The 57671-nt window shown below is 42.2% G+C and carries 55 protein-coding genes and 3 pseudogenes (2 of these 58 only partly in view); 34 read left to right on the top strand and 24 right to left on the bottom strand.

Annotated features, from left to right (window positions below):
* The 5 genes from CDC33_RS34205 to CDC33_RS34185 all read right to left on the bottom strand — a co-directional run.
* Positions 1–419 carry the 5' portion of a hypothetical protein gene (locus CDC33_RS34205; protein ID WP_244919494.1) on the bottom strand. It extends 22 nt beyond the left edge of the window, so 419 of the gene's 441 nt are visible here — the first part of the coding sequence; its start codon is at positions 417–419; its stop codon lies beyond the left edge, outside the window.
* On the bottom strand, positions 416–619 hold the full coding sequence (locus CDC33_RS34200) for a hypothetical protein (RefSeq protein ID WP_109013057.1): 204 nt from the start codon (positions 617–619) through the stop codon (positions 416–418). The genes CDC33_RS34205 and CDC33_RS34200 overlap by 4 nt, the downstream gene beginning before the upstream one ends.
* Positions 620–857: 238 nt before the next feature.
* Positions 858–1169, bottom strand: coding sequence for a hypothetical protein (locus CDC33_RS34195; protein WP_109013056.1), 312 nt, complete (start codon positions 1167–1169; stop codon positions 858–860).
* Between the two features lie 93 nt (positions 1170–1262).
* Positions 1263–2192: a hypothetical protein gene (locus tag CDC33_RS34190; protein WP_109013055.1), complete on the bottom strand. Its 930-nt coding sequence runs from the start codon at positions 2190–2192 to the stop codon at positions 1263–1265.
* A gap of 222 nt (positions 2193–2414) precedes the next feature.
* On the bottom strand, positions 2415–2669 hold the full coding sequence (locus CDC33_RS34185; protein WP_109013054.1) for a hypothetical protein: 255 nt from the start codon (positions 2667–2669) through the stop codon (positions 2415–2417).
* Between the two features lie 270 nt (positions 2670–2939).
* Between CDC33_RS34185 and CDC33_RS38040 the strand changes: the two genes are divergently transcribed.
* The 18 genes and pseudogenes from CDC33_RS38040 to CDC33_RS42040 form a co-directional block, all read left to right on the top strand.
* Entirely contained in the window at positions 2940–3161 is a 222-nt protein-coding gene (locus CDC33_RS38040; protein WP_146195909.1) for a hypothetical protein, read from the top strand.
* A gap of 69 nt (positions 3162–3230) precedes the next feature.
* Positions 3231–3431 carry a hypothetical protein gene (locus tag CDC33_RS34180; RefSeq protein ID WP_109013053.1) on the top strand — a complete coding sequence of 67 codons (201 nt, stop codon included), beginning with the start codon at positions 3231–3233 and terminating at the stop codon, positions 3429–3431.
* Positions 3428–3625, top strand: coding sequence for a hypothetical protein (locus CDC33_RS34175; RefSeq protein ID WP_109013052.1), 198 nt, complete (start codon positions 3428–3430; stop codon positions 3623–3625). Before CDC33_RS34180 ends, CDC33_RS34175 begins: the two co-directional genes overlap by 4 nt.
* Positions 3626–3853: 228 nt before the next feature.
* Complete coding sequence (locus CDC33_RS34170) at positions 3854–4072, top strand: hypothetical protein (RefSeq protein ID WP_109013051.1); 219 nt, start codon at positions 3854–3856, stop codon at positions 4070–4072.
* A 2-nt stretch (positions 4073–4074) separates the two neighbouring features.
* Entirely contained in the window at positions 4075–4203 is a 129-nt protein-coding gene (locus CDC33_RS41455) for a hypothetical protein (RefSeq protein ID WP_280524469.1), read from the top strand.
* Positions 4179–4826, top strand: a complete 648-nt coding sequence (locus CDC33_RS34165) for a hypothetical protein (RefSeq protein WP_109013050.1) — start codon at positions 4179–4181, stop codon at positions 4824–4826. The genes CDC33_RS41455 and CDC33_RS34165 overlap by 25 nt, the downstream gene beginning before the upstream one ends.
* Before the next feature lie 106 nt (positions 4827–4932).
* Positions 4933–5490 (top strand): hypothetical protein, encoded by a 558-nt coding sequence (locus tag CDC33_RS34160; RefSeq protein WP_109013049.1) that lies wholly within the window; start codon positions 4933–4935, stop codon positions 5488–5490.
* Positions 5491–5697: 207 nt separating this feature from the next.
* Positions 5698–5970 carry a hypothetical protein gene (locus tag CDC33_RS34155; protein WP_109013048.1) on the top strand — a complete coding sequence of 91 codons (273 nt, stop codon included), beginning with the start codon at positions 5698–5700 and terminating at the stop codon, positions 5968–5970.
* 138 nt (positions 5971–6108) lie between these two features.
* Positions 6109–6402 carry a hypothetical protein gene (locus CDC33_RS34150; RefSeq protein ID WP_439956645.1) on the top strand — a complete coding sequence of 98 codons (294 nt, stop codon included), beginning with the start codon at positions 6109–6111 and terminating at the stop codon, positions 6400–6402.
* 215 nt (positions 6403–6617) lie between these two features.
* On the top strand, positions 6618–6815 hold the full coding sequence (locus CDC33_RS34145; RefSeq protein WP_109013047.1) for a hypothetical protein: 198 nt from the start codon (positions 6618–6620) through the stop codon (positions 6813–6815).
* Between the two features lie 78 nt (positions 6816–6893).
* Positions 6894–7967 (top strand): hypothetical protein, encoded by a 1074-nt coding sequence (locus CDC33_RS34140; RefSeq protein ID WP_109013046.1) that lies wholly within the window; start codon positions 6894–6896, stop codon positions 7965–7967.
* A gap of 273 nt (positions 7968–8240) precedes the next feature.
* Positions 8241–8690 (top strand): DUF1257 domain-containing protein, encoded by a 450-nt coding sequence (locus CDC33_RS34135; protein ID WP_109013045.1) that lies wholly within the window; start codon positions 8241–8243, stop codon positions 8688–8690.
* A 1-nt stretch (position 8691) separates the two neighbouring features.
* Positions 8692–8898 (top strand): DUF2997 domain-containing protein, encoded by a 207-nt coding sequence (locus tag CDC33_RS34130; RefSeq protein WP_109013044.1) that lies wholly within the window; start codon positions 8692–8694, stop codon positions 8896–8898.
* A gap of 41 nt (positions 8899–8939) precedes the next feature.
* Positions 8940–9197, top strand: coding sequence for a hypothetical protein (locus CDC33_RS34125; protein ID WP_109013043.1), 258 nt, complete (start codon positions 8940–8942; stop codon positions 9195–9197).
* Positions 9194–10816 (top strand): AAA family ATPase, encoded by a 1623-nt coding sequence (locus CDC33_RS34120; protein ID WP_109013042.1) that lies wholly within the window; start codon positions 9194–9196, stop codon positions 10814–10816. The genes CDC33_RS34125 and CDC33_RS34120 overlap by 4 nt, the downstream gene beginning before the upstream one ends.
* A gap of 176 nt (positions 10817–10992) precedes the next feature.
* Entirely contained in the window at positions 10993–11349 is a 357-nt protein-coding gene (locus CDC33_RS34115; protein WP_109013041.1) for a hypothetical protein, read from the top strand.
* Between the two features lie 13 nt (positions 11350–11362).
* The gene (locus tag CDC33_RS34110) at positions 11363–11920 is read left to right on the top strand and encodes a WGR domain-containing protein (protein WP_109013040.1); all 558 of its coding nucleotides are present in this window, start codon (positions 11363–11365) and stop codon (positions 11918–11920) included.
* Between the two features lie 299 nt (positions 11921–12219).
* A pseudogene (locus CDC33_RS42040) lies at positions 12220–13136 on the top strand (ISL3 family transposase); the annotation flags it as partial.
* On the opposite strand, the gene CDC33_RS34100 reads toward CDC33_RS42040, so the two are convergent.
* The 5 genes from CDC33_RS34100 to CDC33_RS34075 all read right to left on the bottom strand — a co-directional run bounded on the left by CDC33_RS34100 (position 13133) and on the right by CDC33_RS34075 (position 20062).
* The gene (locus CDC33_RS34100; RefSeq protein WP_244919492.1) at positions 13133–14146 is read right to left on the bottom strand and encodes an HlyD family secretion protein; all 1014 of its coding nucleotides are present in this window, start codon (positions 14144–14146) and stop codon (positions 13133–13135) included. The pseudogene CDC33_RS42040 and the gene CDC33_RS34100 overlap by 4 nt on opposite strands.
* 184 nt (positions 14147–14330) lie before the next feature.
* Positions 14331–15518: a transposase gene (locus CDC33_RS34095; RefSeq protein ID WP_109006963.1), complete on the bottom strand. Its 1188-nt coding sequence runs from the start codon at positions 15516–15518 to the stop codon at positions 14331–14333.
* 3 nt (positions 15519–15521) lie between these two features.
* Complete coding sequence (locus CDC33_RS34090) at positions 15522–15917, bottom strand: four helix bundle protein (RefSeq protein ID WP_109006962.1); 396 nt, start codon at positions 15915–15917, stop codon at positions 15522–15524.
* A gap of 417 nt (positions 15918–16334) precedes the next feature.
* Positions 16335–19289: a peptidase domain-containing ABC transporter gene (locus tag CDC33_RS34080; RefSeq protein WP_109013039.1), complete on the bottom strand. Its 2955-nt coding sequence runs from the start codon at positions 19287–19289 to the stop codon at positions 16335–16337.
* Entirely contained in the window at positions 19286–20062 is a 777-nt protein-coding gene (locus tag CDC33_RS34075) for a peptidylprolyl isomerase (protein WP_109013038.1), read from the bottom strand. Before CDC33_RS34075 ends, CDC33_RS34080 begins: the two co-directional genes overlap by 4 nt.
* Positions 20063–20664: 602 nt before the next feature.
* Here CDC33_RS34075 and CDC33_RS34070 point away from each other — a divergent pair.
* A complete protein-coding gene (locus CDC33_RS34070; protein WP_109013037.1) occupies positions 20665–21402 on the top strand; it encodes a hypothetical protein in 738 nt (245 codons plus the stop codon).
* A 306-nt stretch (positions 21403–21708) separates the two neighbouring features.
* Entirely contained in the window at positions 21709–28653 is a 6945-nt protein-coding gene (locus CDC33_RS34065) for an Ig-like domain-containing protein (protein ID WP_109013036.1), read from the top strand.
* Here the strand turns inward: CDC33_RS34065 and CDC33_RS34060 are convergent.
* Both CDC33_RS34060 and CDC33_RS39495 read right to left on the bottom strand, forming a co-directional pair.
* Complete coding sequence (locus CDC33_RS34060) at positions 28627–29994, bottom strand: IS4 family transposase (RefSeq protein WP_219930132.1); 1368 nt, start codon at positions 29992–29994, stop codon at positions 28627–28629. The genes CDC33_RS34065 and CDC33_RS34060 overlap by 27 nt on opposite strands.
* A gap of 68 nt (positions 29995–30062) precedes the next feature.
* The gene (locus CDC33_RS39495) at positions 30063–30203 is read right to left on the bottom strand and encodes a hypothetical protein (RefSeq protein WP_181374308.1); all 141 of its coding nucleotides are present in this window, start codon (positions 30201–30203) and stop codon (positions 30063–30065) included.
* Between CDC33_RS39495 and CDC33_RS34055 the strand changes: the two genes are divergently transcribed.
* The 3 genes from CDC33_RS34055 (at position 30192) to CDC33_RS34045 (ending at position 39948) form a co-directional block, all read left to right on the top strand.
* Positions 30192–34298, top strand: a complete 4107-nt coding sequence (locus CDC33_RS34055; RefSeq protein WP_146195908.1) for a vWA domain-containing protein — start codon at positions 30192–30194, stop codon at positions 34296–34298. The two genes, CDC33_RS39495 and CDC33_RS34055, sit on opposite strands and share 12 nt — an antisense overlap.
* 2 nt (positions 34299–34300) lie before the next feature.
* Positions 34301–38911, top strand: coding sequence for an RHS repeat-associated core domain-containing protein (locus tag CDC33_RS34050; protein ID WP_244919491.1), 4611 nt, complete (start codon positions 34301–34303; stop codon positions 38909–38911).
* Between the two features lie 395 nt (positions 38912–39306).
* A complete protein-coding gene (locus CDC33_RS34045) occupies positions 39307–39948 on the top strand; it encodes a hypothetical protein (protein WP_109013033.1) in 642 nt (213 codons plus the stop codon).
* A gap of 67 nt (positions 39949–40015) precedes the next feature.
* Here the strand turns inward: CDC33_RS34045 and CDC33_RS34040 are convergent.
* Positions 40016–40144 (bottom strand): annotated as a pseudogene (locus tag CDC33_RS34040) (IS630 family transposase); the annotation flags it as partial.
* A gap of 88 nt (positions 40145–40232) precedes the next feature.
* Entirely contained in the window at positions 40233–40472 is a 240-nt protein-coding gene (locus tag CDC33_RS34035; protein ID WP_109013032.1) for a hypothetical protein, read from the bottom strand.
* 203 nt (positions 40473–40675) lie between these two features.
* On the opposite strand from CDC33_RS34035, the gene CDC33_RS34030 reads away from it, so the two are divergent.
* Positions 40676–41197, top strand: coding sequence for a hypothetical protein (locus tag CDC33_RS34030; protein WP_109013031.1), 522 nt, complete (start codon positions 40676–40678; stop codon positions 41195–41197).
* Between the two features lie 59 nt (positions 41198–41256).
* Here CDC33_RS34030 and CDC33_RS40880 read toward each other — a convergent pair whose 3' ends face one another.
* The 3 genes from CDC33_RS40880 to CDC33_RS34015 form a co-directional block, all read right to left on the bottom strand.
* Complete coding sequence (locus CDC33_RS40880) at positions 41257–42123, bottom strand: hypothetical protein (protein WP_244919490.1); 867 nt, start codon at positions 42121–42123, stop codon at positions 41257–41259.
* A gap of 179 nt (positions 42124–42302) precedes the next feature.
* Entirely contained in the window at positions 42303–42941 is a 639-nt protein-coding gene (locus CDC33_RS34020) for a hypothetical protein (protein WP_181374307.1), read from the bottom strand.
* 91 nt (positions 42942–43032) lie between these two features.
* The gene (locus CDC33_RS34015; protein ID WP_369694407.1) at positions 43033–43599 is read right to left on the bottom strand and encodes a hypothetical protein; all 567 of its coding nucleotides are present in this window, start codon (positions 43597–43599) and stop codon (positions 43033–43035) included.
* A 165-nt stretch (positions 43600–43764) separates the two neighbouring features.
* On the opposite strand from CDC33_RS34015, the gene fusA reads away from it, so the two are divergent.
* The 3 genes and pseudogenes from fusA to CDC33_RS40870 all read left to right on the top strand — a co-directional run bounded on the left by fusA (position 43765) and on the right by CDC33_RS40870 (position 46258).
* On the top strand, positions 43765–45768 hold the full coding sequence (fusA, locus tag CDC33_RS34010; RefSeq protein ID WP_109013030.1) for an elongation factor G: 2004 nt from the start codon (positions 43765–43767) through the stop codon (positions 45766–45768).
* A 154-nt stretch (positions 45769–45922) separates the two neighbouring features.
* Positions 45923–46042: pseudogene (locus CDC33_RS41450) on the top strand (CPBP family glutamic-type intramembrane protease); the annotation flags it as partial.
* Between the two features lie 21 nt (positions 46043–46063).
* The gene (locus CDC33_RS40870; RefSeq protein WP_244919566.1) at positions 46064–46258 is read left to right on the top strand and encodes a hypothetical protein; all 195 of its coding nucleotides are present in this window, start codon (positions 46064–46066) and stop codon (positions 46256–46258) included.
* Between the two features lie 285 nt (positions 46259–46543).
* On the opposite strand, the gene CDC33_RS34000 is transcribed toward CDC33_RS40870, so the two are convergent.
* The 4 genes from CDC33_RS34000 to CDC33_RS33985 all read right to left on the bottom strand — a co-directional run bounded on the left by CDC33_RS34000 (position 46544) and on the right by CDC33_RS33985 (position 54538).
* The gene (locus CDC33_RS34000) at positions 46544–50821 is read right to left on the bottom strand and encodes a two-partner secretion domain-containing protein (protein WP_109013028.1); all 4278 of its coding nucleotides are present in this window, start codon (positions 50819–50821) and stop codon (positions 46544–46546) included.
* A 164-nt stretch (positions 50822–50985) separates the two neighbouring features.
* Positions 50986–52206 (bottom strand): hypothetical protein, encoded by a 1221-nt coding sequence (locus tag CDC33_RS39490; protein ID WP_181374306.1) that lies wholly within the window; start codon positions 52204–52206, stop codon positions 50986–50988.
* A 105-nt stretch (positions 52207–52311) separates the two neighbouring features.
* Positions 52312–53910, bottom strand: coding sequence for a hypothetical protein (locus tag CDC33_RS33990; protein ID WP_109013027.1), 1599 nt, complete (start codon positions 53908–53910; stop codon positions 52312–52314).
* A 394-nt stretch (positions 53911–54304) separates the two neighbouring features.
* Positions 54305–54538: a hypothetical protein gene (locus CDC33_RS33985; RefSeq protein WP_069071877.1), complete on the bottom strand. Its 234-nt coding sequence runs from the start codon at positions 54536–54538 to the stop codon at positions 54305–54307.
* Between the two features lie 135 nt (positions 54539–54673).
* On the opposite strand from CDC33_RS33985, the gene CDC33_RS39485 reads away from it, so the two are divergent.
* From CDC33_RS39485 to CDC33_RS33955, 7 genes are all read left to right on the top strand, one after another.
* The gene (locus CDC33_RS39485) at positions 54674–54826 is read left to right on the top strand and encodes a hypothetical protein (protein WP_181374305.1); all 153 of its coding nucleotides are present in this window, start codon (positions 54674–54676) and stop codon (positions 54824–54826) included.
* A 248-nt stretch (positions 54827–55074) separates the two neighbouring features.
* Positions 55075–55293, top strand: coding sequence for a hypothetical protein (locus tag CDC33_RS33980; RefSeq protein ID WP_109013026.1), 219 nt, complete (start codon positions 55075–55077; stop codon positions 55291–55293).
* Between the two features lie 285 nt (positions 55294–55578).
* A complete protein-coding gene (locus CDC33_RS33975; protein WP_181374304.1) occupies positions 55579–55869 on the top strand; it encodes a hypothetical protein in 291 nt (96 codons plus the stop codon).
* A 40-nt stretch (positions 55870–55909) separates the two neighbouring features.
* On the top strand, positions 55910–56110 hold the full coding sequence (locus CDC33_RS33970) for a hypothetical protein (protein ID WP_109013025.1): 201 nt from the start codon (positions 55910–55912) through the stop codon (positions 56108–56110).
* Positions 56107–56430 (top strand): hypothetical protein, encoded by a 324-nt coding sequence (locus CDC33_RS33965; RefSeq protein ID WP_109013024.1) that lies wholly within the window; start codon positions 56107–56109, stop codon positions 56428–56430. Before CDC33_RS33970 ends, CDC33_RS33965 begins: the two co-directional genes overlap by 4 nt.
* Positions 56431–56444: 14 nt before the next feature.
* Positions 56445–56672: a hypothetical protein gene (locus CDC33_RS33960; RefSeq protein WP_109013023.1), complete on the top strand. Its 228-nt coding sequence runs from the start codon at positions 56445–56447 to the stop codon at positions 56670–56672.
* An 18-nt stretch (positions 56673–56690) separates the two neighbouring features.
* Complete coding sequence (locus tag CDC33_RS33955; RefSeq protein ID WP_109013022.1) at positions 56691–56966, top strand: hypothetical protein; 276 nt, start codon at positions 56691–56693, stop codon at positions 56964–56966.
* A 3-nt stretch (positions 56967–56969) separates the two neighbouring features.
* On the opposite strand, the gene CDC33_RS40865 is transcribed toward CDC33_RS33955, so the two are convergent.
* The 3 genes in view from CDC33_RS40865 to CDC33_RS33945 are tightly spaced (at most 18 nt apart) and all read right to left on the bottom strand, a layout consistent with a single transcriptional unit that may run on beyond the window.
* Positions 56970–57164, bottom strand: a complete 195-nt coding sequence (locus CDC33_RS40865) for a hypothetical protein (protein WP_244919489.1) — start codon at positions 57162–57164, stop codon at positions 56970–56972.
* A gap of 12 nt (positions 57165–57176) precedes the next feature.
* Positions 57177–57344, bottom strand: coding sequence for a hypothetical protein (locus CDC33_RS40860; RefSeq protein WP_244919488.1), 168 nt, complete (start codon positions 57342–57344; stop codon positions 57177–57179).
* 18 nt (positions 57345–57362) lie between these two features.
* Positions 57363–57671, bottom strand: the 3' portion of a protein-coding gene (locus tag CDC33_RS33945; RefSeq protein ID WP_109013021.1) for a hypothetical protein. It continues 165 nt past the right edge of the window; only the last 309 of its 474 coding nucleotides appear in the window; the start codon falls outside the window, past its right edge — the gene reads right to left on this strand; its stop codon occupies positions 57363–57365.

Genomic DNA, 57671 nt, shown 5'->3' with positions numbered 1-57671 from the left:
AGTGCGGAGTGTGGGCTGGTAAGTAAAAAAGCAGCGACACCCACACGCGCTTTCTGGTACGCATTTTTGATGATTGGTGCAGCAAATTCTGCGTATGGTGGGTTGGTACAAATCCAGTCACACTTTGGAAATTTTTCCCATGATCCGGCTAATGTTGCATCGTAGTGAAAATGTGCCTGTTTGTTCGGATCTATGTCGTTAGTCCAAATATGTTCTGCATGAGGCCACACATTCAACAAAGATGCGATCGCCCCATGTCCGACACATGGCTCACCAATCACACCAGATAATGGAACATGGCGCAGTAGTTCTGTAGTAAACCATGAGGGAGACTCGTAAAAGTTCAGTGGATGTCTACCAACAGTTTCTATAGATGCACTTGTATGTGATTGTGATGTCAGGAGTTGTGCAACAGTCATAAATTCTCTCCAACTTGTTTGACAACTTGAGCGCTGATTGATTCAAAATCCACTTGAAAAATGTTCATATCAGTCAGCATCTCGCCACTGTTATAGCGGTCTACAATATGCTGTCTAATGTCTGATTCTGAAAGCCCATCGGGAATATTGATGTGAGCTTCACTAATAATCTTTTCGGTGACTCTAACAATGACTCTCATGTTGGTTATGCCAAATATAAAAAAGTGTTTAACGTGGCGATTGCTACTTGTTTAATAGCGATCGCTTTTATCTCCAAGGCGTAAAATTATTCCATTGATATGGTCGATCTGTTGGGTCAGTGCTGCTGCTCTTGGGTCTTGAAATCTCGTCATAGTTATGTGGACTCGAACTCTGGAATAAAATGAGGAGCAATCCGTAATTGCAGGTCAATTGTGATTGTGCGCTCGATTATTTTCGTTACAGTTCAGCTTGGAGCAAAACGCCTTTTGGGGTAAGCACCCAGTAAGTACTGTTGCCATCGTCAATTTCTTCGACAAATTCCCAGTCCTGAAGTTCATCTAAAACATCGCTCAGAAACTCATCAACACCGTCGCCACAAAAGCTCCCATTTTCTGCAATCATGTCTAAAGTTCCCCTCATTTCCGGGTCAGCTTGAGCTAATTCTTTAGAAGTCAGAATTTGGATGATGTCTACATAAGCAGTGCTAATTATGCACTCTTTACCATCAGTGGCTGTAACTTGTGCTTGTAAATTAAAAGGGATGATCATAAAATTTTCAGTGCTAATTCTCTACGTGGGTATTATTTAATTGACCAACAGTCAGAAGGATTCAGGGAACTGATAATTAAAAACTGATGGCTACTAAACTGATACTTTTTCCTTCTTGCTAGCGAAAGCCCCCGCCTGCCTTAGCGCTGCACCAGGACTGGGATGAGCGAAGAACTCTTCTATAGCTTTGGTCAACCCAGCCGCAACAGTCGGCTCGTGACAAGCGTAGACATAGATGGGCTGTTGCACACCGTTAACCAATCGCGTTTCTTGGCGTGAGCCTAATTGTGGGTAAAACGTGCGAACCCATGTACCCAAGTGTCCCCGGTAGTGAGTGCCGCTCAGGGGGACTTTCTTACCCAGTTCTATCTCAGCAAAATTCACCACGCCCATCCACTTTTCTTGTGTGCCGCTTAAGGACTGTCTGTTGTAGTCAGCTATCAGATTGGCGGCGAAGTCAAAGCAATTCTGTTCCATGTATGGGTTGAGTCTGCCACCGGTGAGTTCGGCTAAAGTCTTCATTGCCTGTACGAAAGTATGTAACCGTTGCTCAACTGGAGGGAGGGCAGGTGTAGGAGAATGATTTTCCGTGAAAGAAGGTACGGCTGCAACTAAATCTAAAATGATGGTTCTTACTTGTGCTGCTACCTCAGACTGCTGTAACAACATTGCGATTCTCAACGTGCCTTGAGGCGAAAAAACTCTAACCTGAGATGTCTTAGATGGTAGACAGAGTATCTGTCGAGCATCCCGTAAGTCTTTTCCTGTAAGGGTTTTAGTCTCTTCACTTTGGAATTCTGGGTGATTAATTCTGTAGAGTTCTTTGACTGCTGATTCCGTCGCCTCAAAGTATTCTGCTACCTGTGCAGTAGTAGCCCAACCACTGCCACCCCAGACAGCAAAAATTATTGCTTTAGCCTTGGAGAGAATGGATAAAGCTTTATCGCTCTCAAAATTTGTTAAAGCTGAAGTCCTCAGTGTTCTCGACTCCAGCAACACGGATTCATTTAAAGGTAAACTCATATTGTTCCTTAGCTTATGGGACAGGCGATCGCTATGCTTGGACGGCGGGCGGTCGTCTTTTAACTGTCCACTTTTTAACAGTTTATAGTGATGATATCACTATTTTATCACTGTAGGTGCTTATAACAAAAACAAAGCCCGCTTATTCGCTAGCGGGCTTGTCCGGTTTAAGAAGATCCATCAATTGTGAATGTTTTTGCCTGAGAGAATCATTTTCTTCTCTCAGGCGGACAATTCCCCCATGATTACAGAGTCTTGCTGATATGATTTGCGTTCTAAAGCCTCTATTCGCTTTTTTAGGTCTGTTACATCTATCTTCTCAGATTCATCAATGTAATCATCAATCCACGAAATTAGGATATCCGTGATTGTTTTCCCTTGGCTGCGGACTTTATTTGCAAATTTTGTTTTCCTCTCTTGATCAACTTGAATTTGAATGAAAACACGATCCGAAGAGGCTTTTGTTCCTTTAGTCATATTTGTTTAATTCCTAGACTATTGATTCTAGCTTATCAATGACTGCTTGTAATGACAATTTCATGAACCAGATATTGATAATGTAGTGATAATATCATATAATATAAATATAAGGGCAAGGAAAGCGAACCACCTGCACCCGTAACGCGAAGGGTTCGCAAAGTTAAACCAAATCGAGTTAAAGTTCCGAGTTTAAACACAGTACAGAGACATTTTTCAGCTAACCAAAACTGAAGTGCCGCCGGGAAAAGTAGCCGGAGCTAACCCGGAGTGGCCGGAAGTAAACTTGTAAAAGCTCAAGCCATCTGGGATGATCCTGATGACCTAACTAAGTCTAAAAAAACTGGTTGCAAAAAACTTCAATCTTTTCAGAATCAAAGCGATCGCACCTCTGACATTGCCCCGTCAGCAATCGTGTACAAGCGTATGCGATTGCTCTGGCATTGCCCTACCCTAAGAGTGCGATCGCCATTTCACAGCAAACGATTGTAATTAGGATGCGGTAACTAGCATCTTCTCTACAGCTATGTGCTGGTCAACCCAAGAAATGAACAGGAGGATATGAAATCAACCACGTTGTCAGTATTGAGACGTACATATCAACAACTACAAAATTTAGTTGATCAGTTGTACGTAGCAGCCCAAGCAGCATTAGACAACGAAGATTTTTCTGATGCTAGTTTACTGGAGAGTGCAGCCGATAAACTTTATGTAGAAGCAGAAAATCTAGACATCTTAATTTCGGAACTGGAGGAGCAGTGAAAACAGACGAACAGTTGAAAGCTCGAATTAAGGAGTTAGGGCGGGAGATGACGAACTATAGTCGTCAAGGCGTTGAGCTTACTGAACAAGGCGACAGGAAACAAGGTCATCAAATGATGAAGCTTGCCCATGAAACTAGCAGGCGTTGTCAAGTTTTAATCGGCGAACTGCTCAGACGACAAGGACAAGTTTAAAACCTCCTAACCTAACCTTTCTTTACATTCTAGTAAAGCGCGATGTCACAAGCATTGCGCTTTTTTGCACTCAAATAATACTTTGGTTATGAGGACGACTGGGTTTGAAGCCGAGCAATAAGGCAGGAGGCTACGCCAAAGACTTGTGAGAGCGTTGCGGTAAACTACAACCCACACAGAGAATGCCTCTTGATACGCAAAACGATTTATAAAAAAGGACTCAGCTAAATGACACTTCAGTACACAAATCCCAACGACTGGGGCAAATCACTTCTGGATGATAACGCTTTGAGAATAGAGCAAATCAAAGCAGAAAATAAGGCGGCACTTAAAACGCCAGCAATAATCGAAATCACGTCAGAAAATAATCCCGATATTTGGGAATTACTGCAACCTCCATCTGAGCAAGTTTCTTTCTTAAGGGAGGCTTCGCCAATAAGAGAGTGAGAGTGTTGTGGCAAGCCACAACATCAATTAGTACACAAATCAAAAGGCGATCGCTCTGTCTGGAAAACTACGCGATCGCCTATAATCCAAAAGGAATTTTAAAATTATGCCACAAGTTGCAACAACTGTAACCCCTTGCGTCAAAGTTGAAGAATTGAGAGTAATCGAAATCAGCTTCTACGACCACGAATATTACGCTGGTAAGCAGCTGATAGCCACTATTACTCATGATGATGATTTAACACAACCTTGGGTAGTAGTGGTGAACGATGCGGAAGTCCATCGTGCTGCTACCCTAATGCTTTGCCATCGCTACATCTGCTGGCAGTATAAGCGAGGGACTCTGCCAGTACAGCAAGAAGCACCAAGAGCTACAACCGGGAACGAAGTTATGTGCGAAATTGCCGCCCAATGTGAGCAATTCGGATTTGAGTTGTTAGATGACGGCATTTATAAGGATGAACAGAAACTCGGTTCTATCGGCTGCACAGAGGGCAAGTGGTGGGTTATTCAGGCAACTTCAGTGCATCAGCAGAAAGTTCCGTGTGATTCTGCCTTTGATGCGGTGTGGGTATTGTCGATGGTAGAACCGATGCAACCATCTTGTGAGGAACTGCTGGATAAGCCGTTCGATAAATTAACAGCCTCCGAATGGCTGATGCTCTTAGAGTACGAGTCGTCCTCAAATGAGCCACTTGATTGCGGCGGGTTCACAGACGAAGATTTGGCATGGATAGAGGGAATGGCGGCGTAAGAAAATCAGCAGGCGTGACCGAAATCTTCATCGGTCGCGCTGCTGGTTTCGAGAAGTCAAATACAGGCTGCGCCAATGCGAAAGTGAAATGTATTGGTATTGAACAATGAACCCTCAAGAAAATGCCGAAATACTTGCTGCTTTGATGCGCCAAGAGGAACTGCTCAAGCAGTTAGTTGCAGCAATCAATAAGCCAAAACTGGGATTACACTCTGAAGCTGGCAGTTGCAAAATCTACTGCAATCGTCACAATGGTTCACTGTGGTATACCCTCAGTAATAATGAGGTAACTGCGATCGCTTCCACTGCCTTGACTGGATATTTGCGAGAACTGAAATTTGAAAAGTGTGAGCGCAGAAGTAAAGAAGTGTATAAACTGTTAGCTACAATTCAGGCAGACAGAACGTACATCCTCGAATCTGGTCATGATACTCACTTTACCAAAAGTATACTTGCAGCGATCGCAACTTTGACCCCAGAACAATTGTATTCTCCCATCACACTACAGCCTACTCCGGGAACGACAGATGAAAACGTGTTGTTCTGTCGGGTATGGGTAGAGTCGGAATTAGTCATGGCATCCTACAACGAGCAAAGCGACTGGCGTGAGATCAGCAAACAGGCAATTGCTGTAACAAAAGCTGCGGCGGAGATGGTGTTTTAGCGAGTTGTAAACAGGGCTTGAGAGACTGTAGTTATAAGTTACTCAAGCTTTGTCTACAGCTAATAAAGAAGGGGAAGGGGAAAAGGTAAAGGGGTAAAGGTAAAAACCTTGCTTTTCTAAGGATGATTTAATTCATGAATCCCTTTCCCTTTTCCCTTTAACCTTTCCCCCTCTTTTTGCTGTCTACTAGTCCGCCAATAACAAGAAATGACAACAATAATCGTTCACCCTAGTATCGAAAACTTACAGCAGTTTTCTGACTCTTTCGACATTGATAAACTATTGCAATCTGAGGGAGTTCTGCCGTGGCTTCTAGCAAATGGTTGGAACTATGACAATGAATCTTGTTTGATTGCAAACATTATCGATGAGTCTACAAGTCTGGATGAGGTTTGGGAATCAGACGAGTTTGATTTTAATGCTCTGCCTGATGAATCAAAGGAAAAACTCAATCAGATTTTCGAGCATTTCTATCTGTAATATTTGTCACTGTCAATCAATAATTAACGCAGAGGTAACGAAAATGTTGACGAAATAAGAATCAGATTATGCATGAAAAACTCTACAGTCAGATTTAATCAGTCTGACTGTAGATAAAAATCGATTCCACAACAAATTATGGCACACTTCACTGCTACTAAGATGGAAACAAATTTGATCAAAGTGTATAACGCGACACTGTTAAGCTCATCAAAAGTTTACCAAATTAATGGTACACATTGTCGATACTTAGGCGATGCAGGTACTATCCAACATCCACAGTATCTGTTTCTACCTCTGCCAAATCAAAAGAAAAAAGCCAGCTTTCGGCTAAATCGAAACAAACTTATGACTCGGTGTTATGAAGTCGAAGGCATGGTTTATCAAAAGCCTGTGGTACAGGATAATTCACAGCAACTTCAACTATTTTGAGTTATGTCAATACATAAACCACCAGTCATAAAAAGACACATTAGGTTACAAAAAAGCTCTACAAAAGTAATCTATAGAGCTATTCCAGATATCCCCAAATTGAGAAATAGCCACAGACTAGAGATTGCAATCATAAAAGAACAACCTTGTCTGGTTTGAGACATAGGAACTTATAGGCTTATGGTCTAGCTCTAATTACAAAGAATATTGCAGTCATGTCTAATTTTGCTGTTGAAGATATATTGATTGTAATTCCATCTAAAGCAGATGAGTATTGGGGCAAAATCATCGCTGTTAATGGCAACAAAATTACAGTCAAATGGAATTGGAATAATTACGTGCGGGAGTATAAAGCTCACGATTTAGATATTTATCAGCATTTGCCCAAGGCATATCAGTTACCGCTTTTCTAGCCTTGTCAACAAAGATATTTAAGTCTAAGAAAAGCTTCGCTTAATCGAGAGTGAAAATAATGATTGAGGTAAATAATCATGGTACAAGCAATCGACAACACTATCGCTACAAATTTTCTAACTAATGCAGTAGTCGAGCGCCACAATTTCTCACAGTTAAATAAAACTCGCATTCGCTTTCGTATTCAACTAAAGAAAAGTACAAAGTCTGCCGCACCTAAATGGGCGGATGTACTACAAGCTGAAGTTTCTGAAATTGAATCAGACCTTGTTAAAGTTACTAATTCCGAAGTTGGTTTGCGGGGTATCAAGGTATTTAAGAAATTGGATGAAGCTGCTACCCAATTAAGGCAAGAGATTGCTTCAGTTCAAGAATGGATGTCTGCTGATACTGGTGATTGGATTTGTCCGATTGATTTAGCTCCCCTGGTATGGAATCAGCTAATCAATATTAGAGACAACATTGCCCCTGGTTTACGCAATCAATTAAAAGCTGATTACGAAGCGGGACTTGTAGATTATCAAGAACGCATTGACCAGTTCCTCTCACTTAACACCTGGGAATTAGCACACGATAAGCAAGAATCTGTAAAAGCTAATTTGTTAAGAGCATTTCCGACTCTGACCGACCTTGAAGACTATTTGCAAGTTGTTATTGGTCGTCCGGTGATTATACCTGCTTTGTCCGAACAACTCAATCAGCAACAAGCCGAGTGTCTAGACCAGATTACCAAGTTCATTCAACAGTATGACCAAAATCTAGAGCAAAAGCTACGGGAATCTGCTTTAGCTGGCGGTGAACAACTCGCCGCGCAACTCCTTGAAGAATTGAGCGACTGGGAGCCAGGACGTAAGCCAGTACAGTTCAAAAAAAAGATGGAAAAACACCTGATGAAAGTGCGGGTGTTACTGGCAAATGCCTCACCTGAAGCTGGCAGCAGTTTAGAACAGATGATGGCGCACTTAGATTCGATTGTCACCGACCCAGCGATTGAGTCGAAGAATCTTGGTTCTGATACGCGCAGTCAATTACAGCAAAAGATGCAAGAGATTCGCGCCAAGTTGTTAGATGAACAACGCAATCTACAATCACTTGCGACTGACGACGTGGGCTTATCGAAAGCTACCGTGATGTCGTTTAAGTTCAGGTAAAAAAGAGGGGAAAAGGTTAAAGGGGAAAGGGAAAAGGGATTTATGATAATGCTCCCGTTTATAGCATTATCGAAGTGTTACCCCATTTAGTCACAAATTTAGTCACAAGCTTTTATACCTTTCCCCCTTTCCCCTTTTCCCCTTTCCCTTTTCCCTTCTTCAAAAAAACAGTCTTGGGCGAGGGTGCATTCGCTCAAGACTAGCACCTTAAACGGAAATGCATATACACCTCAAAAAGAATACCGCACTTCTACTATTAAGAGCAAAATTCTCATGTCACACTTCTCAACCGTTAAAACCAAGCTTACTAACCGCGAATGTCTAGTACAAGCTTTACAAGATTTGAAACTGAATCCGCAAGTTTACGAAACAGCACAGCCACTAAAAGGATACTACGGTGGCTCTCAAGGAAAAAGCGCTGAAATCATTGTGTCTGGTCGCACCATAAAAGCCCGTGCAGACATCGGGTTCAAATGGAATCAGTCAAGCGGCGTGTACGACGTAATACACGACGGCTATGAAACAGTTCCGAAGCTGGGCAAAGACTTTTTCAGCAATAAACTAATGCTGGCTTATGGACAACGAATGGTTCGTGCTAAAGCCGCCGAATTACAAGAGCAGTTTGGTGAATGTGCGATCGCAGAATCCACTGACGGTACTGTACAAACTTTACGGCTGACTTTTGCCGGACATCAAGAAGTACAACAATATGTAAGGAGATAGTATGGAACGTTCAGTTTTGATTCATTTTGATTCAGCTACAGGCGAAGTACGAGTTGAGGCAGAAGGCTTTGAGGGTTTGAGTTGCTTGTCAGCGACACAGCCGTTTGAGGAAGCATTGGGAGTTGTCGAAGGCGATCGCACTTATAAAGACGAATCAGCACCACAACTTCGGACTACGAACAGTAACCAGACACGTTTGCGTCAGTAATCAACACGGGGGAATCCACAAGTTCCCCCTTAAAAACAATCATGAACGAATTAGCTAAAGAATACCCATTTGTTCATATTTACGCACAACAGAAAACACACCAACCTGCGATCATCAAAGTGAATACTGAAGGGTTGTGTGTGCTATTGAATGCTTTAATTTCTGCCGTTGCTCAATCAGAGCGCAATGGTATGGCTGAGGTTTTTGACGGCGATGCCGAAGCTTATGAGGTGATCGTAAAAGTCGTAAACACACATGACGAATTATCACCAGTTCCTTATAAAGTTGAAAAACAATGAAACTTTCAAATCTGCTTTCTACACTCGATTCACAAATCCCCATTGCTGCTGTTGATGTGTTGTCTCCCGACGAGGCAACAATTATTCAGTGGCTAACTACAGAGGCATCTAACAAGCTATCAAGTCCTGTGTTCTTCTGGAATTTGGGAGTATCAACCCTGGAGCAATGTTTAATCGCAGCAGATGGAGGATTAATATTTAAGCCAGTTGCAGAGTATAAAAAACCACAACACGCTGACCCATTGTTGTATGTGTTTGATTACATTGCGAATTTTAGTGGTGATGGAGTTTTCATTCTCGGAGATATTCACCCGTTCATTGGTAAGAATTCACCTCAATTGAGTTGGGAGATTTTATCCAAAGTTAAAAATTTATACCATCGGTTAAAACCCACAGATAAACGCATTGTATTGTTAGGACAGAACATACAATTACACGAATCACTAGTCAGGCTGATTCCTTATTGTGAAGTTCCTTTACCTAGTATTGACCAAATACTACTTCATCTCAATTCTTATTTGCATGACCTACAACAGTCAGCTATTGAACAGGAATTGACTTTTACTGTTACGCTTGAAAATGCTGAACTTGAAACTCTTTCTCGTGCAGCGCTGGGTTTAACCCTGGAGGAGATTAGCGACTTCCTTCGGTTAACAGTCAAAGAAAACTTAACTAATGATGGTGTCGTCGTTGGCGCTGATTTCATCCCCAAAGCCGTCGAGTATAAAACTCGGCTGTTGTCTCAAATGGGTATTGAATTGGGTAAGCCTGCAACTATCCCGTTCGGCGGTTTGGATTTACTGCGGGAATGGCTGACTCGTCGCCGCCGTCTGTTTACACAAGAGGCACGAAGTCTTAGCTTACCCCAACCAAAAGGTGTGTTGCTGGCTGGCCCACCCGGAACAGGAAAATCTCACTGTGCCAAAAACATCGCTAGCATACTCAATCTACCACTTCTGCAACTCGATATTGCGTCCCTTTTGGGCAGTCTGGTAGGTGAGTCTGAGGGGAATGTCAGACGTGCTTTGAAAACTGCCGAGGCGATCGCACCCTGTGTCTTATGGGTGGACGAGATAGAAAAAGCACTTTCGGGTACTGGTGACACTAGTGGAGTCTCACAGAGGATTTTGGGCAATATCCTTACATTTATGTCCGAATCACAATGTGGTGTGTTTGTCGTGGCAACTTGCAATGACCCCTCAGCACTACCGTCTGAACTCAAGAGAAAGGGAAGATTTGACGAAAATTTCTTTGTTGATCTTCCCACAGAACCGGAGCGTGTGCAGATTCTAGGGATTCATCTGCAACGCTTTGGCATTCACCTGGAATCGGAGTACCTCGAAGCGATCGCTGCGAACACCGCGAAATTTTCCGGTGCTGAATTGGAAACGCTAGCATCTGAAGCTGCTTTGCTGGCATTCGATGAGGGTAGACCACAACAGGTAACGCTTGCTGACCTCGAAGCTTGTTGTCAAACCATCACCCCGCTTGCGATTCAGGACGCTGCGGCAGTCGAGCGGATGCAGTCCTGGGCATCAACCGCACGACGGGCTAGTAGCCCTGTGGTTGCAGTGAAAACTCAGTCTTTGCGTGCTGCTAAGTTTCGGAATATGAACTGAGAAATAATCTTGGGGAAAGGGGAAAGGGGAAAGGAATAAAGAAAACCCTCTTTCCCCCTTCCCCTTTTCCCCTTACCCTTCTTGAGGGCGATTGTCTCCTGATTCTATGGGGGCAATCACTCTTTCTTTTAGTAATTGAGAGCAATCAATTAACATACTTAATAAGGCGAATAAACATGACGACAGACTTAGTTACTTATTACGGGCAGACTCCAACTATTGACCAACTGGTTGATAAATATGGTGTGTATTTAGAGAAGTTGGACAGGGAAACTAAGCTTATGCTCCGAATGGCATTAGCAACTTACATTTTTACGTTAGAAAAAGACAGTTCTACTAAGCATACTGTTGCTGAGGCACTTGAGGATGCATTGTCTAATCTGGGCTTATTAGTTTCATATCCATTGTATAAAAACTTGTTTGAGGATGTCTGCTCTGTTTTAAATGGACTAACAACTCTGGAAGCGGAAACATTACTTGAAGCTTTACAGCATCAAATTCGATGGGGCAATGCCCGTCAAGCTGTGAATTGACAGGGTAAGAAACATGGAAATCTATTTAGTTTTTGTTGATGCTATCCGAAACAGCAATAAATTCTGGGCGGCCAAAGTCGAAGATGGTAATTTAACAGTGCAGTGGGGCAGAGTCGGTTATCAAGCACAGACTAAAGTCCACACATTAGCTAATCATCAAGGAGCAGTTAGTAAATTTAACAATCTGGTAGCCGAGAAAAAAGGTAAAGGCTACCGCGAAAGTCAGCCAGAAATAGATACCTGTGATGTTTACGAAATTGAGAGAGCTATTGGATTGCTTAATGCAATACGATCTTATGTGATTCATCGGAATTTTGATCAGCATTACATTCAACTTCTTAATCAATACTTAAAAATCGTACCCACGCCGTTGGGGATGCAAATTGATCCCTACACAATATACCGAACTCTTGCTGATGTGGATCATCAGCGAGAATTACTCAATTCTCTGCTAGCAACTCCTGCACCAATTGCTGTTGCGGTGGCTGTTGATCATGCCCCTGAAGCGACAGCAGAACCCAAGGTAGTCAGTCTCAAGACTATCAGTAAGAACTTCTGGCGACATTTGTAATTTTAAAGACCCGGATGTAAGCTTTTGAAAAAATTAGGACAAAAAAAATGTCTAACACAGCAACACTACATTACGATTATGGTTCTTCAGTACTTACTATGCTAAATTATTAGCTATATCTGTAAAATAAGATTAAGAATTGCATTAAAACTTTACTAAACGCATTGCAATCATTGACACATAAGGAATATTTGTTATTAGCTGTAAATACTATCAGATTATTTTTTGGAAGATTTACAGCTATGGTTCATAAAAATGATATAAAAATCCTCACAGAGATTCTTGATTTAGACGACATAAAAGTAATATCAGAAGTTTTAGAAAATGACATACACAGCTTAGCATCAAAAGGTATCGTTACAACAGAAGAGATAGAACGTATGTTAAAAGATGCATCTGAGGATTTACCCAATTTAAAACCTTTGAATTTAAAAAGACTTGGACTTGATGAGATAGCTCTGATTAAAGGCAAGGGGAATTACTGTGCAGTATTAGTAGATTTAGATACATCTAAACTAATTGCGATTTTAAGCGATCGCACACAAGAAATAATCAAGAAAACCCTTATAGAATGGGGAACTGAGCTGTTAGAGCAAATAAAAGAGGTAAGTATAGATTTGTGGCGAGGGTATAAAAACCTAGTGTTAGAATTAATGCCGAATGCTCAAGTAGTAGCAGATAGATTTCATGTAATGACACAGATAAATAAAGAATTAGATACACAAAGAAAAAGAGAAAAACGAAATATAGAAGATTTAATTAAGAAAGAAAAATTAGCAGCAAAAAAGATGAATACGAAGAGATATTACTCGCATTAAAAAATAGTAAATATCCCTTACTTAAGAATGAAGATAACTTAAATGAGGAGCAAGCTAATAAGCTTATCCAAGTTAAAAATGTATCTCCTGTTTTAAAAGTAATGCATGAACTAAAAGAAAAGATTAGAAAAATTTTTAATAAGACAAATGATTGGTATGCGGGAGTGTTTAAACTAGGTATGTGGTTATCGAGAGCTAAAAAATATTTTCCCAATAGCAACAACACTATTATTCGTTGGTATGATGAAATTATTGCTTACTTTGATAATGGTACAAATAGTGGTATGGTTGAGGGAATTAATAATAAGCTTAAACTGATTAAACGTTCTAGTTATGGATTTAGAAATTTTGAAAACTTTAGAATTAGATGCTTATTAAATTGGCATTTTATTTATTAGTTTGGCATAACAAGTACTGAAGATCCTTTTTTGTTATTATCTGCAATTTGGGTGAGCCAATCTTTGCGAGAAATAGCTACAGTTGATTGCAACTTAGCTTGTGCTTGGTTAATAGCAGATTGTAAACGAAATCCTTCTTGGGTAAGCTGGTCAATTTCTGATTGAGCGTTTCTAACTTCTTCTTGTTGCTTGAAGTATTGGATTTTAGAAATCGCCCCATCATTCATTAAGGGAGTAATATTGTCAAGAATCCCCTGATTCATTTTGAGAGTATCTTTTGTGCTAACCAATTTTATTTGGCTTTGGTTAAGTTGACGATTTAATTGGTCAATTTCCAGTTTTGCAGCAGTGAACCGCGCATCCAATTCTTCAGAAGTAGAGAACAATCGTTCTTTTTGTTCAATGGAAAGTCCACTGCTAGAACCTGTACCATCTAGTTGGGCACGATATAAACGATTCTCTGCAACTAGAGCAACTCGACTTTTGGTAAGGTCAAGCATTTCATTGGAGAGTGAGGGAGTGAGGGAGTGTGGGAGTGAGGGAATGAGAGCATTTTCCCTCCCTCTCTCGCTCTCTCCCTCCCTCACTCCTCTTAGTTGAGACTGATAAAATTGATTTTCTCTGAGTAAAGATAGACGAATTTTCTTCAAAGAGTCAAGTTGAGCATTAGCAGTAGTAGGGTCAAGCTCGATAAGATGTTCACCAAGTTTAACCTGCTGTCCATCTTCAACATAAATTTCTTTAACTACGCCCCCAACAGGAGCTTGTATTTCTTTAACTGTGCCTGTAGGCTCTAACTTACCAGTAGCGGAAACTGCTTCTTCAATTTTGGCGATGTTTGCCCAGATAATTGTACCAGTTGTAACAGCCATCAAACCCCAAAGGATAGCGCGTGACCACTTGCGAGATTGTCTAAGAATTACAGGTTGGTCGAATTTCGGAATATAACGCGGTGCTGTTGAGGGTGGTTTTGGTTGAAGATCGGATGTATCTATTGATAACTGTTCCAATTTTTGAACAGAAGTTATTGGGGAGCAACGCGAAAAAGTGAGATCCTCGTGAAATAGGCAGGGGGGGCAGGGGGACTCACAAGTGTAGGTTTTTTACAATCAGATCTAGAAAGAGGTAAGACTTGGAAGACTTGGGGGGAAAGTAGACAAGGAAGCTTTTTTACGCCAGAACCATTCATTGAGATTAGGAAGTATTGGCAGCAGCAGCAGATGTACTGTGGTAGGGTTGTGGAAACAAACCAGTTAAAGAAATAGCCTTGCCGTTAAGTAAGTCAGCAAGAATATGAATTAAACCTTGAAGAAAACAAGAAATCTTACAAACAGTTTTTTTGGGAATATCTTGTTTTTTGTCCAGATGATTTGGAGAAAGTTCTTTCGATAAATTATTTAGGTAATGTGGCTCTATATCAGTGCCAATTGTTATAGTCCAAAGGGTAGCTACAGCCATAGCTAACCATACCCTTTCGGCTCTATTTGGTTCTCGTAAACGAGTTTTATGCCACTGCCAACCATCACTTTTGATATCCCGATAACTACACTCAATCCAAGAACGTAAAGAATACCAGAGAGCATCCCCTTGTTGGGGTAGTAAATCCGTGACAATTAACCAAGGATCTTTGTAACCTTCATCCCAACGGGCAAGTATTGTGCAATTGAGTGGATTAGTTTTAAAACAGGTGACTATTCCAGACCAACTCGTCCCTGTTTTTTGTACTAGTTTATCTAAAAACTGCCATTCGGTCTCTCCTCTAATTTGATATGTTCCAGTATAATTAATTCGTAAAAAAGGATGCCAATTCAAAGCACAAATTGTGTCAAACAACCAGTCAGCATAGAGTCCTCTATCTGCTGAAACAACGACTTGCATTTCCGGAGGAACAACATCTTTCAATGATTGGAATAATTGCTGCCAATGAGGTTTCCAAGCTCCTTTTTCTGTTCCTTTGACAATTTTCCAAGCTACAGGAATGCCGCAACCCCGATAGAGAACATGAACAGAAAGAACCGTGAAGTGTTGTCCAATATTAGTGCTATCTACCGCAAGAGGAAGCCATTTTTCTTCACTGTTCCACATACTCAAAATCCATTGGAGTAGAGGAGCAAAGCACTTAGTTACATCTATAGCAGTTCTTTTTTTTCCTGTTTTGGCATCTGCTTCTTGATACCATTCTTTTAGTCTTTGTCGAACTGCATTAGTGTTCTCTTGATTAAGCCTGCCGATAAATTCTGAGACTCTGGTTAGACTACTTGAGCCTGTCATCACTATCCCAAAGCTCCAAGTGGCTAAACCTGCTACTTCTGGCAAAGATAGATCAGGGAAATGATAACTAACAATTTTCGCCCATTCTTTGAGATACTTATTCTTTAGCATTCTTCAACCAATTAACCAATCTTCTGGTTGATTAATCATCTTGACTAATCCGCTTAATACTTGATTATATGCACCAGATAAATTTTTTTCCTCTTCTATCGATAAATACTGATATCTGAGGGCAAACTTAAGCCAAACCTGGGTTTCTGCTGCTTCTGCTTCACATTCGTTTAATTTGGCGATAAATGAGGCTTTATATCTTCTTTTTCGCCAAGCCTCTGCTAAGTTGGCACAAACTGAGCGAGATGAACGACGAATTTGGTCTGTAAGAGAGTATCTTTCTTCGTCTGGGAACCGTTTTGATATCTCAAAAATAGTTATAGCTGCCTGAAATGCTTTTTGGTAGATGATTAAATCTTCGTGGGTTATAATTTTTCTGCGTTCTTCCTCCTTGTCCACTTTCCCTCCTTGTCTACCTAGTCTTACCTCATTCTAGATGTTTTTTGTAAAAAACCTACACTTGTGAGGGGCAGGGGGAGCAGGGGAAGCAGGGGGAGTAAAGAGAGAAAGTAGTAATTTTTGCTACCGACATACCCTGAAGTATACTTAATTTCTTTCTCTCCCCCTGCCTCCCCTGCCTCCCCTGCCTCCCCTGCCTCCCCTGCTTGCCTACCTCACAAAATCGCATTGCTCCCAGTTATTGCTGCCTTTGGGGAACTACCATTGTCATTATTTGAATGTTTACCATTCCCATTACCATTATTAGTACTCATAATTATTTAACTGTTAGCGATTAGCTTTTTATAGATAGTAGTTAGTGACCAGATAAGTTTTAGCTATTCTTAATTAGCAAAGTATATTCTTTTCCTAATCCGTTTAAACTTGAGCCTCCTGTTGTTGGTACAGGCAGTAATAAAGTCCCACTAAATCCATAAGTTCTGCATGAGTCCCCTGTTCTGCAATTCGTCCTTGGCTCATCATCAAAATCACATCGGCATTTTGAATTGTCCCTAGCCTATGGGTAATGAAAAATACTGTCCTTCCTTTAAATACTTGGGCTAAATTCAAGCAAACTTGGCGTTCAGTAGCATAGTCAAGTGCGCTGGTAGCTTCATCCAGAATCAACAGTGGTGGATTTTGTAGTACAGTCCGAGCGATCGCAATTCGTTGTCTTTGTCCCCCCGATAAAGCTGAACCCCTCTCTCCAACACGAGTTTCATAGCCATTGGGCAAATTCATGATAAAGTCGTGAGCGCAAGCAATTTTAGCAGCCTCCACAATTTCTGATGGTGTAGCATCGGGCATAGTCAGGGCAATATTTTCTTGTACTGTGGTATCAAATAACAAAGTGTCTTGCAACACCATGCCAATTTGTTGACGCAGGGAGTAGAGTTCTACCTTATTAATGTCATAGCCATCAATTTTGATCCGACCAGAGTCTAATTCGTAGAGGCGGGGTAAGAGTTTGGTTAATGTACTTTTCCCAGCACCACTTTGTCCCACAACTCCAACAAACATACCGGCTTCAATATCAAGATGAACGTTGTTAAGTTGGGGGTTAGGGCTTTTAGCAAAGCTGAAAGTAACACTTTCATATTGAACTGCACCAACAATAGCGGGCATCGGGATGTTATTACGTCCAGCAATTTCTGTTTCCTGGGGAGTATCGAGAATATCAGCCAAGCGTTCTAGTGATAAAGCAGTTTCTTGGAAGTTTTGCCACAGTTGAATTAACCTTAACAAAGGACTTGTGACATAACCTGCGATAATACGAAAAGCAATTAACTGTCCTAAAGTTAGTTTTTGTTGCAATACTAAATATGCACCTACCCATAACAAAAGTAAGCTAGAGAGTTTATTCAAAAAGTTAGATAAAGAACTAGCAGTATTGCTTGTTAGAACATTCTCAAAGCTAGCACTAATATATTTCCCATAGCGAGATTGCCATTGCCAGCGAGAATTCAGTTCAATATTTTGGGCTTTGACTGTTTGAATCCCAGAAACCACTTCAACTAAATACGATTGAGTTTCAGCATTGCGTTCGGCTTTAGTTCTGGTTTGGTTACGAATAATTGGTGCAAATATAAAGGTTAATAAAGCAAAGAGCGGTACTGTTGCTAGTGCTACAATCGTTAGCAGCCAGCTATAAAAAATCATTACTACAATGTAGATAACAGAGAAGATAGCATCTAGAACAACAGTCAGGGCAGTACCAGTAAGGAAAGAGCGAATATTCTCTAATTCGTTGATCCGGCTGGATATTTCCCCAACAGGGCGCTTTTCAAAATAACGCAGTGGCAAGCGTAATAGATGGTCGATAACTTCCGAACCCAGACTTAAATCAATCCGGTTGGTGGTATCGACAAACAAGTTAGTACGTAGCCAAGTAATAATGCCCTCTACTATAGCCATTGCTATAAGCAGAAAACCCAGAACATTGAGAGTATTAATCCCGTTTTGAATGATAACTTTATCAATAATTACTTGGGTAATTAAAGGGTTTGCTAGCCCCAACAGTTGAACGAATAAAGAAGCAATAAATACTTCAATTAAAACAGTACGATGTTTTTTAATCGCAGGTAAAAACCAACTTAAGCCAAATCGCTTTTGAGGAGTTTCTTTGGTGGGTTGCAACAGAAGTACTTGTCCCTCCTCCCCCCAAGTTTCAGTAAAATCGGCTGGTTTTTTACGGACAATGCCTTGTTCTGGAATGCCAAGAACTAGTTCTTTTTCAGTGGCTTTGTAAAGAATTGCATAACTATCTTGCCAAGGAATCAAAACTGGTGTCGGTAGTTTAGATATAGCGACGGCGGGAACATTCACCAGTTGAGAAGTCAGTCCCATTAATTCTGCCAAAGCACCACATAATTGAATGGAAATGCCACCTGTGCGCTGAAAATTACTAACTAAGGCACGACGTAGGACATCGCGGCGAAATAGCATTCTTAAGTGTTGCGCTAGCATTTGAAAACAGGCAAGAGTGCCATCCACAGGTCCACGACCCGATATATGCGGGTATTTAATTCCTTGCCCAGGCTCTACTTCTTCTGCTTGTTCTGGGCGCTCTGGAGCGAATGGGGCATTTGCCCAAATTCCAGTATCTGACAATGAGTCGGGGGAGAGTGAGGGAGTAAGGGAGTGGGGGAGTGAGAGAGTAGGGTCAGTAAAACCAATTAAGCGAACTGACCCAGTGATATAGGCTTGCGCTTGCGTTAGATTTGGGCGATCGCCTACTACATAGTTAGATCCTTTACTACTAACTAACCATAACAAGTTAGGATCTAATGAAGAGAGTGATGTTTTCCCTGAAGGCAAGTTAAGAATAGTAGCTTGTTTTGTTGCAGCAATAGCCAGTTCTTTAAGATTATCGGGAATCTTGCCCCGGCGTTCTAATTCTGCACCTAATAAATCAAAAACTTCAATCAGACTGCAATGGTTGCAAAAAGCATTCGCTATAGCAGGTTCGAGTTCTATTAGATTTAAAAAATCCGACGCTTTGAGGGTTAGACAAAGAGTTTCAACTGAAGCGATCGCTGTTTCACACGGTACACCACGCAGCAAGCTTGTCCAACCGATGATTGATCCTGGTTTTAGTAATTGCAGAGTATCAGGGGCAGAAGCACCAGGGGCATATCCTAATAAACGGGCTTGCCCCTGGTAAAGAATGGCTACTCTAGCTGGGAGGGTTTCTCTGACCAAAATTGCTTGCCCCATGCGGTAGCGCAAAGGCTCAAGTTTTTCTGCAATCTGCTCAATACTAGTTATAGAAAGCTGATTAAATGGGTAGATGCTGGCGAGAAATTCTTGAATCGTGGTAGTGCTTTCTATCATCTTGTTATTAAAACTGAAGCAGGTGCATCATCATGTATGGTCAATTGCGCTTTGCTGATCTCTTCGGCTAACCAAGTCTCAAATAAATGATTCAGGAGAGTGGAGCGCATTGCATCATCTAATTGAGCCGGAATCAGCTTTTCCAGTCGCACAATCACAAACCACTCGTCCAATTTCATCGGCGGCCATAACTGTCCTGATTGGGAAATGGTCAGTTTCTGTGCGATCGCTGGATGAGGTTGACTTATAGGGACAGGGCCTAGCATCCCTTGAGTTTGGGCTTCTGCCCCTTGTGAATAAACACTGGCGCATTCAGCAAATGTCTGTTCTCCTGCTTTGATGCGAAAGTAGAGTTCTTGAGCAACTTCGGCATCGGATATGCGAATTAGGGAATAAATTACTTTGTCTAGCTGAGGCTTACATTGCAAAAAATAAGATTCTAGTTTTGTACCCCAGGTAGCTATTTTAAACTTCTCAATTTTCAGTTCTCGCGTGGCAACACCTTCTAGTTGCTCAAGACTCATGCTGTAATGCTTTAAGACTTTTGCTATAGCTTCTGGTGTTGTCAGCTGATTGTTTTGATAGAATTGCTCAATAACACCGATTTTTTCGGATGGAGTGAGTTCAAAGTCAGCGTTAGCGGAGCTTAACGAAGTTATCGCTCTTTCAATCACCAACAAACGGCACAATTGCGGCAGCATTTGGAAACCAGCCAGCAAATGCGGAATTTCTGCGCTTGTAATTGTGTGGTTGCCAATTTTTAGATGAGCCATAGGGTGCTGGAAAGTTAGGGTAGAGGAACCTATGTAATAATTTCCCTATCGCATCATGTATTGTAGGTTCTATTTATGACAATGATAGGTACACCTATATTGGGCAAAAGGATAGCTGTTACATACTTAGAGATACTTAGAAAAACTCTTTTGTTGTGGCAACTTCAGGAGAAGCTTTTAAACCAATATTCATTACCCAGTTGTACAGAATTCCGGTCTTTATTGTGACATCTGAGTTCGGAATTCTTCTTGATAACTTATATTTGATTGTTAAGCCATAATCTCATGAAATAGCTATTTTGCAAGGATTTTTCTACTTTTACGTAAAAATTAAACTGGCAATTAAATTGTCTAGATATATCAGATACTTTATGAAAAGTATACAGCTAATATAGCTAGTACTTAAATAAATATCGAAGCAATTATAAGTATAATTTCGCTGGTGTAGGTCTGAGGAACAAGAGTATAAAGATACAATTGACCGGAAACAAACGTGTCCAGTATCCAGTAATGGATGATGCGCCAAGAGTTTTCCAATCTACCTCATAATCAATCGGCACAAAGACTTTCGGATTTTCACTAAGAGTTATTAGGAAAGCATCATGAGTCAAAGCTTAATCACCCAAGAGTTCGGAATTATTATTGCTGCGAAAAATCATAACCCCACGCTCCTCAACCCAGATTTTCTCAAATATAGTGGTATAGTTCCGACACAATGGGAATTGGCTCGTCAACCAGTATCTACTCAAAGCGTATCCCAAGTAGCTTTTACTAACGGTGTGATGATAGTAGCTGAAGCAACGCGAGTCATATTTATAGAGGCTATTGAAGGTAAGGCAGCAGCAGAAATCATAATTGCAGACATTGCTAAAAAATATGTCCAAACATTACCTAACGTAGAGTACGAAGCTGTAGGTCTTAATCCTAGAAGCTACATGACATTTGACAAACAGCAAGATGCTGCCCGTCAGTATTTAGCTGAAACGCTACTGTCTCCTGGCCCTTGGCAAGAAGTTGGAACTACACCTGTACGAGCAACACTAAACTTAGTTTATAATTTAGAGCGTTGCCCATTCTATCTCACCGTCAGTGAAGCAGCGTTACGGAATCCAGACGAAACTAGCACTCCAATTGTGTTGTTCAATGGCAGTTTTAGTTATCAAGTAATTGGCGAAACCGTACCAGAACGCCTCAGAAATTTGCACCAACTTATTGATAATTGGCAAGGAGATTTATTAACTTACCAAGATATTATCAATAGCAAGTTTATCACTCAAGTTGCGGCTCATACAACTGTAGTTCCAGATGTATTCTCAATGAATGCCAGTGCAGTAGCCTAATCCAAAAGGCAGAAGATAGTTCAATATCCTACGAGAGCATCACACCCTCTACTTAGTCCTGACGGTCATAAGAACGACTAGCCTACGGTCGCAACAAGGGCGAACACCTAAACTACTTTTGCCCGATTCATCTTTGCTACATATTCAAAATAATAATAGGCAGGGTAAATGCCGCCAATATTGGGATTACGTCAACTAGTGGATAATGCAACTAGTTGGCGTAATCCCAAAAATTGGCTGAACCTTTTTAAATACAACTAAAAACTAAAAACAATCAATAATTTATTACTGGCGAGGAGTTAGGTTATGGGTAGTCCTGAAAATGGTGTGAACAACGGTGGTTTAATGCCACTATCTCTATTAGAAAGTGCATCTTTAAGTGCATCCCTAGATGATAATTCTGGTTTAACTGAATTACAAAAAACACTGAAATATTCTTCTAGTAGTTCTGACCCCATCAATTCCGAATTAGGAAAACCCTCCTTATCCAATAATCCTGCAAGTATTGGCGATAATCAACAATCAAATCCAAATCAAATTACCAACTACACTCCTTCTAATGGGATTTTTGATAACGGACTATCGATTACCCAACCAGTTGTCGCCAAAACTACTCCCCTACTAAAAACTAGCAACAACAATCAAAAATCTGCTACAACTCAAAGCGTAGATTCACTCACAGGTAATACAGCTAACGCTTCACTACTTGGCATAAGCAACCCGACGACCCAAATCAGCGCCAATTCTGCCTCTGCACCTCTAACTGTTCAAACTCAACAAAGTACTAGCCAGACTTCTACCCTCCCATTTGCTATTCGCACAGATGGTACAATTAGCATTAACGGTGGCGGAGATTTTGATGGTGTCCCAACAGACCTCACAGATGATGCCCTAATTTACGCAGCGAAGGGATTTACAATTAATGGCAATCCCACCTTACCCGTACAAAGAAATGCTCAGGGAAACCCGATTCGGGATGCAAATGGCAAACTAATTCTGATCGATAGAGCCGTTACTGTTGCATCAGGATATACTACCATCAACGGGACGAACAACCAATATGCTAATTTAATCCCCCCGCAAGTAGTGGCACAGCAGACAATCACCGTGCCAGCTTATGCAGATATAAAACAAGTTGAACTCAATCGCAGAATACCAGCAGGCATTCCCACTGTCACCTTTAATATTTCCCAAAACCCTATCAACAATGCTAGCGATTGGACAAACAAGTTTCCACCTCCTGGTACTACCAGTAATCCGAAAGTTGTCAGAGTCATAGGTGGCGGACTCAACGTTCCTGCCAACGTTAGTTTAAGCAACTACGTCATTACTGTTGACCAAGGAGACATCAACTTTAACGGTAATGGTCAAAATTTTAATAATGTAGTGCTAATTGCTAATAACGGCAATATTAACTTGTCCAATGTCCAGTCCCGCGATTTGTCTGTATTTGCTTCTAGTTCCATTAACATGAATGCCGGAGCCAGATTTGCGGGTTACACTACAATTGCCAATGGTAGCAGTGGCGGCAACATCACCTTCAACGGTGCTACTACAAGTACGAACACTATCGACAATCTTAAGGTAATATCTGCTGGGGATATCACTTATAATGGTGCATCTGACACCCGTGGTTTGTTTTTAAGTGTTAAGAACTTTACTTTTAATGGCAGGTCAACCTTGTATGGTTCGATTAGTGCTAAAGGAAATATCATCTTCAACGGTCTAGCTACTGTGATTGGTGTCGCAGAGTTGATGCCAGATATTACCCCACCTGTAATTAGCGCTACTTTAACTCGTGATACTGCACCCAAGGGACAAACAAATCAAGACAAAATTACTTTTGATCCCACAATTACCGGAACTGTTACTGATACTAATCCCATACTTGAGTTTCGCGCCGGCTTCAATAATACGCCATCTGCCAACTACACAAATGTAATTGCTCAATCCAATAGTGATGGCAGCTTTAGCTTTACCCGTTCTCAGCTAGAAACTATTAATGGTGGCACTCTAACTGATGGGATTTACACTCTGCATTTACAAGCCAAAGATTTATATGGCAACCTTTCTGATACCTTTAATCTGACATTCACTCTCGACACAACTACACCAATACCCAATAATTTAGATTTACGTGCCATTGATGATAGCGGTTCTAGTAATACTGATAATATCACAAATAAAAATACACCATCCATTACAGGTAACGCAGAAGCTGGTGCAGTTGTTCAACTCTTCAATAATGGGCAACTTCTTGGTCAGGCAACAGCTAATAATACTGGTGTATGGCAAATTGTTACTAGCAACCTTACAGATGGTACTTATAATCTCACTGCTACTGCCACTGACATTGCTGGTAATGTCAGCACACCGAGTGCGCCGCTAGCGGTATCAATTGACAGCACATTACCTGATATCAAGCTCAATACTCCAATTGATACCGCACCGCTAACTCCAGGAGCTAGATTAACTGGAAGCGTTGATGGTACTGGCTCGGCTGTAACCACATTCAGCTATCACTTTGATAACTTAGCTGAACTTACAGTACCATTTAATGCGAAAGGAGCATTTGACCAATCTTTAGACTTGACTGGACTTGCTAACGGGGCGCATACACTAACTATTACCGCTACTGACACAGCAGGTAATATCAAAACAACTCAGTATCATGTCACAGTTGTTATTGATCAAGAAGCACCTGTGATTAGTGCTACCTTAGTGCGAGACACTGCCCCTGGTAACACGACCAATACTGATAAAATTACCTTTGACCCAAGCATTACGGGTACTGTTACCGACGTTAACCAAGTTGTTAGCTTCCAGGCTGGTTTCAACAATACAAATGTTGCCAACTTTGTCAGTGTTTTACCTACTAGGCAATCTGATGGTAGTTTTAGCTTTAGCCGCCCCCAATTAGAACAAATCTATGGCGGAACTTTACCAGACGGACAACACATACTGTATTTGCAAGCAGCAGATTCCTACAGCAATACTTCTAGTATATTTGCCGTTGCCTTTACCTTGGATACTATCACACCTGCACCGACTTTAAAATTATCAACAGCTAGCGATTCTGGATTTAACAATAGCTCACGCCTCACTAATGATGCGACTCCCACAATTAATGGGACTGCCGAAGTTGGAGCATCTGTACAATTATTCAACAACGGACAGCAAATCGGACAAACTACTGTCAGTGCTGATGGGACTTGGCAAATAACTACATCCTCATTGACAGATGGTATACATTCCTTAAGTGCTGCTGTTACTGATATCGCTGGAAATACTAACACCTCTTTGACATCGCTTGTCGTCACTGTTGATACTGCGCTTCCACAACTGACGCTCAATACACCTTTGGATCAAACTCCCCTGCGACAAGGAGATAAAATCACTGGGAGCATTAATGGTACAGGTAGTAGCGTAATTTCCTTGAGCTATCGCTTCAATAACCAAAGTGAAATACCTATTGCCTATAATTCTGCGGAGGCTTTTGACCAGGAACTAGATTTGACTGGACTTGGGAATGGTAGCCACGTTCTGACGATTGTAGCAATTGACGCAGCTGGTAATTTACTGACGACACAATATAACGTCACTGTTCAGCTAGATGAAGCAGCACCTGTAATAACCGCAGCTTTGACTTTTGACACAGCCCCAAGTGGTACAACTAACAGCGATTTAATTACCTTTGACCCGGCAATTAGCGGTAATATTGTTGATACTAGCCGTGTAGTTGAATTCCGAGCAGGTTTTGATAATACACAAGTTGCCAATTTTGTTGATGTTTTACAAGAGCTAAATAGCGATGGGACTTTTAGCTTTGACCGCAGTCAACTGGCAGCAATTTACGGCAGTTCTATCCCTGACGGTGTGCATACCTTACACTTGGTTGCCCAAGATGAATTTGGCAACACTTCAAACGCCTTTAGCTTTACTTTTACCCTGGATACTACTGTCACTCAACCAGTCTTCAATTTAGATGCAGCATCGGATTCAGGTACAGTTGGCGACAAGAAAACCAAATTTGATACAGTCACACTTACAGGTTTAACTGACCCTGGTGTGACTGTATCCGATACTGCAACAGATACTACTGTTATCGCTGATAATACGGGCAAATTTACCTTTACTAACGTTTCTTTAGTCGCAGGCGTTAATTCCTTCACCGTCAAAGCGACAGATATTGCAGGCAACCAAAGCATCTATACAAGCACCATTTACCGTTTTAGCGCTCCTACTGCTATTAACCTCACGGCTAACAGTGTTGCTGAAAATAGTGCCAATGGTACAGTGATTGGTGAATTAAGCAGTATCGACCCCGATACAAGTGAGTCCCACACTTATATCCTGGTAAATGATGCTCAGGGACGCTTCAAGATTGTGGGCAACTCTTTGCAAGTGGCTGATGGTACGCTCCTCAACTACGAAAATTACAGCCAACATACTATTGTTGTTCGCAGCACTGACGATCAAGGTCTAAGCACTACTCAAGAAATCACAGTTAATGTAACCAATATCAATGAAGCCCCCAGCTTTACTAGCACGCCTATTATTACAACTATTGAATCTGGTAGTACTTATACTTATAATATCACTACAACCGACCCAGATGCTGGTGATAGCCGCATTATCACCGCGACTGGAGTTCCCAGTTGGTTAATCTTTACCGATAAGGGCGATGGCACCGCCACCTTAACAGGTACTTCTAATCAAAATCAACTAGGTCTATTTAATATTGCATTTACAGTAGAAGATGCTGGTGGACTTCGCGCTACGCAAAATATTATTCTCGGCAGTCAAATTAGTTTGACTGAAGAAACTAACTTTACAGCAACTCGTAATCTACCTCTAGTCATTCCAGCAACGCCTTCTATCCTCAGCTTCAAGATTGACAAGAGTTTTGATGTTTCCGATTTTAATGCTATTAACGATGCCTTTGAGGTGGCATTAGTTGATGCTAATGGTAACTCTCTAGTACACACCATTACATCTGGTAGAGATGCTTTCTTCAACTTGACAGAAGGGGAAGATGTAGGATTGGGCGCAGGTGCTAGTTATAACAGTACTGACCAGACTGTGCGCTTGAATTTGACAGGCGTTAAACCAGGTAATGCCACTCTTATTTTCCGTCTGGTAAACAATGACAGTGATACTACTACCAATGTCAGCATTACCGAATTTGTTCTGCAAACTGCACCGGCTAATACACAATCTCCTTTACAGTCGGGTTTTGGTACGCAGCCATCTGCAAACACTACGATATCGCCTAACTTCAACAACTTGACAGATGTCTCTCAAAGTTTCAGTGCAGATTATCACCGCACTAGCTTTAATGCAGATACCCACTTATTATATACAGACATTGCAATACATAACATTGGCTCTTATAGTGTTGATGCTCCAATGATAGTTGCCGTTAACCACATCAGCGACCCGACAGTTGTAGTACGCAATCCCGATGGCTTTACACCCGAAGGTATTCCTTACTATAACTTCTCCAACTTAGTGGCTGATGGCAAACTCGATCCAAACGAATCCACCACACAACGCTCTCTGGTATTCTATAATCCTCAAGGGATGCAGTTTAGCTATGATTTGGTAGTGCTGGCGCAGTTAAATCAAGCTCCAGTCATTCAAACTCAGCCCAACAAAGAAATAATTGGCGGTCAGTTTTACAGCTATGATGTCAATGCTACTGACCCCAACGGAGATTCTTTAACATATAAACTGCTGGCATCCCCAGATGGTATGACAATTGACCCAACCACTGGGCTGATTAACTGGAACACGGCAACCAGCAACATCGGTAATCAGATAATTAGTTTGGAAGTCAGCGATGGACGAGGTGGTACAGTTACACAGGATTACACTTTGAGTGTGATTGCAACACCCCCTAATCGTCCACCTGTGTTTGTAACTAATCCTGTGGTGCAGGCTTACATAAATAAGCAATATAGTTATGATTCTAATGCAGTTGACCCTGATAATGATACGGTTAGCTATAGTGTTGTAATTGGCCCAGATGGTCTGGTGATTGACCCCACTACAGGTAAGGTACAGTGGACAGCACCGCCTGCATTGATTTTAGGTGATACGGTGATTGGGCAAGTATCCGTTGCAGGACAAAATCAAGAATTTAATTTTGCGGGTCAAGCAGGTCAAAGGATTTATTTTGATCCAATTCAGTATTCAGCCAATCGTGGTGATTGGAAATTCCAAGTTTATAGTCCCACAGGTCACCTTATAGTAGATACCTATCTTGCCTATTACGATAATCAACTGATTACTTTAAATGAAGATGGTAATTATAAAATTGTCGTTGATCCCCAAGGTGCAACTACTGGTGACTATGGTTTCAGTGTAATTAACCCGACATTACTGCCAATTCAGCCCTTTGATAAAGTTGTTAATGACAGACTCAACCCTGGTACTGCGGATCGGGTCTATCGCTTTAATGCAACACAGGGACAAAAGCTCTATTTTGATTATCTCTCCCGTGTAGACGGTTCTGTGGATTGGGTGCTCTATGACCCACGTAATATCGCTGTTGCTTATAATGGCAATTTTGATGACATAGAGTATAATGTCCAAACTTCAGGAGAATATATTCTTGCGGTGCGGGGTAAAGGTGCTTTCAATGAGGTCAACTCCTTCTCCTTTAATATCATTGATTCACTGCTCCCAACTTCGGCTTACACCATTGGTTCCACAGCTAGTGGTTTTATCCAAAAAGGTGAGCAGGATTCCTATACCTTTAATGGCACAGCAGGACAACAGTTATTCTACGACACATTAAACACTAGCAATTATTTCCCAATCACTGTTTATGATCCTGCTGGTAGACAAATCGATAGTTTTGACAGCCGTGGCGATAGAGGGCCAGACACGCCGCTATTTTTAAGCATGAGTGGTACTTACAAGGTTACAGTTGATGGTTACGGTGAAGCAACAGGAGATTACAAATTCCGCTTCCTAGATCGAGTCGCTGCCACATTTGTGAATTTGGATACTCCGGTTACAGGAATTTTTGACTCGGCGTTAAATAATCTTGATGCCAAATCTTACAGCTTTGTGATTCCGGCAGTGCCTGTAACTGCAAGTCCAAATGGCAAACAATATGTCTACATTGATGGAACAGGCGGTAACGCTTACAACCGTTACAACATCTACAATGAGTCTGGGGTGAATGGCACTAAGAAAAGCCGAAACGCTTGTGTATTAAGCAGTTTGCAGCTGCTTTCGTAATTCGTGCCGGGGTTTGGTCATTAAGGGATAAGCTTTCGGGCGGCGTTTACAGACTCGTGGTTCATTTCTAGCAGGACGGTCGGGAACAGCCTTGTGAGCAATAACTTTTAGCAAAGTGTGATAAATTCGGAAACGTCTTTGATCAGAAGCAGCTGATAATTTGGGAATAAAGTTAATTAAATGGTGGCGAGTACCTTGCAACGATAGGCGTAATGGAGGAGTGGTATAAGTAGTCCCAGCCGACCACATCAAACTACGAAGTAAATTGTAAGCCAGCAAAAAAACGAAAATTTCTTTACGTACCATTGAAGGTGTTTTACATCGTAGAACATCCATACCCAAGGTAGTTTTTATATGTCTTAAATTTAGTTCAACATCCCAGCGTTGGCCGTAAAGTCCAACAATTGCCAGAGTAGAATAAGAAGATTTATCTAAAAGAGTGGTAATTAAGCTAACTTGTTGAGTCCGAAAACCAGGAATAACAATATAATAGTAAATCTCTCGCACAGTTATTGAAGGAGGTAAAGCATTAAATTCATCTTTATCCAATCCTTTTGGGCAAGTTTTAGGCTTACACCAAGTAACTAATTTGTCGCAATCTCCAATAATTTTACCTTTTCGCATAGTTGTTGTGCGAGATTGATGTTTCCGAAACACGACATCACAATTAAACTTTTTGATAGTAAACATATCGGCGTAAGCACAAAAAGCTCTATCCCCTACAAGCACATCATTAGGTTTGAGAAAACTGTACAGTTTTCTAGCTAATTTAATATCATGAGTGTTCAGAACATCTATGCACAAGGCAACGGCAGCTCCCGTTACTAAACTGAATATCACACCAATTTTGGCAATTGGGAATCCACATTCCGGCTTTTGACTACTGGGTTGTGGGTATTCTTTTTGGTTTTCTACAGTGTCAGGCATAGAGACCGTCGAGCCGTCTATCACTAAAATATTTCGACCACACCATAGATGTTCTTGGGTTACTTTCTCTTCCAGTTTTTGTGCTGAATAATTGAAAACTTTTTCTAACAATTTTTCTGGTAATCTTGCCCGTGCTTGGCAGTAAGCACTCGTATCTGTTGAGGGAACTTCTACTTCTGACTCAGCCAAATGTGCAATTATTTTACTCACAGCATTATTACAAGTTTTGTCTGTATCTAATACTTGAGATAAAAATGCCCATAAAGTTACGAATGGGTCAAATAACCGTTTTTTATATTTGATTTTTAGCTCAGATATTGCAAGTTTTATTGCAGATTCTGGCAATAGTTCTTTAAAAGGTAGCCCCAGACTTTGGCTGAATTTATCCTTGAGGATTTGTACTCTTAGTGTCACAGTAGTATTTATGATGTTAGCTTGCTCGTCTCAGAAAAGTATTTCACGGACGAGCAAGCTTTTTCTACCTACCAGAAATTTTTAGACAACTTGTATATCTGATTCCACTTTCTGGTGCAAGACAAAGCGATGGCGTAGGCGATCGCAAACTCAGCGTGTCTTGCGTGGCGTAGTTTACCGCCGTAGGCATCGCTTCCATGACACTGCATCGAGGACGACCGCCTGACCCCTCAATAGCTTTAAAAGTTGTAGCCCTTATACCGTATAACTTAGAGCTTTTCTTAGTGCCATTCGGCTCTGACCCAAGTAATGGTTTGACTCTTCAGATGGATGGTACTTACAAACTAATAATTGGTGGTACGGATGTCGGCTATTACGGTGATTATTCCTATCCTCACACTGGTAACTACAGCTTTCGTCTATTAGACAAAGCCACTGCACCATTACTTGTTGATCCAGAGCCTGTAGTTTCAGGTACTTTTGATAACAATCCACTTGATAGCACCCTCGAAGCTAGAGGAGCAAATGACTATCGCTTTACAGTTTCACAACGTGAGTATGTCTTGTTTGACGTACAGCAGGGCGATGGCAACTGGATTCTCTACAATATCGATGGTTACTACTTAAATTCTGCTTCACTAAATGACACTGGTAACAAGCGAGAATTTTGGTTAGACATCGGCGAGTACTTACTAGTCATGCAAGGAACTGGCTCTAACCCAAACTACAAGCTTAAAATTGTCACGCCCGATCAGCCAGTTTTTAAATATACGGTTGGTGACACTATAAATGGTACAATTTCTAAGCCTGGACAGAACGACACCTACAAGTTTGAAGGTAAAGCAGGACAGCGTTTATTCTTTGACTCGCTCTCTAGCACAGATAATATTTATGCTACTCTCTACTCTCCCAGTGGCAAAGTAGTAACTGATGGGACAACTTCACTCTCTGGTTGGGATATTCGTAATAACAAGGTCAATAATATCCTTGATGAAAATGGAACTTACACATTAGTAATTGATCCAAGGAATGATAAAATTGGTAACTACAGCTTGAGGTTATTAGAGTATGCCAATGCCGCTTCTACTGCCGCTTCTCAAGCTATACCGATCGCACTAAATACCGTTATTTCTGGTAAGTATGACGATCCGAAAGGATTGAAATCTAATCTATATAAATTTACTGCATCCGCAGGACAGACAATCTTTGTGGATGTCACCGCAGGTACTTATCCTAATGGCTACTCAGTTTTCTCGCACAATGGCGAATTTGTCTCTGGTCAAAATGGAATTCCTTTTGGTCAAGGCTATACCAGCAGAAGCATAGTCCTACCATTTACAGGCGATTACACAATTGAATTTTATGGCACTGGCAACTACAGCAATACTTCCGTTTATGATTCTCGCAATGATTACAGTTTCCAAGTATTAACACCAGATAATACCGATTCTAATTACACATTGGGAACATCGGTCAACACTGCGATCGCCAAAAAAGGAGAAGTTGATACCTACACCTTCACAGGCACAATTGGACAAAAATTGTACTTTGATTATCTAGTTGCGCCTGCAAATGAGAGGCTGAAATTCTATAGTCCAACAGGAGTGCTGTTGAACGAAAGATTTTTGAACAGTGGCGATTTTTTACCAGAAACCTTAAAAGAAAATGGTACTTATCGGATTGAGATTTCTGGCGATAACGGGACAACAGGGGCATACAGCTTTACTTTTAGCGATCGCAATGATGTATCTATCCCAGCAATCACTCTCGGCACGGCAATTACAGATACAGTAAATGGCAACAACGCCAAGCTCTACAGAATCAACGGTATCCAAGGACAAATCCTCAACTTTGATTTAGCTGCTCCCAGTTGGACAGGCGCAAATTGGGTACTTTATGACTCCGCAGGTGTAGCAATCTCCTCTACTGCTACATCCAGTCCCGACTTCAAAATTACCTTGCCATCAACAGGGCTATTCACCCTTGCAATTGGTGGAGCAAATGCCCAAAACCTGAACTACAACTTCACCTGTACTAATATTGCGCCTTCACCCGTAACTAATAGTGGCTTGAATACGTTACAAAGTGGAACTCTAACTGCAAGTACACCAGTTGATTACACTTTCAGTGCCACAGCAGGTACGCAAATTTTCTACGATGGGCAAGACGACAGTACCAATGGATATATCCGAGGCAGGATTTACGATCCAAATGGAGTATTAATCGCTGACAACTTGGATCTGCGCTACGACCTTGCGCCAATTCTGCTGAAGGAAACAGGTAATTATAAATTCCAGACTTATAGTTACTACGGCAATATAACAGGTAATTACAAATACAACCTTTTAGAAATGCCTAATAGTTTCCGTTCACCTGCGGCAACTTATTTAGCCTTGAATGGAATAGAAACAGGCACGCTCAATAGTGGAGAAGCTAAGGTATTCACCTTCCAGAACTTTGTCGGTACAAAAGTTCTATTCAATGGCATGGTTGGATATGGAGTCAATGCTTATCTCTACGACCCCAGCGGCAATGTGGTGATGAACTTCGGCAACTTCCAATACACTGATTCTGCCCAATATGTATTAACACAAGAAGGACTATACCATTTAGCGATCGCTGGCGACTCGGGAGCAAATCGCAACTATAGCTTTCAGATGCTAGACGCAAGCAGTGCGCCGACTGTGGAATACAATCTGCCTACTACTGGGTCATTGGACAATGGACAGAAGGATATCTTTTACAAAATTAATGCGATCTCTGGGAAGCGGTTATATTTTGATAATTTATCAGCTACTACCACCACAGATATCTACCGCTTCACTTGGGGACTTTATGCACCCGATGGTAGCTATGTATATAGTACTAACAATTATATCTACAATGATTTTCAATATGACTTCACCAATAGTGGCGAATACACCCTTGTGATTCGAGGACAAGCCGCAACTGATAAATTAGACTACAAGTTCCGAGTTATACAAACAGATATCAGCAACGCCAGAGACATTATTACTCCTGGTGTTGGCAAATCCAACGTTCAAGTAGATGACGGCTCTCTAGCAACTGTAGCTATAAAATTACTTTCCAAAGATGGCAAAGGCGGCAGTGCTTTCCAAGACTACAATATCAAACTATTTGCCGACCCCGATAACGCCAATCCTCTAATTACCAGCACGCCTGACACCAATTACAGTTTGGCAGAAGATGGTTATCGCTATACGCTCACTGCCCTAGATCCAAATAATGACCCATTAGTATATCGCTTAGTTAATGCTCCTGTCGGTGCAATTATTAATCGAGATACAGGTGAACTACTTTGGTTCCCTGAAGCTAGTGTCATTCCTGGTAGTAAAGCCAACTTCGCCGTCGAAGTCAGCGATCGCAGAGGTGGTAAAGATACTCAAACCTTCACAGTGGATGCCTACAGTAAACTTGGCAAAATCCAAGGTGCGGTATTTGATGACCTGAATGGTAATGGATTACTGGATTCCAAGCTGATCAAGGGTACAAATCCTGCCGTAATTATTGCTTTTGACGTGTCAGGGAGTACTGAAGCGCCATTCTATGGTGCCCGCAACTTTCCGAATGTAAAAGTTGTTAAAGATGCCGAAGTTGCTGCCATCAAAGAACTGGCAAAAGGAATCATTGCCCAAAGTCAAGGCAATAACGTCAAGATTGGGTTAATCACCTTCGTTGCTGGCGGCGCAATTGAAGATATGGATTTATCTGCCGCCGGATTACAGGAATACACCACCGCATTGTTAGATACCAATAATAACGGTATCACCAATTTAAATGAAGTTTTAGGACAGCAAATCTTTGCTGACAACAAATTCTATCCACCGGGCAGAAGTGGATTTGATGCCGCATTGACCACAATTAGGACATTACTACAGGCATCTAGTGGTACGCCAAATCTGATTTTTATGTCCGATGGCTACGGACAACTTGACCCAGTTCTTGCTGCTAGTGTTGCCAATGATATTAAAACAGGCTTTGGCGATCCGATGCGCTCAGGTAATGTTACTGCATTAGCCATCGGTGAAGCATCAACTTTAGATACCCTCAAAGAAATCGATCCAAATGCGATTCGGCTCAAAGATATTGAGTCTTTGACTACATTGTTTAGCGGATTAGATGAAAACTACAATTTAGAACCGTTTAAAGAAAATGTCAGTGTTTATCTGGATTTAAATAATAAAAAGCGATCGCAAAAGACACGGCTGGTAATATTGGTGAAGCTATATTTAATGTTGCTGTTCTCGATCCGAGTGATGTTAACGCTCCAGATGTCAGTCTGAACTTGGGTGCGATCGCTGGTGGTACAGTTACCGCGCCTGTTGAGATTAAAGGCACGGTCAGCGATGATAATCTCGATTACTATCGTCTCTTGGTTGCACCCATTGGCAGTAGCGATTTCAAAGAGATTTTCCGAGGCACAAGCACTGTTAATAATGATGTACTAGGCAAGTTTGACCCATCATTACTGGAAAATGACAGCTACACATTGCGCCTGGAAGCTCATGATAAAGGCGGGAATGTCAGCTTTGTTGAAGATACAGTTAATGTTTCTGGCGAATTGAAGCTCGGTAACTTTAGGCTGTCGTTTACAGATTTGTCGATTCCTGTTACTGGAATTCCTATTACGCTGACACGCACGTATGATTCCTTGACATCTGGTACTACTGATGATTTTGGCTACGGCTGGCGCATGGAATTCAGGGATACGGATTTGCGGACTTCTGTCGGCAAACCCAGTGGAGAAGTTGCGGAACTAGGAGGACAGAACCCCTTCAAAGATGGTACTAAAGTATACATTACTTTGCCTGGAGGCAAGCGGGAAGGGTTTACCTTTAAACCGACAATTGACCCACTTTCTCAGTTTTTAAGGGGTGCTGGTAGTGTTGATTCTGACCCAAATATATACCACCCCTCCTTTGTGGCTGATGCTGGCGTAACCGATACCCTCACGGTGCAAAACACCCGCATCATTCATGGCGCTGGTACTAATCAGTACTACGGTTTGGGTGGCAGTGCTTATAACCCTGCCGACACTTACTATGGTGGTGTTTATACGCTGACTACGAAAGAGGGCATTATTTACCAGATTGATGCCGCAACGGGCGATTTGTTGACTGTCACGGATACGAATGGTAACACGTTAACCTATACCGATGCGGATATCACTAGCTCGACTGGGCAGAAGATTACGTTTGGGCGGGATGCACAAGGACGGATTGCGACGGTGACTGACCCGGCTGGTAAGCAAATTCATTACCAGTATAATACTCAGGGTGATTTAGTTAGTGTAACAGACCGCGAAGGTAATACTACAAGGATGGAGTATGACCAAGAGCGTAAGCATTACCTCGACAAAATCATCGATCCCTTGGGCAGGACTGGTGTCAAGAACGAGTACGGTGATGATGGGCGGTTGAAGTATCTGGAAGATGTTAACGGTCAGAAGGTGGAAATGTCCTATGACCCAAATAGCTCTAGGCAGACTGTACTAGACCAGCTCGGTCATGCCACAGTTTACGAATATGATGCTAGGGGTAACATCTTAACTGAGATTGACGCAGAAGGCAAAATCACCAAGCGCAAGTACGATGATAACAACTATGTTCTGGAAGAAACCGTCATTTCAGACCGCTCTGTCCCAAATGGTTTTACCACTAAGTACACCTACGATAGCCTTGGCAATAAGCTAACGGAAGAAGATCCACTACATAATGTCACAATTTACACTTATGGTGCTAACAGTCGCTTACTGACTGAGACTGATGCCTTGGGTCGCACGACTACTAATGTGTACAGCAGAAGTGGCAATTTACGCTCAACTACTGATGCTCTTGGTCACACTACTGGTTATGACTACGATCTCAGAGGTCAACTCCGGTCTGTCAAAGATGCTAACGGGAATATCACAACCTTTGATTACGATGACAAGGGTAATGTTACCAGCGTTACAGATGCGTTAAGCAATGTTACAAATTATACTTACAATGCCAACGGGGACAAACTGACTGAAACTCGTCAAATGACTGTCGCCAATGCTCAGGTACGAGAGTTGTTAACAACCTGGACGTATGATGACAACGGTCGAATGAAAACGATGACTGATGCCGAAAATCATACAACGACTTATGAATATGATAAATTAGGTCATCAAACTGCGGTTATTGATGCACTTCAGCACAAAACTGAGTATAAATACGATGATAAAGGTCAGTTGGTTGCAACGATTTACGCAGATAATACACCTGACAACCCAGATGACAACCTACGGGAAATCAACCGTTATGATGAGGCTGGGCGTACAATTGCCACCATTGATAAAGCTGGACGGGAAACACGCTTTGTCTATGATGATGTTGGTAGATTAATTGAAACTCTCAATCCAGATTCAACACCAAATAATTGGGATGACAATACTAAAACTCGTACCGAATATTACAGCGATGGTCTGGTAAAAGCCCAAATTGACGAACGCGGTAATCGCACAGAGTTTCGCTACGATGCTGATGGTCGGCAAAATCAGGTAATTTACGCAGATGATACACCTGCAACTTTAACAGATAACCCGAAAACTACTTACACTTATGATAAGGCAGGGCAGCGTATTTCTGAAACTGATGCGCTCAATCACACCACTAGCTATAAATACGATGATTTAGGGCGGTTAGTTAAGACTGAGTTCAACGACAAAACTTACACCACTAGTGAATACGATAACCTAAGTCGGCGAATTGCAATGACCGACCAAAATAGCAAGCGGACTGAGTATAGCTATGATGTTTTTGGTCGCTTGACTGGGGTTAAAAATACACTTCAGGACTGGACGGAATATGAGTACAACGAGGTTGGCAACCTGATTTCACAAACAGATGCTAATCAGCACACAACCAGTTATGAATATGACGGTGTTGGTCGTCGCACGGCTGCTATTTTACCAATGGCTCAACGTGCTGACATGACCTACGATGCTGTCGGCAACCTGAAGGCATACACGGATTTCAACCGCAATACTACCAGCTACAGTTACGACCCCATGAACTGGATGACTTCTAAGCAGTTCCAGGATGGGTCGAAGGTAACATATACTCATACGAATACAGGGCTGCAAAATGTGATTGCGTTTGTTGACGCAAATGGTGTAACTACTGCAAGTTACGATTATGATTACGATGAACGTGATCGCCTCATTCAGCGCACAGATAACATTGGTGGAGTGAGTCGTAATATTAGTTACACCTATGATGTTGCAAGTAATCGCACTTCAGTTACTACAGCTTCAGGTACAGTCAACTATACCTTTGATGTTCGCAACCGCCTTGATAAAGTTATTGAGGATGGGGTTGTAACCGCAGATTATGACTATGATGTAGTAAATAATCTGGTGCGTACTACTTTAGCTAATGGTACGCAAGAGATTCGCTCCTATGATGACCTTAACCGCCTCAAATATCTGGAAAATCGTCAGGGTGATACCATCCTCTCCAGCTACACTTACACCTTAGATAAGGTAGGCAACCATACTAAAGTTGTAGAACATAATGAACGTACTGTTGATTACACTTACGACGTTTTGTATCGGCTAACCCAAGAGAAAATTACTGATGCAGTTAATGGAAATCGTATCTACGATTACACTTACGATAAAGTGGGCAACCGCAATACTAAGAGTGAAACTGTTAACAGTGCTAGGACGGTTACAGATTATGCCTATGATGCCAATGACCGATTGTTAAATGAAAAGGTCAATCAGCAAGTAGTTGCTAATTATATTTATGACAACAATGGCAACACTTTAACTAAAACCGAAAACGCCATTACAACCGAATACACTTGGAATTATGAAAATCGATTGATTGCGGCAAGGGTGAAGGATGCTAACGGTGCAATCCAACAAGCGATGCAGTATAGGTATAACGATAATGGTATTCGAGTTGCAGCAACGGTTGATAGAGTTGAGACGCGATATTTGATTGACGAAATGCAAGCGTATGCACAGGTTTTAGAGGAATATTCTCCTAATGGTGCTGTGCAGGTGGAGTATGTTTACGGTAATGATTTAATTGCTCAGGAGAAGGATAGCGATCGCACTTTCTACCACGTTGATGGGCTGGGTAGTACACGAATACTGACTGATGCAACTGGTAGTGTTGTTAGTACCTATAATTATGAGGCTTACGGGCAATTAATTAGCTCTACTGGTGGGGTAGAGAATAAATACTTATTTGCAGGTGAACAGCTTGACCAAAACCTTGGCGATTATTATTTGAGACAGCGGTATTACGATACCGAGATAGGACGATTTATAAGAAGAGATACTTATGAAGGTGATATTTATCATTCAATATCACTACATAAATATCTTTACGCTAACGACGATCCAGTTATTTTTATAGACCCAAGTGGACTTATAGCGACTCAGGCTGAATTAGATATTACCTTTCTAATTATAAGTCTTCTTGCTGGAATTCTTGCTACAACACTCACAGGAGATGTCGCCCCAAGAGAAGATTTGCAGGAACGTACTTTCTATCGTGGTACATCATATTATGATGCAATAGAAACAGTAGCAACTCAGCGTATTGACTTGCAGCGTATTATTGAAAGTCAGATTCGTTATAGATATACTCCAGATAGACAAGGAGTATACTTTTCAAGCCAGTTATTAACAGCATCATACTATGCCGATTATGTAAGCAGAGGAAACAAAAGAGGAGGCCCAGGTATTTTTGCGGCAATTGTTCCAGAAAGGCAATTTGATATATTTGCAGCTAGATATGGAATTGCAGTTGAAGTTCCCGTCCCTCAGCCACCAACACCAGGACAAACCGAAACAATAATTCCATATCATGCAGTACCTGAATTTGAAAAAATTTCCCGCTTTATTCCTGTAAGCTAATGGCTACTTAATTTGCATAATAAAAATGGAAAAGCTTTGAAAAGTAACTATGCCGCCACCAACCAAAAACCAATCCAATGATTAGCTACATATTTAACTGAGAAAAGAGATATTCATTTAAGTAGTTTTCATGCTAGGAGGATATTAAAACAAAAAAGGTATATTCATATCTGGACTAAATATGAACTACAAGATAAACAAAACCTAATACAAATGACTAAGTTTCAAGAAAAACCTGCTCAATAATCATCAATAGTACTAGAACAACTGGGGCGTTTACTGGTATGTTTTGGAATGAAAGTGGGGTCAGTCAAGAAAAAATAAAGGTAATAGCTACTATATTGCAGCTTAAATGCCGTTCAGCTTTAAAAAAATACTGTAAAAGTACTTAAATAATGAACATCATTTTAATCGAAGTAAATCCTGATGACATCTCAATTAATGAAGATATCTTTCCTAATACTGAGAAAAATGGATTTATTTTTGAGCATCTTCGGTATTACTGCTCAAAATTTTATTCTTTACCAACTATTACTATAAAAGTTTGTGCTGAAGGCGTATTCGTAGTTCATGGACATCAATATTTATTAATTGCTAAAGAATTAAAACACCAGCATATTCGTGCTATAGTTGATAATTCTTCATCAGACAAGTATGTGCAAAGTTTCCTTAAAAAACCTTTTGTTGTTCAATTAGATTGGGAAGTAGCAAGGATTGAAGGAAATGATGAACTAGTTGAATATACATGGTATGTCTTTTTCTTTAAAAAGCAACTAAATCAAGAAGAAAAAAAACTTTTTGAAGAACACATTGTAGAGTTTTTCAAGCAGATTCAACTTCCTGGTTGGGCTAAAATACCAGACAATAGAATTATAAATCTCACTTATTATTTTTCTAATTATTGTGCTGAGTTTCAAGCGTATGTACCAACTGAAGATGAAAGATGGTATGCTGAGTCAATAAAAGTATTAGTTAAATTTCATTTAAACTGTGTTCCAATAGCTTCATTTCAAGGACGCAAATTTACATACGAATAAATAGTTAACTAGTGCTTACAAAAGTAATGGAGTTTCTTGCAAAAATGAATAATAAGTAGGTATAGGACTAATATTTGATTTCTGAAAAAGCTCTGTACATTTGAAGAGTCGTAAAATCAAAATTAGTGTGTTGGAGAAACTACTCAAACATCCATTTGAGATGAGAGAACGAAGGAATCAAAGCACAGAAACGCTTTAATGTAATGGCACTTTGAAAATTCCCTAAAGATTTCTTAACCTTTCCTGTTCTCTAAAAGAGTTGTCAATCTCACTCTCCTGGTTCACTACTCATTCCGATCAACCAGCAGCCCATCAACAACCGCAATCCCCCACTGCGGAAACTTCGCCAATAGTTTTTTAATCACAATTTGCAAAACCGGATCGTCACTCCAGCACTTTTGCAAGTACTCGAAGCCCGGATTCTGCCCCGAATTCGCCGCCACTTTAAGTATTTGCATACGCTCTGGTCGCGCATTTGACCTCGCAACAATCGCCTCATGCGACCATTTTTCAGATTGTGGCACGGGCGCGGCGCGGAACTTTCACCCTCATCAACTGCTTTGATTTCTACACCTAAAGCTGAATTTTAAACCAACAACATAGCAGAGTGATTCTGTTCTACTTGCCCTGGTGTTTGATTGGCGATCGCTACTCGTCCCCACATCAACACGAAGCACGCTAAATGCTAAATTTTATTTAGCTACCCAGTAGGAGTTTTCTTTTTCTTATGTGGTTCTGGTCTGCCGATTCAGTAGAACAAGAATTATTTGATTTGTACGCTCCAGCCCTGCGAACGCTTGGCGTAAATTTTAATGACGAGCAACTCCAAGACACTCTAGAAGCATCCAACTATGGTTTAGAAGATGCTTTCAGGAGCGCGATTGTTTATATGCTTTGGCTAGAAGAAAATCTCAAGCCCATCTACCCGACTGCGATACTAATCGAGGCGCTGGCAAATCAATGGCGCACCAAGTACTGGAAACCAGAGTATTTAGAACTTGAACAGTTGCTCTCTCCCGGAAAGCGCTGGTGGAGGGCAGCAGTGGATAAGTGGGGTTACGATGCGCGTAATCAACTGGTTGCAGACATATTTTACGACCACGGGCAGGAATTTATTAAGTTCCGAAATGGTAAAGAAATTCTAGTTGACACTGCTTATAAGTGGGGATGGGAGCGAGTCGCAGATTATGCGTCCCCGTTTTCAGAAAATAATTGGTCGCTTGGCAGTATTAATGCAAGGGAATCTTGATCTATAACCGTCAAGCAGCAATCGCTTTAGCTACACGCTATTCTGAGACAGTGTGATTTTTACCTTTCCCAATCCACCAACACCCCATCCACAATCGTAATCCCCCACTGCGGAAACTTCCCTAGTAGTTTTTTGATCACAATCTGCAAAGCCGGATCATCCCTCCAGCACTCTTGCAAGAAATCAAAACCAGGATTTTCCCCAACCTGAGAAGCCATCTTCAGTTTCTCCATTCGCAATAGTCTAGCTTGGGATCTCATGGCGATGTCTTTGGCGGTAAACAAAGCCTCACTAGATTTTTGCACCTGATAATTGACTACAGATATATTCCACTGCTTCTCAAACTTGGTGATGCTTGCCCTCATGCTGGCGTAATACTTGCTGTCTAGCAGATATTGAATTACCCACAATGGGGGGCATTCTCCAACGTTTGCTCTATCCAACCATTCAAATATCTCACTTTGATTTAATGACACGGGCGCTTGATTAGCGATCGCAGAATCTAGAGAAAATTCATTTTGAGCGACGGGCGCGGCGGAACAATTGCCTTCATGATCTACTTTATCCTCATCACCAGAAACCAAGTTTTCAGCCAACAAAGAAGCAGAAGGACGACTCGGTTCTATTTTTTGATATGCGATCGCTGAACTTAAACATTCTTCATTTTGTGCAACGGGCGCGGCGGAACAAGCACCTTCATGACATTCTCTTGGCTCAACACCACAATCCTGGTTTTCAGCCAGCAACGGAGCAGGTTGATTCGGTGCAGCATCCACAAGCGCCAGCATCGTGCAGTCTATTGCCGTAGGCAATTCTTCAAGTTCTGACGCGCTTTCGATATGTGAAGGCGACGCGCCCCTCAAGGGCGCATGAGCCGTTTCCTCAACACGCGGATTTCGAGCAAGCGCGTCAGAACCAACTACCATACGGGAGCAACGCGAAAAAGTGAGATCCTCGTGAAATAGGCAGGGGGGGCAGGGGGAGCAGGGGAAGCAGGGGGAGTAAAGAGAGAAAGTAGTAATTTTTGCTACCGACATACCCTGAAGTATACTTAATTTCTTTCTCTCCCCCTGCCTCCCCTGCCTCCCCTGCCTCCCCTGCTTGCCTACCTCACAAAATCGCATTGCTCCCCTACCATACCAACAACATTAGTTGGGTGTTGGTAGGTAGTTAAGGGGTAGTTAGAAACGTTGTTAGGTTTTTGGAACCCTTGCAAATCCTCACTTTTTTGACCATTCTTTTGGAATGATTCCAAATCAGGCTGGATTTGTTCCACTTTGGGGTAATTTTCATTCCGTCCGGGCGCATTCGTTTTCTCCCCGGCGTGGACGGTTTTCTCATCACAAGAATTGGTTCCCTCAGATGTGGACGATTCCCAATAAAAGCGATTGTAATAACCATGAAGATTACGAACACGATACCCAATCAACCCAGGTCTACCAGAGGGTAAGCGGCCAAACACTTCCTCAAACTGAAACAATCCTTGGGCAGTCAACGCCGCCCCTGCTTTTTGCAAAGATTTATAGGTGAGGTTGGTATCGAGTTTATGGGCAGAACCCCCAAATTGTTCAGCCGCCACGCTATCTAACCAAAGCTGCTGCACAGACGGAGGCTGTTGACGAACCCAGTTGATATCCTCAATTGATACTTTGCAATGTGGTCTAATCGATTTATCTTGCTTATTTGCCTCGCGTTCATTACGCTGTTTGCTGCCACCGTTGATTGCTTTTAACACTGTAGTCATAATTCCTCCTAAATTTTTCCATGACAATGTGAGCAGCATGGTTGCAATGCCGCGTTTAAGTTTTTTGGCTATTCTCAAAGCGAGTCTTTATCTACTGGTTCTCGCCCTGCCAGAATCGCAACTCTTCCCTGGAATAGCTTTGAGTCTTTTTCAACTCATTGCACCAGTGATCCCAGGCGACAACTACTTTGCCCTCTACCTCGTCTACAACTTCGCCCCTCTCCAAATACAGAGTTCGGTACGGGTCAGCATGAGCAACAGTAGAACCGATGCCAATTGTCCGAGGTTGAGTGGATGAGTTTTCCAGAGTTTTGATTAATTCTGTTTCTTGAGTAGTAAGTTCTGCCCAGTAATCCGACTTAATTACCTCGTACTCTTGGGCAACATTCCAAAACTCCTGCCAGTTACACCCAGGTTTAGCTAGCACTGACCTAATATCGCTAACAGCCTGGGGTAGCATTTCCAGTTGTTCGGCTCGATAAGCGATCGCAATTGGTGTCGGTTCGCTACCTAAAATTATTGCAGCAGCTTCAAGCGCCTGGGTGTTGTTCATCGCACTGGCGAGATTTTTCAAAGCCATGCCCATCAAGCGCAGACATTCTTGGGCATTCTCTTTGGGTGGTTCCTGTGCTAGTCTACTTAACTTACTTACGAACAACCGTCTTTACCTTTCCATGTTCCCTCCTTGCTTGCTCTTAGCAGGTCGGTTCCATACGAAAAAATACATAAATCAGTCTATTCATTCTTTTGTACTACATGTATAATACAAAATATATCGCCACTCAGTTGGTGATTGTTTGTCGCTTGAACAAAAGGAAATTTTATGATTCCCCGAACACGCATCCGAAATATTGGTATCTCTGCCCACATCGACTCTGGTAAAACTACGTTGTCAGAGCGAATTCTCTTCTACACGGGCAGAATCCACGCTATTGAGGAAGTGCGGGGAGGCGGTAAGGGTGCAACGATGGACTTTATGCCAGAAGAAAAACTACATGGTATAACCATCACTTCTGCTGCTACTACCTGCCAGTGGCACGATACCCAAATCAACTTGATTGATACACCTGGACACGTAGATTTCACAATAGAAGTGGAACGTGCCCTGCGGGTATTGGATGGGGCAGTGATGGTGCTGTGTGCTGTGGCGGGTGTGCAGTCCCAGTCCATTACGGTGGATCGGCAAATGAAGCGCTACCGAGTGCCGCGTTTGGCGTTCATCAACAAGATGGATCGGACGGGAGCAGATCCATTTCGTGTAGTACAGGGAATACGCGATCGCTTACAACTAAATGCAATATTGCTCCAGTACCCGATCGGCAGTGAAGACCAATTCCAGGGAGTGATCGACCTGGTAGAAATGACTGCTGACTACTTTGAAGGTGAAAACGGGGAAAACTGGCTGAAAAAGACAATTCCCGAATCACTTAGGGATGAAGCACAACAGGCACGCGAAAGATTGCTAGATACTTTGTCGCTGTTTTCAGAACCGATGACCGAGATGCTACTGGCGGGTGAGGAAATTCCTAAAGAATTAATTTGGGAAACCATCCGACAGGCAACCTTGAGCCTAAAATTCACGCCTGTACTGCTGGGTTCGGCATTCAAAAATAAAGGAGTGCAAAACTTATTGAATGCAGTTACGCTTTATCTACCATCTCCGATAGATAGAGAAGTGGTCAAAACCGCAGAGTCGGTTAGTGTCTACCCTAACCCTGATGCTTCCTTGGTGGCATTGGCATTTAAACTTACTGTTGAATCCTTTGGGCAGTTGACCTATACCCGGATTTACTCTGGGACGCTCAAACCCGGCGATACAGTCTACAACTCGCGGACTGAACAGCGAGTGCAAATCGGTCGCTTGGTGCGGATGCACGCCAATAAGCGAGAAGAATTAAAAGTTGCCGTTGCTGGGGATATTGTGGCTCTGTTGGGTGTGGATTGTGCTTCTGGTGATACATTCTGTTCTGGGGAACCACTGGTATCTCTAGAGAAGATGTTTGTGCCGGAACCAGTGATTACACTAGCGATTACGCCCAAAAAGCAGGAAGACAGCGATCGCATTTCCAAAGCACTCAATCGCTTTCAAAGGGAAGACCCTACCTTCCGTTTGAGCATTGACCCCGAATCAGGATCAACTCTGATTTCTGGGATGGGTGAACTCCACTTGGAAATCTACTTAGAACGCATCCAACGGGAATATAATGCCGAGGTCTACGTTGGTACTCCCGCCGTGGCGTACCGAGAAACCATTAGACAACAAGCAACCTTTGACTACCGATTTAAGAAACAGTCAGGCGGCCCCGGTCAGTACGCCCATATTACTGGGTGGATTGAACCCACAGATGAACCGTTTGTCTTTGAGAATCGGGTGATTGGGGGTGCGATTCCTAAAGAATATATCCCGGCGTGTGAGAAGGGTTTCCGTGAGGCGATGGAATCAGGACAATTGGAAGGCTATCCCGTAACTGGCGTGAAAGTTGTTTTGGATGGTGGTTCTTATCACCCAATTGACTCTTCAGAATTGGCTTTCCGGTCAGCGTCCCATCAGGCTATTGAAGGTGCGATCGCCAAAGCAAAACCCTACATCCTCGAACCCATAATGCTTGTAGAGGTGGAAACACCTAACGAGTTCATGGGAAGGGTTCAAGGTGACTTATCCTCCCGTCGAGGTTTGTTGTTGGGTTCTGAGACAATGCAGGGATATACGGTGATTCGAGCCGAAGTACCGCTAGCGCGAATGTTTGGGTATTCTACAGAATTGCGATCGCTTACTTCTGGTATGGCTACTTTTTCAATGGAGTTTGCCTGCTATCGCCAGTCCTGAACCTATTAGACATCTCCGAAAAAGAATTGTTTTGACGTGCAGTGCTATGTTTCTACAAGGGTTCTGGGTAACGCATATTTAATTTCTGGAGATGTCTAGTTCCCCGACTTCATAAAAGTTGTCGGGGATCTAACTTTTCGCAAATGATTTAGGACTGCTTTTCGGTTTTGGTCATCCCAATAATCCGATTGGATTGTCGTTAGTCGGAATTATTTTAGGGGTGCTTTACATCAAAACGCGCTCCCTAATTGTGCCTGTTACTTTTCATGTGCTAAATAACATTGTGGCTGTGTCAATGCAACTTTTACCCTCTAATTCATTGACGTACACTCCAGCAGAGCAACTGCAACAATTACGTTCTTCTTGGTGGCTTGGTATTGTACTTATGGCAATATCTTTAACTTTCTTATCGCGCTTCCTCTGGAGCAACTGGCCGAGCAAAGATACAGCCATTCCCTACTTGAGCAATGCTAACAAAAAAGAACAGTAAGGTATGGAAATACGCATTAAATTTAAGCAGGCACAGGGCATCAACAGCTTAATTGAAGACTAGTCATGAAAATTTTGCACAAGGAAACGAACTTACTGACACGAATGGTACTAAGAAAAGCTGAAATAATTGCCTGATTAAGAGGTTTAGAAAATTAATAGTCTTAAGATCGGAAATCAGAATAATCTACAACTCTCAGTTTGCGATGCCGAACGCATTGCGTCTCCAAGAGTTGGCGGGTGCTTGCGCCATCGCTGCTTCATTACTCACATATTTATTTCCAAATTAATTGGAAGCAGATTTTGCAGAACTACAAGTGACTGGTGACTGCTGCCAGTTTTTGTGAGGAGCGCCATTAGATGCGTTGGCTGTAAGTACTATCTCACCTTTAGTATTAGTTCGCCATCTAGTAGCCTCGACAATCGGTGCTGGTGTAGTAGTAGGTTTGATGGTAACAGGTGGACTCTTGTCTTCTCTGGTGCTGGGATTAAGACTCACCAAATCTACCTTCACTGCATCAGTGTTGAGGGCATCGCCTGGGTTAGGTGGCAAGCCGCCGCGTCCAGTGATTGTAAAACTGCTCTTAGCTAAATTTCCACCAGCTTGACAGGTCTGTGCTACTTGGGTGTCAACTGGTACTGTTGGCAGGTTGACTAAGCCACTGTTAGGGTCAATATCCGGCGTGTTAAGTTCTACAGTACCGTTTACACCAAATTCAGAACTAGCGGTAATATCACTCAGAGAAGTTGGGTTAGAGCGGGGTTGAATGCCATAGATACCAATGGCTCGAATATCTACTCTTCCACCACTGCCTGTGTAAGCATTCGCAGTAATATCGCTATTTTCGCTTGGGACAGCAACAATGAAGCCCGATGGGGCATCAATATTAATGTTGCCACCATTACCACCAGTTAGGGCTGTGCCTGCGGTGGTGGAAATGGAAGCGCCACGACGCAGAAGCAGTAAATCAGTTTGTAAGTTGATGTTGCCACCGTTACCTGATGCAGATTGGGCGTTAAGTATGCCACCGTTGTCTAAGGTAACTCTAGGTGAGGTGACGATAATATCTCCGGCAGTACCCGTCGGACTTTGGGAGTTAACAAACAAGCCACTGTTAAAGTTTGAACTTTTACCAGAAATGGTAAGAAAATCAGCAGCATTAACTTTAATTGTGCCTGCATTACCTTGTCCAAGTGTTTCGGCAGTCAGTAGAGCGCCATCAAGTAATGAGAATAAACCAGAATCGATGGTAATGCTACCCCCATTGCCAACTGTCCCAGTTTCCACCTTGCTGCTAATCCCACTGGGAAAACCATTTTTCTCCCCAGTAATATCAACAACGCCAGTAACATTAACATTGACATTCCCCGCATCCCCTTGTCCTGCTAGCTGGTTAGCAAATGTACCGCGAGTAAAAGTTAACAGGCTTGCGCCATTGATTAGTGACAGCGTTGCAGCATTGATGTCGATATTGCCACCTTTACCGACACCTCCTGCTTCCACCGTGCTAAAGATGGAAGCATTATTTGAAAGAGAAACAGCATCTCGTGCCTGCACTGTCACATCCCCTGCATTTCCAAGTCCCGAAGTTGAGGTAGCAAGAAAAGCGCCATTTTGTAACGAGAAGGAACCAGAATCGATAGTAATGTTACCTCCATTACCTTCTGTCCCCGTACTCACCCGGCTGGAAATCCCACTAAAAAAACCATTTTTCTCCCCAAGAATATCAATAGCGCCAGTAATATTAACATCAACATTCCCCGCATCGCCCCTTCCTGCTGGCGCTGTTGCAGATGCTTCACGAGTAAGGGTTTGCAGTTGAGCGCCATTAAATAGTGATAGTGTTGCAGCATTGATATCGATATTGCCACCTTTACCTACACCCCCTGATTCCACCGTGCTGAAGATGGTAGCATTATCTGCAAGAGAAACAGAATTTCGAGATCGCACTGTCACATTCCCCGCATTCCCTTGTCCAAGAGTTGAGGCTTGAAGTCCAGCGCGATCGCGTAATGAGAAGTCACCAGAATAGATAGTAATGTTGCCCCCATTGCCAACTGTGCCAGTTTCCACCGAGCTGGCAATCCCACTGTTAAAACCATTTTTCTCCCCAGCGATATTAACAGCACCAGTAACATTCACATTGACATTCCCCGCATCTCCCCGTCCTGTTGGCTGGGTAGGAGATGCACTACGAGTAAAGGTTTGCAGTTGAGCGCCATCAATTAATGATAAAGTTGCAGCATTAATATCGATATTGCCACCTTTACCTACACCCCCTGATTCCACTGTGGTGAAGATGGTAGCATCTGCAAGAGAAACAGCATTTCGAGATCGCACTGTGACATTCCCCGCATTCCCTTGTCCATAAGTTGAGGTAGAAAGTCTAGCGCGATCACGTAACAAGAAGGAACCAGAGCCGATAGTAATGTTACCCCCATTGCCAACTGTTCCTGTTTCCACCTGACTCAAAATCGCACTGTTAATACCATTTTTCTCCCCAGCAATATCAACAGCGCCAGTAACATTCACATTGACATTCCCTGCATCCCCCCGTCCTGCTGGTTGGGTAGCAAATGCTTCACCAGTGAGGGTTTGCAGTTGAGCGCCATTAAATAGTGATAGTGTTGCAGCATTGATGTCGATATTGCCACCTTTACCTACACCTCCTGCTGACACCGTGGTGAAGATGACAGCATATTCAAGGGAAACAGCATCAAGGGATCGCACTGTGACATTCCCCGCATTTCCTTGTCCCAATGTTGAGGCAGCAAGTTCAGCGCGATTAGATAGTGATAGTGTTGCGGCATTGATATCGATATTGCCACCTTTACCTGCACCCCCAGATTCCACTGTACTGAGGATGGAAGCATTATTTGCAAGAGAAACAGCATCAAGAGATCGCACTGTGACATTCCCCGCATTCCCTTGTCCAAAAGTTGAGGCAACAAGTCGAGCGCCATTGCGTAATGAGAATAAACCAGAATCGATAGTAATGTTACCTCCATTGCCAACTGCCCCCATTCCCACTAGGCTGTAAATCTCACTTAAACTGTTTTTACCCCCAGCAATATCAACAGCGCCAGTAACATTAACATTGACATTTCCCGCATTCCCTTGTCCAAAAGTTGAGGCAGCAAGTTGAGCATCATCCGATAGTGATAGTGTTGCAGCATTAATATCGATATTGCCACCTTTCCCTATACCTCGTACCGTGCTGAGGATGTAGGCATTACCTGCAAGAGAAATAGCATCTCGCGTCCGCACTGTGACATTCCCCGCATTCCCTTGTCCAAAAGTTGAGGCAGCAAGTTGAGCATCATCCGATAGTGATAGTGTTGCAGCATTAATGTCGATATTGCCGCCTTTACCTATACCTCCTGATTGCACGGTGCTAAGGATGTAGGCATTACCTGCAAGAGAAATAGCATCTCGCGTTCGCAGTGTCACATTCCCCGCATTCCCTTGTCCAGAAGTTGAGGCTTGAAGTCCAGCGAGATCGCGTAATGAGAAGGAACCAGAATCGATAGTAATGTTGCCCCCATTGCCAAGTGACCCCGTTTTCACATAATTAACAGCTGCACTGCGAGATGCAACTTTGATTTCCCCGGTAGCATTAAGCGTAATATCTCCCCCAATTGTTTGAGGTGTCCCCAAATCTTTTCCAATACCAGCACTTAAAAGACTTCCTCTCAATATGTCTAGATTTCTAGCATTGACTACAATATTACCGCCACCAGCAGCTTCTACAAAAACACGAGCATTATTAGTAAAAGATATATCTGTTCGCGCAATATTCTCAGGAAATCTCAAGCTGAGATTATCGCCATCTACACCCAGTGCTACACTACCAGGTTCGCCCAATCCTCCTAATTCCACTCGTCCACCAAAAGCATTTAATCGTCCCCCATCCACCCTGACATTACCACCCACCAGCAGCAAACTTTTTCCATCTGGTACTCGTAAACCAAATGCATCAATACCTGCCGGATCTGTTCCTGCAAATGCAACTGAGCTATTTTGAATCGCTGCGTTTTGATTAATTTGATTAAACAATAATGCTGAAGGATTAACAGTCAACAAGGGGGAAGGGATATTTTTCTCAGTAGCGCTAAAAAATCCTCGATTTTCAAATTGCAGTGCATTCGCTGTAGTCCCAACAAAAGAACCACCAATATTCAATTGGGCATTCTGACCAAAAATAATCCCGTTGGGATTTATTAAAAACAGGTTAGCCGTGCCGTTAGCGCGAATTATCCCATCAATAGTAGAAGCTGACCCACCTGTTACTCGACCAATAATATTTTGAATATCTAGAGCATTATTAAAAGAAGCAGTGCCACCAGTATTCACAGAAAACTCACCAAAACTGTGAAACAAATTACCACCAGCTTGAGTTCCTCCAGTAATGTTAAACGTGTTACCTTCTCTTGTGACGCTAGAGTTATTTGGTAAAGTGCTATCTGGAGTAATTTGAGCGTTTGCATAATCAATGGTACAAAAGCTGACACCGAAAGCGATAGTCGCTAAAGCACCCCAATGAGTAAAACCCAAACCTGACATTGCTTGCCTCCACTAATAGCAGCAGCCAACTTTAGTTAAGCATAAATCAAGTTACTAGCTACTAATTAGGCTACTAGGTTTTTGCCTGAAAACTCCAGTTTTTCGCAAGAACTTGGTAACTTGACAAAACTTTACTTTATAAAGTTCTCGAACTACCGCTCACGCTACCCCTCCCACTTCACCAACACCCCATCCACAATCGCAATCCCCCACTGCGGAAACTTCACCAGCAGCTTCTTGATCACAATCTGCAAAGCAGGGTCATTCCAGCACTCTTGCAAAAAGTCAAACCCCGGATTCTGCCCTGAATTCGCCGCTACTTTGAGTTTTTGCATACGCTCAGGTCGAATCTGCGACCTTGCAACTATCGCCTCATGTGACCATTTTTCAGCGCTGGTGACGGGCGCGACGGAACCTTCACCCTCATCAACTGCTTTGACTTCTACACCCGAAACCGAGTTTTCAGCCAACAACGAAGCGGAATTACTTTGTTCTACTTGCCCCTGAGTTTGATTAGCGTAGACGTGAAACGGCTTGTCGCTAGACATCGCTAAAGTTGAAGAAAATTCATTTTTAGCGACGGACGCGGCGGAACAAGTACCTTCATGATAAATTGTCGCCTCAACACCACAATCCTGATTTTCAGCCAGTAACGAAGCACATTCCCCCCGTGCATCATCCACAAGCGCCAGCGTCGTGCAGTCCATTGCCACAGGTAAGTCTTTCTCTTTCTCTGACACGCTTTCAAGAGTCTGAGGCGACGCGCCCCTCAAGGGCGCATGAGCCGTCTCCTCGTCACGCGAATTTCCTGTAAGCGTGTCAGAGAAACATCTCACCAACTCATTTGATGAGTTGGTGAGATGTTCCTGAGTAGTTCGTGAGTGTTTCTGAAATGCTTTCTCTGACTGACTTTCTCCTAAAATAGACGCTTCATACAAAGCACCCATTTCTTCAGAGCCAGCATCTTTGTCTGAAATTTCAGCATTTAATTCTCGTTTTTCAGCATCTGGTTGCTGATTTTCGGCATTAGCTTTCTCCCAAAAGTCCCTAATTCTGCTTCCATGTAAATTCTTGACAGTCCACCTCACAGTTTCCCGGCCATCTTCTATGGACTTGTCGGGCTTGAAAATAAACAACCCGCTTTCGGAAAGAATTTTCTTTGCAGAGATAAAAGTACTGTACCCTAAAGCAGAAGTTAGAGGCATCCACCGGGAGCCATAAGGGTCAGCCGTCCAACACTCCTGCCACAATTGCGTAACTGAAGGCTTTTGCTGCGATGCCCACAACATATCTTCTATGGGAATAATCACATGAAGCCGCTTATACGGTGATTGTGCTTTAGCAGCAGCCTTTTTGAGCTTGGGACGAGTAATAGTTGCAGTCATCTTTCAATCTCCTATTTATATTGACGCACGGAAATATCCCCCACTGTGATGCGAGGCTTGATACGTGCATTTATTTGTCTAAAAAGCTACTGATGCAATGAAAGCCTATTGAGGCAGCCAGAATCGCAATTCATCTCGGAAATACCTGTCAGTCTTTTTTGATTGCTCCTTCCAACAATCCCAGGCAACCACAAGTTCCTCGCCCAAATCGTCTACAACTTCACCTCTTTCCACATACAAAGTACGGTATGGGTCAGCGTGAGCAACGATAGAGCCAAGCCCGATTGTGTCCGGTTTAGTAGATGCCATTTGAAGTGCGGTAATTAACTCTGTTTCCTGGGTAGTCAATTCTGCTAGATAATCTGATTTAATCACCTCATACTCTTGCGCCACTGCCCAATAGTCCAGCCATGTACACCCAGGTTTAGTTAGCACTGCCCTAATGTCGCTAACTGCCTGGGGTAGCATTTCCAATTGCTCGGCTCGGTAGGCGATCGCAGATGGTGTTGGTTCACTTCCCAGAATTATCGCTGCTGCCTTCAATGCTTGCGTATTGTTCATAGCACTGGCAAGGTTTTTCAAAGCCATGCCCATCAACCGTAGACATTCTTGGGCATTCTCTTTTGGGGGTTTCTGGGCCAGCGATCGCAGATCAATAGTTTTTTCCAGAGCTTGTTTAACTTGCTTGTTCAACGCTTTGGTAGCTTGCTGGGTCATGGTATTTCCCCATTCTTGAGAAGGGCGTTGCTCTACGGCGTGTTCTAATTCTTGGATACGTTGTTGGAGTTGCTGATTCTCAATCTCCAGCTTTCTCAACCCTTCCATTTCATCCAGCCGTTGCTGTAACTGGATATTTTCTTCTTTCTGTTGTTTAAAGAGTTGTTGCAGAGATTGGATTTGCTCTTGCACTTGTTCTTCTGCTCTGGCTGTGGCCTCTGACTGTAGCCCAATCCTCAATTCCTGCTGTAAACGCTCTAGCTCCTGCTGGTGTTGCTCTTTAAGTGCTGCGATTGCCTCAGAATATTCTGCGGGGTAAGTACGCTCCCTGGGGAATGGAACGCTTGGGGCATCCAACTCAGCATTGTTGATTAACAGCCTCTCGCCATCAGCAAAGGTAACAATCTGTTGCCAACGATTTGGTGCGTCTGCCTCAATGGTTCCCTCTTCTCCATACCTTGGGTGTGACTGTTGTGAAACTGTGACAATAGCTTTTTGAGGAACCACTGGTTCTTGAATTTTGGGAACCAATGGTTCCTGAATAGATTGCCTTTTGCGTGGAAGTTGAGGAACTACAATATTTGCAGCAGCCGCAAAGTCTAAAACACTAGGGGACGGGTTATCTTTCAGAGCGAGCGTTACAGCTTGTTTTAGTTTCTCTGGTTCCTTAACTAAGCGAAGTAACGGACGAGCCTGACGCTCGTTTTTGATGTGTCCGCCCAACTCACTAACTGCGTCTATGACCTTTTTGGCTCCTAGCAGTTGGTTGATTCGTCGGTATCCGCCCCAGGCGTATAATTCACGCTGGCAGTATTCTGAAAAACTTTTATAGCCAGCTTGCAGGTAAAGCTGTTGTTCCCTCATCTGGAGAATTTCATCTACCGCTTGCCACTCGAACCTATCGATGGCAGCGAAGGTTTCCTGGATACTGGTGTTGAGGTTGCTGTAATCGAGTGCTGTTGTTTGTTCTCTGTCTAGTGTCAGCATATCTCTTGCCCACTATGTATGGTAAATGCTTGAAAGTTGGGGTGTTGCAGTTTAACCAAAGTGAACAAGGTAGCTGTAAGATGGATTTTTCCAAAAATGTGTCAGCATTATAGTTAGTTCACTTTGTGGTGAATAAATTGAACGGGCGATCGCATTGCTTGCCGGCGGCGATCGCTTTTGCTATGCAATTAAGAGCAATACTAGATTTACAGACTTTGGAATAATCTTAATCATCTTGAGTTATTCTGGTGCTTGTATTGGAATATTATAATACCAAACCAATACAAGCAAGACCTTTAAAAGTTAACCCGCCTACATTAACTGTTGGCGGGCCTTTCTTTAAGCAATTTCAGCAATTGTTCATGAGTTTGCCTGAGAGAACGATTTTCCTCTCTCAGGCGGCCGATTCCCCCATAATATCCCCCTCTTTTAAAGCCTGTTCTATGGCCTCTACACGTTTCTTGAGATCAACAACGTCAATACCTCCAGCAACTCCAAGATATCCATCAATCCAGTTTGTAAGAACTTCGGTAACGTTTTTGTTCTCGCTTTTGACCTTAGCAACAAAATCTGCTTTTTTGCTTGGATCAATTTCAATCGAAATAAAAGTCCTTTCTCTCTTCGCCATATAGTCGTATCAAGCCTCGTTAAGAATGCCTACCACAAAACTATCAAGCTGTGGCGGTATTGGCAACTGTATTGTTTTTGGTATTGACAAAGTATCGTCAATGGCAATACACTATATAAATATAAGGGCAAGGAAATGCAACCGCCTGCACCCGAACGCAAAAAGGGTTTGCACTATCTGAACTTTGACAGCACAATCCAAAGTGACTGCTTGATGAGTAACCGAGGCACTGGCACAACCAGAGAAGGCGAGGGGTACACAGCATGGAAATGGATTTGCACTGAATAAGAAATTACTAGCAGGACGACGGACAACAGTTAAAGCCTTTGAAGCCATACACGTCGCCTGATACGCTGTATCTCCTGTTTTGGTATTACTCAAGTGCCACTGGCTTTGAGTCACAAATATATGGCTACGCCAAATCTTTTTGAGAGCGTTGTGCTAAACCACAACGTTCTTTGCACACATAACAAAGGCGATCGCTGGGCCTGAGAAACTTCACGATCGCCTTTTCCCCTATCACGGAGATTTCCATTATGAACTATACAACACATACACAGCAAGCAATTTCTAGTTCTTCTGTTGACGAGCAAGCCCTCGCCCAAGCAGAACTAAACCACCTTCTCGAAACCCAAGCCCAAGCCGTAGCCAGGGTAAGCGCATCTAATTTTGTAGCTCTTGATACAGACAAAAAGCTTAAAACTCTATCTGAATATCAGTTTTTCATTCAAAATAGGACAAATTGTCGTAAATGATTGAAAAAACATGGGTCAAATAGCTTTTTATGTTTTTTGACCACATAAATACGAAAATGTCAATCCCACCCCTTGGCTCAGTGTAGTAATTTTGAACTTATTTGTGCTTTGGTTGAACCCCAAAACCACCGTGTCAATAGGGTTTGAGATGCGCTAACCCTGGCTGGTACTCCTAAAAAGACTGAACAAACACAGAACAATATTAGACCCCGCAAAGACAATCAACAGTATAGAGTTCAGCCACCAAAACAAGCTGTAACTGCACCATCAATCAACCCAAAAGATTTGCGAGTCAAAGAAGTTCGCACACTTTTAAATTATCCGTTGGATTTAGTCAAAGAGTGGCTGCATTCTCAAAATGTGACTAGTCCGAGTGAGCTTGGTTCTCTTCAAATTGATGAACTAGTGAAAACTATGTGTTTGGCTTGGTCTGGGAATAAGTTTGGACATCCTGATCATGCTGTTAATTCTTATCAGAAACACGTAATTGATGCTGTCTTGCGAGGTGTTTCTGAGATGGAAGTAATTCAAGCATGGATGGAAGGAGCGCTTGCACAATTACCTGAATTTAATTGAAGTAAACATTTCTTCTCATAACACTGATAGGAAAAATATTATGCCGAGAAAATCCACTCATTCTATTCCTACTGACCAGTCCTCACTATGCCTACAGTATCTGCGTCGTTGCGGAGGTAGCGCTCGATTGTGCAGTATCAAATTTAGTCTGGGAGTGATTCAAACATTGGTAAATCAAAAGTTGGTAAAGATTAATAATACTGGTGCAGGATTTTTTGTTGAATTGGAGGATGCTAAATGAAAACACAGAAAGCTACTTATCAATCATCTTTGCCTTCAAATACTCGTAATAAATTAGTTCTACGCCGGACTCGAAAAAGATTCAACCCCAGAATTCTTCTCGATCGCATCATAGAAACAACTGCAATTGTATCTTTACTTTTTACCGGATTTGCAGGAGTAGGGGCGATGGGCTGCTGGGGAATGGAGATTGCTACGAGTTCTCATTACTGGCAGCAGCAGAAAAGTATTTGCTTAGGTGCAATGCTAATTGGATTCTCTGGCTTTTTTGGCAGCGCTTTGGTTGGGGCAAGTCTCAGTATTCGTCAAGACAAGTTTTAGAAGGAGAAATAGTAATGGAAATCAAATTAACTACTTCAGAAATTCGGACTATTTTACAAGGCTGTCAATATACGTTGCAGCTTTTGGGTAGTAGTAAGGATTATCGTAGGCTTCAATCGTCCGAGTACTTTTCTACCTCGAATGGTGTGGTGTTAAACAATGCTTTTAATATTTTGGGAGAAATAGTGAATGCAATTGATGAGGTGGAGCAGATGACCGAACAGCAAACAGAAAAAATCTAAATTTAGAAGGGTAAGAAAATGACGTTAACTCTGAATAATCGCTCTCAAAACAAAGAATCGTCCTTAACGCAAGCATTACGACAAATACAACAGCTAAACTCCAAGATTCAAGAGTTGGAGCAGCAGCATCAAGATTATGTGCAGAAGCAACAGAATTTGATTGCTGCGATTGCCGAAATCTGTGTTTCTCCAATGCAGGAAATACAGGCGCTGCGGATTCTGATTTATCGAGGAGAAGCAGCTTGTCGGCAGTATTTGCGATCGCTGTTGGTTAAACAACGTCAGACTTCATAGAGATCAAGCACTCATTGATTCCGGTTCAGTACCAGATATTTCCAAAACTCGCTGTAACCAATATGAAATTTGAGCAGATGCAGATTGCTTTTGTTCAGCATCAGTCCAGATATCGTCCCAATGGAATAGCCAACGAGTCAGAAGACGAACTAAATCAACTAATTCACAGGCTCGGTCAATATCATCTGCCTTTACCATATCTGGTACAGTCTACTCAATAAAGTATCGGCTTTCATCAACCAAAGCCAGTATTAAATCCTCTGATGAGCCTTGAGTCCACAAAGATTGAATTTGTGACAAGTGTGTAGCTAGACGACGTAAACGTGTAGTCACATCATCTTGTACAAAACTTTCTTGTTCACAAACAAAATCATTCATTTTTTTTGAAAATATAAATTATGCTGAGATTTTTTCACTAACAGCTTGATGTATAATTTCTTTCTTTAACGAATCTGCTGCGACTGCTGCAATGGTTTCCCAATCTTCTTGTTTTAATAACAACCCAAGCAGTTCGCGCAGTATCTCTCGATTAGAAATGAATTCTTCACCATAAAGCTGATCATTTTCCAGAGTAGCAAGTATGTATTCTCTTACCTCTGGTGTCGGCAGTCTAAAATTTTCAAGTATTCTTTCTCTTGCAGTAATGACTGCAATTTTCGTAGCTGTACCTAAATTCCAATTATTCAGCAGCAACCGCACTTCTCT

This window comes from Nostoc commune NIES-4072 (assembly GCF_003113895.1).
GTDB lineage: Bacteria > Cyanobacteriota > Cyanobacteriia > Cyanobacteriales > Nostocaceae > Nostoc > Nostoc commune.
The sequence above is the reverse complement of the archived record's forward strand: the minus strand, read 5'-3'. Positions and strand labels throughout refer to the sequence as shown.

Bases quoted from the DNA above. Each gene is read 5' to 3' on its own strand.
- CDC33_RS34125 (WP_109013043.1), top strand. From the start codon at position 8,940: ATGAACGAATTAGCTAAAGAATACCCATTTGTTCATATTTACGCACAA.
- CDC33_RS34120 (WP_109013042.1), top strand. From the start codon at position 9,194: ATGAAACTTTCAAATCTGCTTTCTACACTCGATTCACAAATCCCCATT.
- CDC33_RS33965 (WP_109013024.1), top strand. From the start codon at position 56,107: ATGAAAACACAGAAAGCTACTTATCAATCATCTTTGCCTTCAAATACT.
- CDC33_RS34190 (WP_109013055.1), bottom strand. From the start codon at position 2,192: ATGAGTTTACCTTTAAATGAATCCGTGTTGCTGGAGTCGAGAACACTG.
- CDC33_RS33980 (WP_109013026.1), top strand. From the start codon at position 55,075: ATGAACTATACAACACATACACAGCAAGCAATTTCTAGTTCTTCTGTT.
- CDC33_RS34070 (WP_109013037.1), top strand. From the start codon at position 20,665: ATGAGTCAAAGCTTAATCACCCAAGAGTTCGGAATTATTATTGCTGCG.
- fusA (WP_109013030.1), top strand. From the start codon at position 43,765: ATGATTCCCCGAACACGCATCCGAAATATTGGTATCTCTGCCCACATC.
- CDC33_RS34165 (WP_109013050.1), top strand. From the start codon at position 4,179: ATGCCACAAGTTGCAACAACTGTAACCCCTTGCGTCAAAGTTGAAGAA.
- CDC33_RS34045 (WP_109013033.1), top strand. From the start codon at position 39,307: ATGAACATCATTTTAATCGAAGTAAATCCTGATGACATCTCAATTAAT.
- CDC33_RS34135 (WP_109013045.1), top strand. From the start codon at position 8,241: ATGTCACACTTCTCAACCGTTAAAACCAAGCTTACTAACCGCGAATGT.
- CDC33_RS34130 (WP_109013044.1), top strand. From the start codon at position 8,692: ATGGAACGTTCAGTTTTGATTCATTTTGATTCAGCTACAGGCGAAGTA.
- CDC33_RS34110 (WP_109013040.1), top strand. From the start codon at position 11,363: ATGGAAATCTATTTAGTTTTTGTTGATGCTATCCGAAACAGCAATAAA.
- CDC33_RS33990 (WP_109013027.1), bottom strand. From the start codon at position 53,910: ATGCTGACACTAGACAGAGAACAAACAACAGCACTCGATTACAGCAAC.
- CDC33_RS34145 (WP_109013047.1), top strand. From the start codon at position 6,618: ATGTCTAATTTTGCTGTTGAAGATATATTGATTGTAATTCCATCTAAA.
- CDC33_RS34055 (WP_146195908.1), top strand. From the start codon at position 30,192: ATGACACTGCATCGAGGACGACCGCCTGACCCCTCAATAGCTTTAAAA.
- CDC33_RS40860 (WP_244919488.1), bottom strand. From the start codon at position 57,344: ATGAATGATTTTGTTTGTGAACAAGAAAGTTTTGTACAAGATGATGTG.
- CDC33_RS34140 (WP_109013046.1), top strand. From the start codon at position 6,894: ATGGTACAAGCAATCGACAACACTATCGCTACAAATTTTCTAACTAAT.
- CDC33_RS33960 (WP_109013023.1), top strand. From the start codon at position 56,445: ATGGAAATCAAATTAACTACTTCAGAAATTCGGACTATTTTACAAGGC.
- CDC33_RS34075 (WP_109013038.1), bottom strand. From the start codon at position 20,062: ATGGCTCATCTAAAAATTGGCAACCACACAATTACAAGCGCAGAAATT.
- CDC33_RS34195 (WP_109013056.1), bottom strand. From the start codon at position 1,169: ATGATCATCCCTTTTAATTTACAAGCACAAGTTACAGCCACTGATGGT.
- CDC33_RS39490 (WP_181374306.1), bottom strand. From the start codon at position 52,206: ATGACTGCAACTATTACTCGTCCCAAGCTCAAAAAGGCTGCTGCTAAA.
- CDC33_RS34160 (WP_109013049.1), top strand. From the start codon at position 4,933: ATGAACCCTCAAGAAAATGCCGAAATACTTGCTGCTTTGATGCGCCAA.
- CDC33_RS34095 (WP_109006963.1), bottom strand. From the start codon at position 15,518: ATGCTAAAGAATAAGTATCTCAAAGAATGGGCGAAAATTGTTAGTTAT.
- CDC33_RS40870 (WP_244919566.1), top strand. From the start codon at position 46,064: ATGCAACTTTTACCCTCTAATTCATTGACGTACACTCCAGCAGAGCAA.
- CDC33_RS33970 (WP_109013025.1), top strand. From the start codon at position 55,910: ATGCCGAGAAAATCCACTCATTCTATTCCTACTGACCAGTCCTCACTA.
- CDC33_RS34155 (WP_109013048.1), top strand. From the start codon at position 5,698: ATGACAACAATAATCGTTCACCCTAGTATCGAAAACTTACAGCAGTTT.
- CDC33_RS40865 (WP_244919489.1), bottom strand. From the start codon at position 57,164: ATGGTAAAGGCAGATGATATTGACCGAGCCTGTGAATTAGTTGATTTA.
- CDC33_RS33955 (WP_109013022.1), top strand. From the start codon at position 56,691: ATGACGTTAACTCTGAATAATCGCTCTCAAAACAAAGAATCGTCCTTA.
- CDC33_RS39485 (WP_181374305.1), top strand. From the start codon at position 54,674: ATGCAACCGCCTGCACCCGAACGCAAAAAGGGTTTGCACTATCTGAAC.
- CDC33_RS34200 (WP_109013057.1), bottom strand. From the start codon at position 619: ATGAGAGTCATTGTTAGAGTCACCGAAAAGATTATTAGTGAAGCTCAC.
- CDC33_RS34000 (WP_109013028.1), bottom strand. From the start codon at position 50,821: ATGTCAGGTTTGGGTTTTACTCATTGGGGTGCTTTAGCGACTATCGCT.
- CDC33_RS33985 (WP_069071877.1), bottom strand. From the start codon at position 54,538: ATGGCGAAGAGAGAAAGGACTTTTATTTCGATTGAAATTGATCCAAGC.
- CDC33_RS40880 (WP_244919490.1), bottom strand. From the start codon at position 42,123: ATGGTAGTTGGTTCTGACGCGCTTGCTCGAAATCCGCGTGTTGAGGAA.
- CDC33_RS34170 (WP_109013051.1), top strand. From the start codon at position 3,854: ATGACACTTCAGTACACAAATCCCAACGACTGGGGCAAATCACTTCTG.
- CDC33_RS34065 (WP_109013036.1), top strand. From the start codon at position 21,709: ATGGGTAGTCCTGAAAATGGTGTGAACAACGGTGGTTTAATGCCACTA.
- CDC33_RS34020 (WP_181374307.1), bottom strand. From the start codon at position 42,941: ATGACTACAGTGTTAAAAGCAATCAACGGTGGCAGCAAACAGCGTAAT.
- CDC33_RS34180 (WP_109013053.1), top strand. From the start codon at position 3,231: ATGAAATCAACCACGTTGTCAGTATTGAGACGTACATATCAACAACTA.
- CDC33_RS34185 (WP_109013054.1), bottom strand. From the start codon at position 2,669: ATGACTAAAGGAACAAAAGCCTCTTCGGATCGTGTTTTCATTCAAATT.
- CDC33_RS34115 (WP_109013041.1), top strand. From the start codon at position 10,993: ATGACGACAGACTTAGTTACTTATTACGGGCAGACTCCAACTATTGAC.
- CDC33_RS39495 (WP_181374308.1), bottom strand. From the start codon at position 30,203: ATGCAGTGTCATGGAAGCGATGCCTACGGCGGTAAACTACGCCACGCA.
- CDC33_RS34080 (WP_109013039.1), bottom strand. From the start codon at position 19,289: ATGATAGAAAGCACTACCACGATTCAAGAATTTCTCGCCAGCATCTAC.
- CDC33_RS34030 (WP_109013031.1), top strand. From the start codon at position 40,676: ATGTGGTTCTGGTCTGCCGATTCAGTAGAACAAGAATTATTTGATTTG.
- CDC33_RS34150 (WP_439956645.1), top strand. From the start codon at position 6,109: ATGGCACACTTCACTGCTACTAAGATGGAAACAAATTTGATCAAAGTG.